Annotated in this window: 43 protein-coding genes (2 of these 43 only partly in view); 18 read left to right on the forward strand and 25 right to left on the reverse strand. The window is 57.3% G+C overall.

Annotated elements, in window-relative coordinates:
- From OHL21_RS20195 to OHL21_RS20205, 3 genes are all read right to left on the reverse strand, one after another.
- Nucleotides 1-171, reverse strand: partial view of an acido-empty-quinoprotein group A gene (locus tag OHL21_RS20195; RefSeq protein WP_263419107.1) — the 5' end (the start) only. Its footprint begins 1,518 nt before the window's first position; only the first 171 of its 1,689 coding nucleotides appear in the window; it begins with the start codon at nucleotides 169-171; the stop codon falls past the left edge of the window.
- An 11-nt stretch (nucleotides 172-182) separates the two neighbouring features.
- Nucleotides 183-1,118, reverse strand: a complete 936-nt coding sequence (locus OHL21_RS20200; protein ID WP_263419108.1) for a c-type cytochrome — start codon at nucleotides 1,116-1,118, stop codon at nucleotides 183-185.
- 556 nt (nucleotides 1,119-1,674) lie between these two features.
- Nucleotides 1,675-1,950: a hypothetical protein gene (locus OHL21_RS20205; RefSeq protein WP_263419109.1), complete on the reverse strand. Its 276-nt coding sequence runs from the start codon at nucleotides 1,948-1,950 to the stop codon at nucleotides 1,675-1,677.
- A gap of 207 nt (nucleotides 1,951-2,157) precedes the next feature.
- Between OHL21_RS20205 and OHL21_RS20210 the strand changes: the two genes are divergently transcribed.
- The 8 genes from OHL21_RS20210 (at nucleotide 2,158) to OHL21_RS20245 (ending at nucleotide 12,078) form a co-directional block, all read left to right on the forward strand.
- Nucleotides 2,158-3,762 (forward strand): methyl-accepting chemotaxis protein, encoded by a 1,605-nt coding sequence (locus tag OHL21_RS20210; RefSeq protein ID WP_263419110.1) that lies wholly within the window; start codon nucleotides 2,158-2,160, stop codon nucleotides 3,760-3,762.
- An 81-nt stretch (nucleotides 3,763-3,843) separates the two neighbouring features.
- On the forward strand, nucleotides 3,844-4,338 hold the full coding sequence (locus OHL21_RS20215; protein WP_263419111.1) for a chemotaxis protein CheW: 495 nt from the start codon (nucleotides 3,844-3,846) through the stop codon (nucleotides 4,336-4,338).
- A 37-nt stretch (nucleotides 4,339-4,375) separates the two neighbouring features.
- A complete protein-coding gene (locus tag OHL21_RS20220; protein WP_263419112.1) occupies nucleotides 4,376-6,688 on the forward strand; it encodes a chemotaxis protein CheA in 2,313 nt (770 codons plus the stop codon).
- A complete protein-coding gene (locus OHL21_RS20225; protein ID WP_263419113.1) occupies nucleotides 6,685-7,536 on the forward strand; it encodes a CheR family methyltransferase in 852 nt (283 codons plus the stop codon). The genes OHL21_RS20220 and OHL21_RS20225 overlap by 4 nt, the downstream gene beginning before the upstream one ends.
- Before the next feature lie 7 nt (nucleotides 7,537-7,543).
- Nucleotides 7,544-8,692 carry a protein-glutamate methylesterase/protein-glutamine glutaminase gene (locus OHL21_RS20230; protein WP_263419114.1) on the forward strand — a complete coding sequence of 383 codons (1,149 nt, stop codon included), beginning with the start codon at nucleotides 7,544-7,546 and terminating at the stop codon, nucleotides 8,690-8,692.
- A 320-nt stretch (nucleotides 8,693-9,012) separates the two neighbouring features.
- Nucleotides 9,013-9,765: a gluconate 2-dehydrogenase subunit 3 family protein gene (locus OHL21_RS20235; protein WP_263419115.1), complete on the forward strand. Its 753-nt coding sequence runs from the start codon at nucleotides 9,013-9,015 to the stop codon at nucleotides 9,763-9,765.
- Between the two features lie 32 nt (nucleotides 9,766-9,797).
- Nucleotides 9,798-11,369, forward strand: a complete 1,572-nt coding sequence (locus tag OHL21_RS20240) for a GMC oxidoreductase (protein ID WP_263419116.1) — start codon at nucleotides 9,798-9,800, stop codon at nucleotides 11,367-11,369.
- Nucleotide 11,370: 1 nt separating this feature from the next.
- Nucleotides 11,371-12,078 carry a cytochrome c3 family protein gene (locus OHL21_RS20245; protein WP_263419117.1) on the forward strand — a complete coding sequence of 236 codons (708 nt, stop codon included), beginning with the start codon at nucleotides 11,371-11,373 and terminating at the stop codon, nucleotides 12,076-12,078.
- A gap of 69 nt (nucleotides 12,079-12,147) precedes the next feature.
- Here OHL21_RS20245 and OHL21_RS20250 read toward each other — a convergent pair whose 3' ends face one another.
- Genes OHL21_RS20250 through OHL21_RS20260 form a run of 3 tightly spaced genes read right to left on the reverse strand, consistent with a single transcriptional unit; the run spans nucleotide 12,148 to nucleotide 13,459 of the window.
- Entirely contained in the window at nucleotides 12,148-12,576 is a 429-nt protein-coding gene (locus tag OHL21_RS20250) for a chemotaxis protein CheX (protein WP_263419118.1), read from the reverse strand.
- Between the two features lie 2 nt (nucleotides 12,577-12,578).
- Nucleotides 12,579-12,959 carry a response regulator gene (locus OHL21_RS20255; protein ID WP_263419119.1) on the reverse strand — a complete coding sequence of 127 codons (381 nt, stop codon included), beginning with the start codon at nucleotides 12,957-12,959 and terminating at the stop codon, nucleotides 12,579-12,581.
- On the reverse strand, nucleotides 12,956-13,459 hold the full coding sequence (locus OHL21_RS20260; protein ID WP_263419120.1) for a chemotaxis protein CheD: 504 nt from the start codon (nucleotides 13,457-13,459) through the stop codon (nucleotides 12,956-12,958). The genes OHL21_RS20255 and OHL21_RS20260 overlap by 4 nt, the downstream gene beginning before the upstream one ends.
- A gap of 190 nt (nucleotides 13,460-13,649) precedes the next feature.
- On the opposite strand from OHL21_RS20260, the gene OHL21_RS20265 reads away from it, so the two are divergent.
- From OHL21_RS20265 to OHL21_RS20280, 4 genes are all read left to right on the forward strand, one after another.
- Nucleotides 13,650-14,015: a response regulator gene (locus OHL21_RS20265; protein ID WP_263419121.1), complete on the forward strand. Its 366-nt coding sequence runs from the start codon at nucleotides 13,650-13,652 to the stop codon at nucleotides 14,013-14,015.
- A 2-nt stretch (nucleotides 14,016-14,017) separates the two neighbouring features.
- Nucleotides 14,018-14,485, forward strand: a complete 468-nt coding sequence (locus tag OHL21_RS20270; RefSeq protein WP_263419122.1) for a hypothetical protein — start codon at nucleotides 14,018-14,020, stop codon at nucleotides 14,483-14,485.
- Nucleotides 14,486-14,508: 23 nt separating this feature from the next.
- Entirely contained in the window at nucleotides 14,509-14,952 is a 444-nt protein-coding gene (locus tag OHL21_RS20275) for a chemotaxis protein CheX (protein WP_263419123.1), read from the forward strand.
- An 89-nt stretch (nucleotides 14,953-15,041) separates the two neighbouring features.
- Nucleotides 15,042-16,391, forward strand: a complete 1,350-nt coding sequence (locus tag OHL21_RS20280) for an alginate export family protein (RefSeq protein WP_263419124.1) — start codon at nucleotides 15,042-15,044, stop codon at nucleotides 16,389-16,391.
- Nucleotides 16,392-16,572: 181 nt separating this feature from the next.
- Here OHL21_RS20280 and OHL21_RS20285 read toward each other — a convergent pair whose 3' ends face one another.
- From OHL21_RS20285 to kdgD, 6 genes are read right to left on the reverse strand one after another with little or no spacing between them, the layout of a single operon-like run.
- Nucleotides 16,573-18,399, reverse strand: a complete 1,827-nt coding sequence (locus OHL21_RS20285; RefSeq protein WP_263419125.1) for a phosphoenolpyruvate carboxykinase (GTP) — start codon at nucleotides 18,397-18,399, stop codon at nucleotides 16,573-16,575.
- A 30-nt stretch (nucleotides 18,400-18,429) separates the two neighbouring features.
- Nucleotides 18,430-19,977, reverse strand: coding sequence for a galactarate dehydratase (garD, locus tag OHL21_RS20290; RefSeq protein WP_263419126.1), 1,548 nt, complete (start codon nucleotides 19,975-19,977; stop codon nucleotides 18,430-18,432).
- Nucleotides 19,974-21,554 carry an aldehyde dehydrogenase (NADP(+)) gene (locus OHL21_RS20295; protein ID WP_263419127.1) on the reverse strand — a complete coding sequence of 527 codons (1,581 nt, stop codon included), beginning with the start codon at nucleotides 21,552-21,554 and terminating at the stop codon, nucleotides 19,974-19,976. Before OHL21_RS20295 ends, garD begins: the two co-directional genes overlap by 4 nt.
- A gap of 19 nt (nucleotides 21,555-21,573) precedes the next feature.
- Entirely contained in the window at nucleotides 21,574-22,911 is a 1,338-nt protein-coding gene (locus OHL21_RS20300) for an enolase C-terminal domain-like protein (RefSeq protein WP_263419128.1), read from the reverse strand.
- Entirely contained in the window at nucleotides 22,911-24,251 is a 1,341-nt protein-coding gene (locus OHL21_RS20305; protein ID WP_263419129.1) for an MFS transporter, read from the reverse strand. Before OHL21_RS20305 ends, OHL21_RS20300 begins: the two co-directional genes overlap by 1 nt.
- Nucleotides 24,252-24,271: 20 nt before the next feature.
- Nucleotides 24,272-25,186, reverse strand: a complete 915-nt coding sequence (gene kdgD, locus OHL21_RS20310; protein ID WP_263419130.1) for a 5-dehydro-4-deoxyglucarate dehydratase — start codon at nucleotides 25,184-25,186, stop codon at nucleotides 24,272-24,274.
- A 120-nt stretch (nucleotides 25,187-25,306) separates the two neighbouring features.
- On the opposite strand from kdgD, the gene OHL21_RS20315 reads away from it, so the two are divergent.
- From OHL21_RS20315 to OHL21_RS20330, 4 genes are all read left to right on the forward strand, one after another.
- Entirely contained in the window at nucleotides 25,307-26,209 is a 903-nt protein-coding gene (locus tag OHL21_RS20315; RefSeq protein WP_263419131.1) for a LysR family transcriptional regulator, read from the forward strand.
- A 54-nt stretch (nucleotides 26,210-26,263) separates the two neighbouring features.
- Nucleotides 26,264-27,277, forward strand: coding sequence for a LacI family DNA-binding transcriptional regulator (locus tag OHL21_RS20320; protein ID WP_263419132.1), 1,014 nt, complete (start codon nucleotides 26,264-26,266; stop codon nucleotides 27,275-27,277).
- 150 nt (nucleotides 27,278-27,427) lie between these two features.
- Nucleotides 27,428-28,285, forward strand: a complete 858-nt coding sequence (locus OHL21_RS20325) for an inositol oxygenase (RefSeq protein WP_263419133.1) — start codon at nucleotides 27,428-27,430, stop codon at nucleotides 28,283-28,285.
- Nucleotides 28,286-28,517: 232 nt separating this feature from the next.
- Nucleotides 28,518-29,657 carry a glycoside hydrolase family 130 protein gene (locus OHL21_RS20330; protein WP_263419134.1) on the forward strand — a complete coding sequence of 380 codons (1,140 nt, stop codon included), beginning with the start codon at nucleotides 28,518-28,520 and terminating at the stop codon, nucleotides 29,655-29,657.
- Nucleotides 29,658-29,850: 193 nt separating this feature from the next.
- Here the strand turns inward: OHL21_RS20330 and OHL21_RS20335 are convergent, their stop codons facing one another.
- The 11 genes from OHL21_RS20335 to OHL21_RS20385 form a co-directional block, all read right to left on the reverse strand.
- Nucleotides 29,851-31,203, reverse strand: a complete 1,353-nt coding sequence (locus OHL21_RS20335) for a family 4 glycosyl hydrolase (protein WP_263419135.1) — start codon at nucleotides 31,201-31,203, stop codon at nucleotides 29,851-29,853.
- Nucleotides 31,193-32,116, reverse strand: coding sequence for a carbohydrate kinase family protein (locus OHL21_RS20340; protein ID WP_263419136.1), 924 nt, complete (start codon nucleotides 32,114-32,116; stop codon nucleotides 31,193-31,195). Before OHL21_RS20340 ends, OHL21_RS20335 begins: the two co-directional genes overlap by 11 nt.
- The gene (locus OHL21_RS20345; RefSeq protein ID WP_263419137.1) at nucleotides 32,113-33,465 is read right to left on the reverse strand and encodes an APC family permease; all 1,353 of its coding nucleotides are present in this window, start codon (nucleotides 33,463-33,465) and stop codon (nucleotides 32,113-32,115) included. Before OHL21_RS20345 ends, OHL21_RS20340 begins: the two co-directional genes overlap by 4 nt.
- A gap of 15 nt (nucleotides 33,466-33,480) precedes the next feature.
- Nucleotides 33,481-36,279 (reverse strand): PIG-L family deacetylase, encoded by a 2,799-nt coding sequence (locus OHL21_RS20350; protein WP_263419138.1) that lies wholly within the window; start codon nucleotides 36,277-36,279, stop codon nucleotides 33,481-33,483.
- Between the two features lie 57 nt (nucleotides 36,280-36,336).
- Nucleotides 36,337-39,690, reverse strand: coding sequence for a TonB-dependent receptor (locus OHL21_RS20355; RefSeq protein ID WP_263419139.1), 3,354 nt, complete (start codon nucleotides 39,688-39,690; stop codon nucleotides 36,337-36,339).
- A 163-nt stretch (nucleotides 39,691-39,853) separates the two neighbouring features.
- Nucleotides 39,854-40,846, reverse strand: coding sequence for a carbohydrate kinase family protein (locus tag OHL21_RS20360; protein ID WP_263419140.1), 993 nt, complete (start codon nucleotides 40,844-40,846; stop codon nucleotides 39,854-39,856).
- Entirely contained in the window at nucleotides 40,843-41,883 is a 1,041-nt protein-coding gene (locus tag OHL21_RS20365) for a LacI family DNA-binding transcriptional regulator (RefSeq protein WP_263419141.1), read from the reverse strand. Before OHL21_RS20365 ends, OHL21_RS20360 begins: the two co-directional genes overlap by 4 nt.
- A gap of 314 nt (nucleotides 41,884-42,197) precedes the next feature.
- On the reverse strand, nucleotides 42,198-43,850 hold the full coding sequence (locus OHL21_RS20370) for an alpha-L-fucosidase (protein WP_263419142.1): 1,653 nt from the start codon (nucleotides 43,848-43,850) through the stop codon (nucleotides 42,198-42,200).
- A gap of 54 nt (nucleotides 43,851-43,904) precedes the next feature.
- Nucleotides 43,905-46,157 (reverse strand): GH92 family glycosyl hydrolase, encoded by a 2,253-nt coding sequence (locus OHL21_RS20375; protein ID WP_263419143.1) that lies wholly within the window; start codon nucleotides 46,155-46,157, stop codon nucleotides 43,905-43,907.
- Between the two features lie 318 nt (nucleotides 46,158-46,475).
- Entirely contained in the window at nucleotides 46,476-50,264 is a 3,789-nt protein-coding gene (locus tag OHL21_RS20380; protein WP_263419144.1) for a carboxypeptidase regulatory-like domain-containing protein, read from the reverse strand.
- A gap of 380 nt (nucleotides 50,265-50,644) precedes the next feature.
- Nucleotides 50,645-51,808, reverse strand: coding sequence for a substrate-binding domain-containing protein (locus OHL21_RS20385; protein WP_263419145.1), 1,164 nt, complete (start codon nucleotides 51,806-51,808; stop codon nucleotides 50,645-50,647).
- A 283-nt stretch (nucleotides 51,809-52,091) separates the two neighbouring features.
- Between OHL21_RS20385 and uxuA the strand changes: the two genes are divergently transcribed.
- Together uxuA and OHL21_RS20395 are read left to right on the forward strand one after the other, a co-directional pair.
- Nucleotides 52,092-53,309: a mannonate dehydratase gene (gene uxuA / locus OHL21_RS20390; protein WP_263419146.1), complete on the forward strand. Its 1,218-nt coding sequence runs from the start codon at nucleotides 52,092-52,094 to the stop codon at nucleotides 53,307-53,309.
- Nucleotides 53,306-54,064 carry an SDR family NAD(P)-dependent oxidoreductase gene (locus tag OHL21_RS20395; RefSeq protein ID WP_263419147.1) on the forward strand — a complete coding sequence of 253 codons (759 nt, stop codon included), beginning with the start codon at nucleotides 53,306-53,308 and terminating at the stop codon, nucleotides 54,062-54,064. Before uxuA ends, OHL21_RS20395 begins: the two co-directional genes overlap by 4 nt.
- A 41-nt stretch (nucleotides 54,065-54,105) precedes the next feature.
- On the opposite strand, the gene OHL21_RS20400 is transcribed toward OHL21_RS20395, so the two are convergent.
- Both OHL21_RS20400 and OHL21_RS20405 read right to left on the reverse strand, forming a co-directional pair.
- Nucleotides 54,106-57,327 (reverse strand): NHL repeat-containing protein, encoded by a 3,222-nt coding sequence (locus OHL21_RS20400; protein ID WP_263419148.1) that lies wholly within the window; start codon nucleotides 57,325-57,327, stop codon nucleotides 54,106-54,108.
- 295 nt (nucleotides 57,328-57,622) lie between these two features.
- A protein-coding gene (locus tag OHL21_RS20405; protein WP_263419149.1) for a LacI family DNA-binding transcriptional regulator crosses the window boundary here: on the reverse strand, nucleotides 57,623-57,671 show its 3' end. It continues 974 nt past the right edge of the window; only the last 49 of its 1,023 coding nucleotides appear in the window; its start codon lies beyond the right edge, outside the window; its stop codon occupies nucleotides 57,623-57,625.

Genomic DNA, 57,671 nt, shown 5'->3' on the forward strand with positions numbered 1-57,671 from the left:
GTCTTTCAGGGAGCTGAAACGGCGGCCGCTGTAGTCGCCGGAGTAGGTTGGCCAGCTATCGGGTTTTGGGTTCAGGATATCGGCGGGATCCAGCCACGCCTTCTGCGCTGTGGCGGGAGCCACGGTCATGGCCGCCACTGCAATTGCTACAAACGTTCTTAGTACGCGCATCCTTATCCCCTTTATTTCAGCGTCACCAGATAGGCGGTAATGTCGTGGATCTCTTTGTCCTTGATAGTGCGGAACATCGCACGATGGGCAGCAAGAGGATCGTGGATCTCAACCTTCGGAAGATCGTTTTCCCGCAGGAAGCGGTGAGCAACGCCATCTTCGGTGGTGACCTGGACGTAGAAATCATCGATGGCATCGAGCTTGCCGGTGATAGGGGCGCCCTTTGCCGGGGTCACGGTTGCCGTAACCGGCGGCACCTTCAAAGGCACGGAAGGACCGGCAGGGGCTCCCGGGAAACGGCCGGCAGGCATACCGGGCAACAGCCAGGCCTGCTGCATCGCGCGGGGCTCGGAGTACTTCGCCGCGAAACCGGCAAGGTCACCAGTCACGGAATGGCACGATCCGCAGAGGCGGGTGAAGGTATCTTTTCCGGTATTCGCGTCACCCACCACGATGTTGATCTTTTCAGTCATAACGGCACGGCTGCTGACCTTCAGGCTATGCAGCCAGGCGGCAACGTCAGAGATCTGCGCATCGGTAAGATCGATCTTCGGCATGCCGCGGTCGACGCGGGCTCCGTGCACAATAGGACCGATCAGCTCACCATTCTGATCCTGCAGCACAATCTCGGAACGCAACAGGTTCGGACCGACGGACCCACCGCCTGCATCCGACCCATGGCAAAAGGCACAGTTCACGCCGAAGGTGGCCTTACCGCGATCCAGCACCTCCTGCGGCGCCTTTGGCCGGTCTGGATAGGCCACCATGCCACCACGGTTTCTGGCTCCCTGGGCAGGAGCTTCAGCCTGTCCGCCGTGCTCTCCGCTCGGCGCCTGCTGGGCAGATACATGGAGATTGCCGGTACACAGCCAAACCGATAAAGACACTGCCGCGGCAAAACCGCCAACCAGTGCACTTCGGCGAAGTTTCAAGTTGAAGATGGTCATTGGCCAAACCTTGTCGTGATGTAAATAGATCTCCGCCAAGACATCGTTCCGACTGTCCTGCCGCCGATTGAGTTCATTGCAAGAGTGTTCCGAAGACACGTCAAAGAGCGTGATCCGGAGCGCGTTCTTTTATAAATGACCTAATCGACGATTGGGAAGATCCAACTCCCGCCCTATCGACGCGTGGGAGGTCAAAATAGACGCACCAGTTTCTAAAAAGAGTGCGGCCAACGACAGTTTTTTCGAGAAAAGCATCCTGCTCAGCAGAAATAGCGTTGATTAATCTCGTTTTTGAAAATATCTCCAGACAAAACCCTCCTGCGTGGCACCCGAAGCATGCTACGCAGGAGGGTATGAGTCGAACGAACGGTGGAGGAATGAAAGCGTTAGTGCATGTCCCCCATAGGTGTAGAGTAGGCCTCCGCATCTGTGGGTGTTTTCTGCAATGAAAACGCCACGGGAAAATGCTCTAGAACGCTCCGTCGATTGCGCTTCCCTGGGTCGCATCGGCGGGAAAGACCACTGTTACGTTCGACGTCCACGACTGAGAGATCGCTTAGAAGGCTGGACCATTGCCTGCCAGCGTGACGAGGCCGTCGGCCATATCACCAGGTGCTTTGACAGAACTGTACGGGTGGCTGGGATGGAGCGACTGTGCCGCGACGTCAGCATCGTACCCGCCACCATAACCAGGAGAACCCACGCGATGATAAGGAGCACCGACGCGAACAATGCAGCATGTCTTCGGAGAGCGACCTGCATAGCGGACCTCACTGCAGCTATCGGCCCCCAGAAAACCGGCGATAGGTGGAAAACCGGTGAATGAGAGCATTTTCTCTGTTGCTGGGTATCCCGAAAGAGGAGTGCGGCGGCGTTTTCATTGCGGAAAACGCCATGGATCCGGAATCCCTACACGACACCAACAGGGAAAATGCTCTAAGAGCATCGAATCGCTTCAAGATACTGCACGCAATGCCGATGAGGAGTTCTGAGAACGCTGGACGAGCTCAAGTAGTACCAGCGGAACGGAGCCACCCACGTGAACCTGCAACGCTACACCGTCAAACAGAAACTTCTCTTCTCCTACGGAACCATGATGATTCTTCTGGTCCTGCTGGGTGGACTCGCCGTTTACGAGATTAGTGGTCTCGGCGAATTGACGTGGGAGCTCGGCATTAAAGACGCGACCAAGATGTATAACGCCGGCATGGCGAATGGCCACTCGACCGAGATGCTCGCCGCCAGCCGCAGAATTGCGGTCAAAGAGTCGGTCAATGATGCGGAAGGCCTGAGCCGAGCCATCGATGAGTACAACATGTACGAGAAGAAGATGCGCGAGGACATCGCCACCATTCTGAAGCAGGGTGTCTCTGCGGAAGGCCGCCCGACCCTGGAAGCCGCCACTGCCAAGCTGGATAAAGCGGCGCAGGTGTTCCCTCACTACCTTGAGCTGATTCATGCTCACCAGGTCAAAGAGGCCTCGCAGTTTGCAGAGAGCGAACTTGAGCCTGCCCTGCAAGATGTTGATGCTGCCGGCTCGAAGATGCTGGAACGCCAGAAGGTCGTTATGGGCAAGGCGAATAGCAAGGCAGAAGATGCGATCACATTCGCGCGCTGGCTCATCGGCACGCTGCTCACCCTAGGAGCAATCTCCGGAGTTCTGATCGCATTTATCGTCCGCATGCTCGATCGCCAGCTGCGCCAGGCCGTGCGTGAGCTTTCTGTCGGCTCCGATCAGGTCACCGAGGCGTCGGCCCAGGTCGCCATTTCGAGCCAGAATCTGGCGAAAGACACTTCCGAGCAGGCCGCAATGATCGAAGAGACCTCAGCTTCAGCAGAGGAGATCAACTCCATGGCGCGCCGCAATGCCGAGAACTCGGATCACTCTACCACCCTGGTCTCCGAAGCAGTTCGTCATAGTGATGACGCCAATCACGCCGTGGAGCAGTGCGTGGAAGCCATGGATGCACTGAGCGAGTCCAGCGAACAGATCGCCAAGATCATCGGGGTGATCGATAAGATCGCATTCCAGACCAATATTCTGGCGCTGAACGCTGCGGTTGAAGCCGCGCGTGCCGGTCAAGCCGGTATGGGATTTGCCGTCGTCGCCGAAGAGGTTCGCAATCTGGCTCAGCGTTGCGCCCAGGCGGCACAAGAGACTTCGGTTCTGATCAAGCGCTCGGTTGACAATACCGCCGCCGGCCGTGAGCGGATGACCACTCTGGTTGATTCTGGCCGCAAGGTGCATGAAGTCTTTGGCCGCATCAAGATCATGATCGATGAGATACGCATGAGCAGCCAGGAGCAGGGCAAAGGGATTGAACAGATCAGCCGCGCCATCGGCCGCATGGAGAGTGGCACGCAAAAGAACGCAGCCAATGCGGAAGAAAGCGCTGCCGCGGCACAAGAGCTGAATGCCCAGTCCGATGCGCTGCGTGGTGTCGCGATGGGGCTGGCGCGCATGACCGGCGTCTCTGTACGTGCCCATTCGCAAAAGGCGGTTGTGACGCCTGTGCTCAAGCCTGTCAAAGCGCCGGCGGTCCGTCCGGCGATTGCGAAAGTCCCGGTGGTGAACACCTTCGTCCCGCAGCGTCTTGCACCGGCTGCGGCCAGCAATATCGACGCTAACTTTACCGACTTCTAGTTCGACCCGGCGGAGGCTGGCTCATCCCGGGTCCCTTTCCGCCGATACATCAAGTATCTGGATTTATCTCAGGAGCAATACATGGCAATCAAGAACAACAACCAGGCGAAGCAGGTGGCAGATACATCACGCAAACACCTTATCTTCTCGCTCGGCGAGGAGGAATTTGGCATTCAGGTCCTGAACATCAAGGAGATTATCCAGATGCAGGAGATCACGGCCGTTCCCAAGACCGCGGTCTATGTCAAAGGCGTCATCAACCTGCGTGGCCAGGTGATTCCGGTGCTCGATCTGTCGGCTCGTTTCAATCTTCCCCAGCGTCAGTACACGCCTCATACCTGCATCGTCGTAGTCCGGTTAGCCACATCGATGGGCGAGCGCCTGATTGGCGCCGTGGCTGACGGAGTGAGCGAAGTGCTGTCCATCGCGGAAGAGGACATTGAACCCAGCCCGGACTTCGGCAATGGAGCTTCAGTTCCCTATCTGCTTGGCATGGCGAAGGTTCGCGGAAAAGTAAAGCTGCTGCTCGACACCGACAAGGTCTTCTATATCGAAGCCTCGCAGGATATCAACTAAGCACGACACTACAGCCTTTCTTTCAGGTATTAGACGCATGAGTGCCACGAAAAATACTGCACCGGTTGCCGACCAGCTTGCTGCGCGGCTCGACGAGCTGGCAACGCTCTGGATGGTCGATGGACCAGGTTCTCTGACCGAACAGCGCCTTATCCAATTGGCTGCACTCGCACAAAAAGATCCTGCATTTGCAGAGATCGCGAAGCGCGCCAACGCGCTGGCCAATGACCGCTCGAAAGGCAAGATGGTTGCCGAAGAGCCCTTTACCGCGTTTCAGCGTCTGATGCGTGGTGAAGCGGAACCGGTCGTACAGGCGCCTGCACCAGCGCCTGCGGCTCCCGCCGCCGCACAGACCACGGCCGCAGTCGCTATGGAAGAAGAGCCGATGGAAGAGGACGAAGTTGCATTCGATGATGATCCTGAAATGCTGGCCGGGTTTGTCACCGAATCGCAGGAACACCTGGCTGCGATTGAAGAACAGATTCTCGCACTGGAGCGTGATCCGTCCCAGCTGCCTGCAGTCCATGCGGTCTTCCGCGCCTTCCACACCATCAAGGGCCTGGCGGGTTTCCTTGGCCTGAAGGGTGTTCAGGGCGTGGCGCATGAGGTCGAAACGCTGCTGGATCACGCACGCAACAGCCGCGTTCAGATCAGCGTCGAGATCGTCGATCTGGTCCTGGAGAGCTCAGAGTATCTGCAGGCCGAAGTAAACCGTATCAACGGCGCCCTCAATGGAGCTGATCCCGGCAAAGCGAAGAACAACCGCGCTCTGCTGCGCACCATTGCCACGGTTACTCAACGAGCACTTGAGGGAGGCGCCACCTCCGAACCTGCTGCCGTAGAGAAGACTGCACCGGTAGCCGCACCTGCACCCGCTCCAGTGAAGGAAGAGACGCCCGCCGCCCTTACACCGAAGATAGAGGCGCCGGCTGCCCCAGCCCCAGTAGCCAAGGAAGATGAGCCTGTTGCTCCTGCTGTTTCCGCTTCGACTGCTCCCAAGGTGGAAGCCGCCGCGCCAGCCCCTGCGCCAAAAGCAGAGATCTCCGTTCCTGCTGCTCTTGAACTGAAAGCAGAAGCTGCTCCAACCCCAGCGACGGCACAGAAAAAGGTAGAGCCCGAGCCGGCTGCCGCCATCGCGCCTCAGGCGGCCGTCAACAAGAGCGAACCCATCTCCGCCTCAATCCGTATCGATACCGCCAAGCTTGACCAGCTTATGGACATGGTGGGGGAGATGGTGATCGCGCAGTCCATCCTGAGCCACAACCCAATAGTCGCCAATAATCGCGATGCCAGGCTCATCGGCGACCTGGCGCAACTGGCTCGCATTACCGGCGAGGTCCAGCGCCGCGCCATGAACATCCGCATGATGCCGATCGGCCCGCTGTTTCAGAAGAATGCCAAGCTGGTTCGTGATCTCTCGCGCCGACACGGCAAGCAGGTGGAATTACTGCTCGCAGGCGAAGGCACAGAACTCGACAAGACGATCGCGGAAGAGCTCTCCGATCCATTGCTGCACATGATCCGGAATGCGCTCGATCACGGTATCGAGACGCCACAGGAGCGCGCGGCAGCCGGCAAGAATCCGACCGCGACATTGCGTCTCTCAGCGGAACACGAGTCCGGCAAGATCGTCGTCTCGATCTCCGATGACGGACGCGGCCTCAATCCGGACAAGATCTTCCGCAAGGCTCTGGAACGCGGCCTGGTCACCGAAGATACACAACTGACGGAAACCGAGATCTTCCAGCTCATCTTCTCGCCGGGTTTCTCAACGGCGGAAAAGATTACGGACATCTCCGGCCGCGGTGTTGGTATGGATGTCGTCCGCAAACATGTAGAGAATCTGCGAGGCCATATCCAGATCGAATCTGAGCTGGGTAAGGGCACGACCTTTTACATCCACCTTCCGCTCACCCTGGCTATCATCGAAGGCCTTGTAATCGTAGTCGGCGACCACCGCTACATCATTCCGGTCTTCTCCGTTCGCGAGATGCTGCGCCCCACACCGGAGATGCTGGTCCGGGTACAGGGCACGGAAGAGATGATCCTGATGCGCGGCAACCTCTACCCCCTTGTCAGGCTCCATCGGCGCTTCGGCATCAAGCCTCGTTCCGAGGATATCTGCCAGGGCCTCGTCGTAGTATGCGAGGGCGCGGGACGTCAGTTCTGTCTCCATGTGGACGACCTTCTCGGGCGTCAGGAGATTGTGATCAAGAGCCTGGGCGAGACCTTCAGCGATAACACCGGCCTGACTGGATGCGCCATCCTGGGCGATGGCCGCATCGGCCTGATCCTCGATGTTGTCCAGATCTTCAAAATGCCAAACGAAACCGGTGAGGAGGCAGCATGAGCACAGTCACCACCATCAGTAACCTGACACTTTCACAGAAGGACTTTAATCGCTTCAGGAAACTCGCCTACGACTATTGCGGTTTAGCAATTGAGGAGGGTAAGGAAGGTCTGGTTGCCTCTCGCCTGACCAAGATCATGCGCTCGCTGAATATCGGCTCCTTCTCCGAGTACTACGAATACGTGATCAACGATAAGTCGTCCGACGCTCTGGTGACGATGATCGACCACCTGACGACGAACTATACCAATTTCTTCCGCGAACCAAAGCACTTTGAGTTTCTCTCCGGCACCATCTTTCCGGCGCTTGCTGACCGCAGGGAGTACACGATCTGGAGCGCGGCCTGTGCCACCGGAGAGGAGCCGTACTCGCTCGCCTTTGCGGCTCATGAGCACTATGGCAATTCCGGACCTACTGTAAAGCTCCTGGCGACAGATATCTCAACCAAAGTGCTGGCGCGTGCGCAGGATGGGACTTACAACGAGAAGTGCTTCCAGCAGGTTCCGATGGAGGTGCTTCGCAAATACCTGCAGCGTGGCGTTGGACCGGCTGCGGGAAACTATCGCGTCAAGCAGTTCATTCGCGAAGCGATCTCCTTCCGCCGGTTGAACCTCATCAGGCAGTTTGAGAGCTTTGTCGAGAGCTACCCCCTGATCCTTTGCCGGAATGCCATGATCTACTTCGACATTCCGACCCAGCAGGAGCTGGTCAACCGCTTCTATGAGCATCTGGAGCCCGGCGGATACTTCTTCGTCGGCCATGCCGAAAGTCTGAATAACCTGAAGCACAGATTCGAATACGTACAGCCCGCTGTCTACAAGAAGCCTGGTGTGTTGAGATCCCGGTAGGTCACCGATGAAGACATCCTCTCCGATTCGCGTCCTCATCGTGGACGATTCAGCAACCGTGCGCAAGATTCTTTCCGACGCCTTGCGCAATGCCCCTGGGATTGAAGTAGTAGGCACAGCTCCGGATCCATATGTCGCCCGCGAGAAGATCCTCGCATTGAATCCGGACGTTTTGACTCTCGACATTGAGATGCCGAGAATGGACGGCCTTACGTTTCTGAAGAAGCTGATGGATTACAAGCCTATGCCTGTAATCATGATCAGCTCACTGGGGCAGGCCTCCGCTGCGGCAACTATGGAAGCCTTCCGCCTGGGAGCCGTTGAGGTCCTTGCGAAACCGCATGGCCCATACTCCGTCGGCGACCTCGCGAACACACTTGCGGATAAGATCCGCGCCTGTGCACAGGCGAATCCGCGTGCGTTCAAGCCATCGCAGGCGGTCGCGGAGGTATCCGCACCATCGCCGGCGCCAGTCGTTGCGCAACCCGCGATGCAACCGATCACATCGTGGGTCCCGCCAGCGCCTCCCTCCGGAGCTCTTCCCGGTTTTGCCTCGCGCCGGATTATCGCCATCGGCGCCTCCACTGGAGGCCCGCAGACGGTTGCGAAGATCGTGAGCCAGTTCCCCGCGGACATGCCGCCGATCCTGATCACACAGCATATGCCGGCGGGCTTCACTCAACATTTCGCAGAACGGCTGAACAAATCCTGTGCCATGGAAGTCAGAGAGGCTAAAGATGGAGACGATGTCCATCCAGGACTAATCCTGATTGCACCAGGAGACTTTCACATGACGCTGCAGCACACGAGTGCCGGCCTGAAGGTACGTGTCGCCGGAGGGCCCCAGGTGTGCTTCAGCCGTCCGTCGGTCGATGTCCTGTTCGCGTCGGTGGCACAGCTTGTGGGTGGTCCCGCATTGGGTGTACTGCTCACCGGTATGGGAACTGACGGAGCTCGCGGCATGATGCAGATGCGTCAGACCGGGTCGGTCACGATCGCCCAGGATGAAAACACCAGCATCGTCTACGGTATGCCGAAGGAGGCAACCCGTATGGGTGCGGCAGCAATGACATTGCCGCTTGAGAAAATTGCGGGTGAGATCGTGAAACAGATCTCACAGCCTTTCGTCAGAAAAGCTGCCGCCATCAGCCGTTAGTTACCCAGGACGATGCCCTTCACGAAGGGGCATCGTGCTTGTGTGTTTGTAACGCTGCAACCGCATAGGACATTTGCCGTATCGGCAATCGCCATCCGGAAATTTACGACTCCGTTACAAGGTGAAAAAGTGGTGACAGCATCCACGGCTCTAACAGTCTCTCTGTCTCCAGCAACAGCGAAATCCCTTGATTTCCTTGGCGGTAGCGCATTACGAAGCCGTAGGAACCGGCAAAGCCATCATGTTGAAACCACTGAGGTAGTTAAGCGATCGACCGGGTAACCTTGACGGTCATCTTTGTGACAACTAAAGTTCCTCTCATGAAGAGGCGTGATTTTGTAAAGGGACTGGCCGCTGCAACGGCTACCGGGGCAGCGCTCGGCCAGCAGAAGCCATCACAGGCAACGACTCCTGTACCGGCTACCGGCACCGTGGATCAGGGCACGATGGCAGTTTCACCGAATGCAGCATCGAGCACCCCGGCCCAGGCCCGGATGCAGCAGATGGCGGCATTCCGTTCGCCAAACATCCCGGTAACTCCGCCGGATGTAGTCGCCAGCACCGACGCACACTATTTCACCGCCGTGCGTTATGCCACGCTGGTGCACCTGTGCGAGATCCTTATGCCCGGCGGAGATGGATATCCTACCGCCCTGCAGGCCGATACACCCCAATTCCTGGACTTTCACGTCGGCGGCTCGCCGGCGGATCGGCAGACGATGTACAACGATGGCCTGGATCGCTTGAACGCCGATGCGATGAAAAAGTTCAATATTCCCTTTGCCAAGACGGATGCAAAGCAGGCTGACGCCATCATCCGTCCATTTCTGAAAGCGTGGATCAACGACCATCCGCCACGGGAGAAGCACGAGCGCTTTATCGCGCTGGCTCATCGCGACATCCGCACCGTCACCATGAATTCGCCGGCCTGGGCCACGGCCGCGGAGGCCTCCGGTGAGCGTACGCCAGGAGTGGGCCTCTACTGGGCATCTGTCGACCCCGGCGGCCAGAAGTGGGTCAGCCACGGTGCGCCGAAGGCATCTGCGCCACTCACAAAACAGGCACATAGCTAACAGGTTTGTTACCCCGGAAGGCATAGAGAGTTATGGCAGAAAAGAAAGTTGATGTCCTGATTATCGGATCAGGTCATACCGGCGGCATGGCTGCAAAGATCCTCACGGAAAAAGGCATCTCCTGCACCATGCTGGACGCAGGTCCGATGCTTAATTTTGAGCGCGACCGCACCCTGAAGCCTGCAAGTCAGCTCCCGTTCCGCGGTCTGGATGCTCCGGGCCGCCACCCGCATATCTTTCAGGCAACTGAGTTCAGCGCCAACCAGTGGGTTGACGAGAAGGTCATTCCCTACAACTACCCTGCCGGACAGCAGTACAACTGGGTTCGCATCCGCAGCGTCGGTGGACGCTCACCCTTCTGGGGCCGCCAGTCGTTCCGCCTGAGCGATTACGAGTTCAAGTGCAAAGACCACGATGGCTTCGGCGAAAACTGGCCGATCTCCTACAAGGATCTCGAGTCGTACTACTCCCGCGTTGAAGGAATCTTCCGCGTGCAGGGCCACACGGATGGTCTGCCGCAATATCCTGACGGTAACTTCATTGAAGACAACGCTCCCTGGTCGAACGCCATGCAGCGCTTCGTCGATGCCGGCAAGAAGATGGGCGTGCCAGTAACCAAGCCTCGTTCCGCGCTCGGCACCGGCGGCCTGGCAGCATCCATCAACCTGCTGATCCCGGATGCCGTGGCTACTGGAAAGCTGACCACGATTCCCAACTCCATCGTGCGGAAGATCACCGTTGATAAGCACACCGGCCTGGCTGACGGCGTGATTTTTATTGACCGCCATTCCTACCGCGAGATGACCATCAAGGCGCGTGTCGTGATTGTGGCGGCGGGAACGCTGGAAACGACGCGCCTGCTCATGATCTCTGAGATTGCGAACTCCAGCGGAGTGCTCGGCCATTATCTCTGCGACCAGATCTACGGCGCCGGCATCGCAGCCTCTGTGCCGGAGGCGCGTGGCGGTAAAGGCAAACGTGGAGTTATCGGCGGCGGCGCGCTGATTCCACGCTTCCGCAACCTCGAGACGAAGACCCCTGGCTACCTGCGTGGCTACGCGGTTAACGTCTCCAGCAGCAGCGGCCCGATGGACGCCCGATGGTTCATGGAGTATGGCAGCGCCCTGGAGAAGAAGCTGGATGAGTATTATGGCAGCGGCTTCACCACCAACATTATGGGTGAGACCCTGGGTCACTACGAAAACCATGTCTCGTTGAACAAGCAAGTGGTGGATGCATGGGGCATGCCGACGCTCACCATCAGCACCAAGTATGGCGACAATGAGATCAACATGGCGAAGGACATGGTCGACACCACAGCTGCCATGGCCGAAGCCGCCGGCTTCGAAGTACTGGTTCGCAACTATGAGTTCAATCCGCCCGGCTACTCGATTCACGAGCAGGGCACCGCGCGCATGGGGGACAATCCTAAGACCAGCGTAGTGAACAAGTGGAACCAGAGCCATGACATCAAGAACCTGTTCATCACAGATGCGAGTGTCTTTGTCTCCGCGGGCTGGCAGAACCCCACCATCACCATGTGCGCCCTCGCGATGCGCGCCTCCGAGTACCTGGCCGAAGAAATGCGAAAGGGGAACATCTAACATGCGCCGTTTCCTGCTGATCGCAGCTCTTCTGTGTACGGCTTCTGTTGTTCGTGCCCAGGACGTTCCCTCGGGCGCCAGGCCCTCGACCGCCCCCGCGGCGGGAACCGAGGCATCCTCCGGCGCACCGACCATCACGAATCCTGCACCGGCGCCCACGCAGCCTGTCGCTTTCAGCCATAAAAAGCATGCCGGAGACGGCAAGATGGCCTGCGACACCTGTCATGTGCCCGCGCGCAATGGTGTAACCGTGGCCATGCCGCAAGCCTCCAAGTGCATGCTGTGCCATGCATCCATCGCGACCGATAAGCCTGACATCAAACGGATTGCCGAAGCAGCACAGAACAACCAGCTTTTGCAGTGGGTTCGCGTGTACCGGGTGCCGTCGTTCGTCAACTTCAGCCACAACACGCACACCACCGCCGGAGCCCAGTGCGCGGACTGCCATGGTCCAGTAGCCGAACGCGAAGCCATCACCCGCGAGAAGGATCTCTCGATGGGGGGTTGCATCTCGTGCCACACCCAGAAGAGTGCACCGACCGGTTGCGATACCTGCCATCAACTAAATTCGGTGCAACTCCACGCGCCGCTTCCGGCGTCGCATGCGGCTCTGCTTGCCCGTCTTAGCCCTTCCGGCTCCCCGGTGATGGGCCAATCCATCCATCGCTACTTCACGGTGCTTAGCCTTTCTCAGACCTTCACCCCGTGAAACAGGATGGATGCAGCAAAAACAAAAAGCCCTCTCTTTTGAGAGGGCTTTTCCATCTCGTACAAAGATCTAATAGGTCTTCACCCATGCGACCAGCACACCTTCTTCCCAATCGAACTGGGCTCCCTCTTCCTGCGAGACGGGATGCATCACCGTCGGCGAGGTCAGAGCGAAGGCGTGATCGTGATAGCAATGCCCGAGCACGTTGCCGCATACCATGTTAGCCAGCTCATTCATGACTTCTCCAACCTGCTGCTCGCTCAGATCAACGGGATCCTCTCCGAGGAAATCGGAGGCGATACGAACCGCTACCGGCCGCGGCGCGCGGATTCCAAAGCGGCCCTCCTCCGGACCGTGGAAGGTGAGGGTGTGCTCCATCCAGGGCTCGCCCGCGAAGGTTGCCATATCGACCGGTTCTCCCGGCAGAATAAAGCACATCGACTCCAGCACTTCGGTCATCGCTGTTTGAAGAGTTGCCGATATCTGTTCGACTGACATGGTTAAGCCTCCACGAATAGCTCGTTCAACGCCACGCCCAGCGTCTCCGGAGCAAAGGGTTTGGTGACATATCCTTTGGCGCCCAGGGCATTCATGCGCCGCACGCGTTCCTCACTGCGGTCGGTGGAGATCACCATCACCGGCAGTTGCGACAGAATGTCATCCTGCGACATCTGTTCCAATAGCTCTTCCCCAGTCATACGCGGCATGTTGATGTCGGTCAGGACCACGTCCACAGGCTCGATGCGCAGAATATCCAGTGCTTCCACGCCATCGTTGGCCTCGAAGCACTCCTGCGTCTCGAAGTTCGAGAGCATGAGCACTTTCCGAATCACCTTACGCATCGCCGGGGAATCATCGACGATCAATACATTCCGTGTCATACGTTGCGCTTCCTTTCCTCTGTTGCAGGCACCAATTCTCGTTCTTTACCACCATGCGAGATCACAACTCTCCCAGAGCTCGCATCTATGTGGACCGTTCTGGGCTCGTCACCGCCAACCTCTTCGTGGTGAACCATGACGCCGGCCTTCCACAGGATCTTGCGCGCGGCCACATGGTTACGTTTCCCAATCTGAAATACGTCATTCGAACCAAGAACCTGGGCGCCACCGATCAGCGAAACTTTGAGCCGCTGCTTCGATGCTCCAAGCTCATAGGACATGCGGAAGAAAGCGGGAATACCGCTATCCGCAAACATAAATGGCTTACTACGGGCTCGTTCCGGGTCGGTCGAGGAATCCGGAAGCATGAAGTGCAATAGACCCGCTACTCCCGCGACCGGGTCGTGAATAACGACAGCGATGCACGAACCTAAAGCGTGCGTCGCCAGCACACCCTGCGGATCAGCAGTCACGACGCAATCGCTGATACCTACGGTCATGAGAGATCTGCTTATTAATGTCACGATACCGCCCAAAAGTATTTCGAGATCATTCACCCCTCTTATCGGCCCGGCAGGAGGCAACATGAGCCCACCTTTTGGGCGAAAGTTCGCTTGTGTGCCCTCATCTTTCAGAAATGGCCGCCGATAAGCTCACCAGTCGCATCCCGCGACTACAAGCGAGCGAAATATGGACATCCTCTTGGTAGACGACAGCAAGACAATGCGCCAGCTGGTTAAACGAGCGCTACGCCAGGCCGGCTACGAAAATCTGCAGATCGGCGAGGCCGGCAACGGCGCCGAGGCGCTCAGCATGGTGCAGGCTGAACAGCCGAAACTCGTACTTTCGGACTGGAATATGCCGGAAATGCTTGGCATTGATTTATTGAAACGTGTTCGTGGCCAAAACTGCCAGGTGCCCTTCGGCTTTATCACCTCGGAATCGTCGGAAGACATCCGCGAGACCGCGATGAGAGAAGGCGCCAGCTTTTTCATCACCAAACCCTTTACCACAGAAAATATCGACGCGGCGCTTGCGCCGCATATGAGCAAGTAGCTATGTCAGGACCGACTGCATTTGCGCTCTCCCACTTATTCACCGACCTGGTGGACCGCCCCGTCAACTTCTCGGAAGCAAAGACCCTGCCTGCAGCAGATGCAAAAAAGGTCTATGCCGTTTACGAGACGTTACCGGCGGGACGGCCCATCATCGTCCAGGCAGATCTCCCCTTTGTTGCGGCCATTGCCGGGCTCCTGATTGGAATGCCGGCAAATATCGCGCTCGAACGAGCGCAGGTCGAACCCATGGAAGACAGCGTGCGTGACCCCATCTATGAGGCTTTGAATATCTGCTCGACCTGCCTCAGTGGTGATGAGCGGGTGCTGCTTCGCATGATGACCACGAATAAGACAAAGATCCTTCATCCTGCTTCAGAGCTCCTGAAGAAGTCTGGATCAGCCGTCAACTACAAAGTTGTTATCTCTGGAAAGGACTGCGGCCTCGTCTCCGTGCTGGGAGTCTACTAGGCCAAATTTAGGAGGACGTTTTCATGAACGTATCAAACACAATACAGGATGCGCTGAGTGCACTTACGGGCTGTGAGGTACAGATGTCGCAGACTGGCAGCGAGAGCTTTCCGGTAGAGTTACATGCCGTTGTCGATTTCAACGGTACGCCCTCGGGCATGATCCGCCTGGAGTTGAGCCAGGCCACAGCCGATCGCCTGAGCGCGACTATGCTCGGTTTCGACGATCCCAGCGAAGTTGATGACATCGAGATGAGAAATGACGCGATCGGAGAGATCGTGAACATCATCGCCGGCAAGGTAAAAGCCCTGAGGGGCAAGACCGATGCACTGCTATCCATGCCCATCGTCGGCGACATACGGGCCGAACGTCCGGAGCTGGCTCACGACAACTTCAGCGGAATCTTCATGGTTGGAGAAGACATCGTCCGCGTCTCTACAGGTTGGGATCATCCAGCCGAGCGATAAGACGCGCGAAGTTCTACTTCCCTTTTGCGAGTAAATCTATGACCGTATGTCTGTCTCGACTTTTCTTAGCCGCTACTGTTTCTGCAGGGATGATTGTTCAGGCACAGCCTGCGCCCAAAGAGAAAAAGGCACCTGCTAAGAAGACGGCTTCGGCGCCGGTCTATGCCGATTACCCGCAAAAGAAGGGCAAGATTCAACCCATCAAGGTTGATACCCTGCCCAAATGGCTCTCCTTTGATATGGAAGTGCGGGACCGTGGTGAATTTCAAACGGCCTACAACTACACCAAAGGTCAACGTATTTATAGCTTGACGCGTGTACGCGGCGGTATGACGATTCGCCCGACAAGCTTCATGTCGGCGTATATGCAGTTCCATGACACCCACGCGCTTGGGCAGCCGGTCGGTCTGGTTGCCAGCAATATGCGCGACGGATTCGATCTGCGCCAGGGCTATCTTGAACTGCACCATCGTTCTCTTCAGCTCATCGCCGGACGCCAGGAGCTGAGGTTCGGCAGCGAGCGCCTGATCGGTATCAGCGACTGGGCCAACAACAGCCGCACCTTCGATGCCTTCCGCCTGAGCATGGGAGGACGTAAGAACCATCTGGATCTATTCACCAGCTCTGTCGTTGCGGTACATCCCACCTCGATGGACACGCATGGCGCCGGTCTGAACTTCCATGGAGCGTATGCTTCCCTGCGTTCGATCGTTCCCAATACCAATGTGCAGCCCTTTGTCTATATCAAGGCCATGCGCTCCGTAACCAGCCAGCAAAAGATCATCGGCAGTGAGCTGGAGACAACCTTCGGCAGCGAGGTCGAAGGCGTCTTGCCTGCACACTTCAGCTATCAAGCAATGGCAAATCTGCAGCGCGGCAGCTTCTCCAACAACACGATCCATGCGGGCGCAGGCTTTGCGAAGGTTTACTACAGTGCAGCGAAGCTTCCCTTACAGCCGAGGGCGGGTATCGAGTACGACTACGCCACCGGCAACCCTCATCGCAACCTGAATCGCATCAGCACCTACGACCAGCTTTATCCCAGCAACCACAACGCTTTTCACTTGATGGATCTGTTTGGGTTCCAAAACATCAAGCAGCGGCGGTTCAATCTCGATCTGCGTGCGACGACCAACCTTACGCTGTTCTTCCAGGCAGGCCATCAGACGCTGGCCACGAAGATGGACAGCCTCTACAACAGCGCCGGCTCTGTTCTCATCAAGGCGCCAACTGCCGGTTTTAGCAACACCAATGTCGGAAACTCCCTCGACCTCTCGGCGAAGTACGTCTATCGCGAGTCGGTCGTAGCCAATCTGGGAGTAAGCCATCTCTTTCCTGGCCAGTTGCTCAAAGACAACAGCAAGGGACTTCCCGAGACGCTGGTTTACGTCGGACTGACCTACCGCTTCCGCATGGATCACAATCCCCCAGCAGAATAGCTACCGCGAGTTTACCCAACGCCTTCTGTCTGAATTAGGTCGAAGAAAATTGCCATGATTCGAGCTGCGCTCGAATATCCCACCCATCGCGTTATCACCCCAACGAACAAGTTCGCAGGGGACCCCCATATGCGATGGATGGGGCACCCAGAGTATCCGTTACGGAAAATTGACGACGGGCTTAGAGTCTGCAGATAAGCAGTTCGCGTTCGTAGATCATCTCCGGCGGCAGGTGGTCGTGGAGCAGCAGGAAGAGCTCCTCGTGATCCATGACCTCTTTTCTCCACGCGGTGTGATCGACCTGCTGCAGCTCCAGGAACTGCTCTCGCGTGAACTGCAGTCCTTTCCAGTGCATGTCCTCATAACGCGGTGTCCATCCGATCGGCGTCTCGTCGCTGCCGACCTTGCCCGTTGCCCGATCGACAACCCACTTCAGCACCCGCATGTTTTGACTGTAGCCAGGCCACAGGAACTTTCCTTCCCCATCCTTGCGGAACCAGTTCACATGGAAGATACGCGGCGTGCGCTTTAGTTTTCGTTGCATCTTCAGCCAGTGACGGAAGTAGTCACCCATGTGATAACCGCAGAACGGCAGCATCGCCATCGGATCGCGGCGCACCGCACCCAGCTTGCCTGCCGCGGCGGCTGTCATCTCCGAGCCCATCGTCGCCCCGGTATAAACGCCACTGGACCAGTTGAAGGACTGGTAGACCAGAGGCATCGTCGTGGCTCTGCGTCCGCCGAAGATCAGCGCCGAGATCGGCACGCCCTCCGGATCTTCCCATGCCGGGTCGATCGACGGACACTGCGATGCCGGAGCTGTAAAACGGCCGTTCGGATGCGCTGCCGGTGTCGCCGAAGCCGGAGTCCAGGGTCTGCCCTGCCAGTCCATCGCCTCGGCAGGTGGCTCGTCCGTCATGCCTTCCCACCAGATATCGCCGGTCGGAACCCCGTTCTTCGTCACCAGGGCAACGTTCGTGAAGATGCTGTTTTTGGCCAACGTCGCCATCGCGTTCGGGTTGGTCTTGGCGCTGGTGCCGGGAGCCACGCCGAAGAAGCCCGCCTCCGGGTTGATGGCTCGCAGATGGCCAGTCGCATCCGGCCTGATCCAGGCGATGTCATCGCCGACTGTCCACACCTTCCAGCCTTCGAAACCTTTGGGAGGGATCATCATCGCGAAATTGGTCTTGCCGCAGGCTGATGGGAAGGCGGCGGCGACGTAGGTCTTCTCTCCTTTGGGAGATTCCACACCCAGGATGAGCATGTGCTCAGCCATCCAGCCCTCGTCGCGGGCAATGTTGGAGGCGATGCGCAACGCGAAGCACTTCTTGCCCAACAGCGCGTTGCCGCCATAACCGGAGCCGTAGCTCCAGATCTCGCGCGTCTCCGGGAAGTGCACAATGTACTTGGTCTCGTTCTGCGGCCAGGCGACGTCCTTCTCTCCCGGGGCCAGCGGAGCGCCGACCGTGTGCATGCAGGGCACAACACGGCGGGTGTCCTTATCGATCTCGGCGAAGACCGGCTTACCGATCCGCGCCATGATACGCATGTTCACCACCACGTACGGCGAGTCCGTCAATTGCACGCCGATCTGTGAAAACGGAGACCCGATCGGTCCCATCGAGAACGGAAGAACATACATGGTTCTTCCCTTCATCGATCCGCGGAAGAGCGACTTCAGCTTCTTGCGCATCGCGAATGGGTCTTCCCAGTTGTTGGTCGGACCTGCGTTGTCCTTCGACAGAGAGCAGATGAAGGTACGGTCTTCGACGCGCGCCACGTCGCTTGGGCTGGAGCGGGCGTAGAAACAACCAGGCCACAGCTTCGGATCAAGACGCTGGAAGGTTCCGGCGGCCACCAATTGGTCGCACAACCGGTCGTACTCCTCCTGTGAGCCGTCTACCCAGTGAATCGACGATGGCTGGCACAAATCCGCCATTTTCTCTACCCAGCGGATCAGATGGCGGTTCGTCGTCGGAATCTCAGTCGAGTGCTGCTGCTGGTGCATCGTTCCTCGCGATCTGCGTGGCGGCGCTGCTTAGGTGACGGGCCCCGGATTGAAGAGGGCATATTCGTTATGCAGACCCCAACGGTCTGCCCATGTCTGCTGCTCACCGCTCGCGACCTTAAGAATAAGCCGGAAGATCTCCCAACCGATATCCTCAATGGTTGCCTCACCGGTAGCGATCTTTCCAGCATCTACATCGATCAGGTCGAACCAACGCTTTGCAAGCGAGCTACGCGTGGCCACTTTGATGACAGGCGCCATCGCAAGACCGTACGGCGTACCGCGGCCGGTGGTGAAGACATGCATGTTCATCGCGGCGGCAAGCTGCAATGTTCCGCAGATGAAATCGCTCGCGGGTGTAGCGGCAAAGACAAGCCCTTTTGCTGTGACACGCTCACCAGGACCGGTAACAGCGGCAAGCGGACTTGTACCGGCCTTTGCAACGGACCCCAATGCCTTCTCTACAATGTTGGCCAGACCACCCTTCTTGTTCCCGGGCGACGGATTCGCACTACGGTCGACGTTGTCGTGAGCCAGATACTCGTCGTACCAGGCCATCTCGCGCACCAGGTCTCGCGCCACCTGTTCGCTCGCAGCACGGGCTGTCAGCAAGTGGACGGCATCACGCACCTCCGTCACCTCAGAGAACATCACCGTGGCACCGGCCCGGACCAGAAGGTCCGCGGCGAAACCCACGGCAGGATTCGCCGTGACCCCGGAGAAAGCATCGCTTCCGCCACACTGAAGACCGACGACAAGATCAGAGGCCGGACAGGTAACGCGCTTACGCTGATTCAGACGTTCCAGACGTTTTTCGGCCATCTCCATCAAGGCCGAGACCATCTCTTCAAAGCCGTAATGCTCCTCGTCCTGCAGGCGAACTACGTAGGGCTCTTCGCTCAGAACAGGCAGCGTGCTCACAGGTAGCATCTGCGACGGCTGCATCTTCTCGCAGCCAAGGCTGACCACCATTGGGGCTCCACCGAGATTTGGGTTCAGGCTGAGGTTCCGCAGCGTGCGGATAGGAATTTCGGCGCCAGGTGCGTTGATGGCAACACCGCAGCCGTAGTTGTGAGTGATTGCAATGACATCATCGACGTTGGGATACTTCGGCAGGAGCTCCCGCTTGATGCGGCAGACTGCGTAATCGACCGTGCCGGCGACGCACTGTACCGTCGTGCTGATCCCCAGGATGTTGCGGGTTCCTACGGTACCGTCGGCATTCCGGTAGCCCTGGAAGGTATAGCCCTCAAGCGGTGGAAGCGGTGCAGGCGTCTCGGTGGCCAATGGCAAGGCATCGAGAGCCGGAGGCGGTGGCGAGGTCAATGCATCCTCGGCCACCCATCCACCTTGCGGAATCGCACGCGCGGCATAACCGATCACCGAACCATAGCGGACCACGGCATCGCCAGGTTGAAGCGCCACCAGGGCAACCTTATGCGCCTCGGGAACGGCTTCCTGCAGGACAAGCCCGGAGGGAAACTGTGTTCCTGCAGGCAGACCACCGGGATTCACGATGATGGCTACGTTGTCCTGAGGATGAACCTGGATATACCGCGGTTCGTTTTCTGTGCTCATCTCTGTTCTACCTTGCCGTCGCGCAGCCGCCACAGGCCGAGCGAGTTAGCATCGTCCAGCTCCGGCGGCAAAAGTTCTGCCGGGAAGTTCTGATAGCAGACCGGGCGCAGGAAGCGATCGATCGCAGTGGCGCCTACGGAGGTGTAGTGATCGTTGCTGGTCGCCGGGAACGGACCGCCATGCACCATCGCATGGGAGACCTCAACACCGGTGGGGAATCCGTTTACCAGGATGCGGCCAGCCTTCTTCTCGAGGACGGGAACAAGCTCCCGCGCCAGATCGGTATCTGCTGCCGTTATGTGCAGCGTTGCCGTAAGCTGGCCTTCGAGCGATGCGGCAATCGCCAGCATCTCTTCCTTGTTTTCACACGCGATCAAAATAGATGAAGGCCCGAAGACCTCTTCCGAGAGATGGCGGTCCTTCAGAATCTCACCCGCCTTGGTCTGGAAGAGCGCAGGCACGCCGCCCCACGCTGAGCTACCGGCCTGACCACGAGCGACCGTCTGCACGGAGGCATGTGCTTCGACAGCTTTCACGCCCTTTTCATAGGCATCGTGGATTCCCTTGTTCAACATCGACGTCGCCGTCTTGGCGCACATCTTCTCGGCAGCGACCTGGGCAAAACGATCGAACTCCGGTCCCGCCAAAGCCAGGACCAGGCCCGGCTGGGTGCAGAACTGCCCCGTTCCCAGCGTCGCGGAGTCTACAAAGCCCTGAGCGAGAGCTGCCACGTCACCCTGCAGCGCGCCCGGCAGCAGGAAGACCGGATTCACGCTGCTCATCTCGGCATACACAGGAACCGGCACCGGCCGCTTCGCAGCGATTCCTGCGAGCGCAAGACCGCCGGCACGGCTACCGGTAAAGGCAATGGCCGCAACGGCCGGATGCGATGCCAACGCGCCACCAACGCCGTTATCGCGTCCTCCGACCATCGCGAAGACGCCTGCAGGCAGGTTGCTTGCAGCGACGGCCTTTTGAATCGCACGACCTACCAACTCCGACGTGCCAGGATGCGATGGATGCGCTTTGGCAACCACAGGGCAGCCGGCAGCAAAGGCCGATGCTGTATCGCCACCGGCTACGGAAAACGCCAGCGGGAAATTGCTTGCGCCAAAAACCGCCACCGGTCCTATCGGGATCTTGCGCAGCCGCAGGTCCGGCCGGGGAAGGGGCGTACGATCCGGCAATGCTGAATCCAGAATCGGAGAAAGCCACAGTCCCTGACGTACCACTTGCGCGAAGAGACGCAGCTGCCCGACCGTCCGGCCGCGCTCACCTTCAATTCGGGGACGCGGCAGGCCGCTTTCTGCCATCGTGCGCTCGATCAGGTCATCGCCCAGATCGAGGATTGCCTGCGCAATGGCCTCGAGAAACTTCGCGCGCTCCTCCAGCGTGGTGCTGCGGAATGCATCAAAAGCTTCCGCTGCCAACGTGCAGGCTTCGCCCACCTGTTCCGTGGTCGCTCCGTAAAAAGCCGGTTCCAAAGGCTGTCCCGTTGATGGATTCCAGCCCGTGAAGGACTCGCCCTTGCCTGTAACCGCTTTTCCGCCGATCAGAATCTCGCCTGTAATCTGCATTCAGTTCTCCCGTCTCTCTCTATCGTGCCACGCGCGGCAGCATGCAGGGGAGTTTCGGGTCGAAGGTCCAGCCGGGCATCAGGCACTGCATGCCCAGAGCGTCGTCACGTCCGCCCAGTCCCAGGCTGTTATAGGTCTCGTGAGCGGCTTCCACCTTCTCCCAGTCGAGCACAACCCCAAGGCCGGGCGTCGACGGCACTTTTATTTCTCCATTCACAATCCGGAACGGATCCTGCGTCAGCCGTTGGCCATCCTGCCAGATCCAATGGGTATCGATGGCCGTAACCCGGCCGGGGGCCGCTGCGGCTACATGCGTAAACATTGCCAGAGAAACATCGAAGTGGTTGTTCGAGTGCGAACCCCAGGTCAGGTCCCAATCGCGACAGAACTGGGCCACACGTACCGATCCCTGCATCGTCCAGAAGTGCGGATCGGCCAGGGGAATATCCACAGATTTGAGCTGTGCCGCATGCCGAAGCTGGCGCCAGTCAGTGGCGATCATATTCGTGGCGGTCGGCAGTCCGGTGGCAGTGCGAAACTCCGCCATGATCTCGCGGCCAGAGAAGCCCTTCTCAGCGCCGCAAGGATCTTCCGCATACGCCAACACGCCATGCTTCCCGGTGCATAGCCGCACCGCTTCGTCCAGTGACCACGCTCCATTTGGATCGAGCGTGATGCGAGCCATCGGGAAACGCGCTGCTAAGGCCTCGATGGCTTCCATCTCCGCCGCTCCGGAGAGCACACCGCCCTTGAGTTTGAAGTCATTAAACCCATAGCGTTCATGGGCTGCCTCCGCGAGGCGCACGATCGACTCCGGAGTCAGTGCCTGTTCGTTGCGCAGACGGAACCATGCATCGTCGGCGTTTTCTTCGCTCCGGTAACCCGCATTGCTGCGCTTACGATCACTGATGAAAAACAGGTAACCCAGAGCTTCAACTCTGTCTCGCTGCTGGCCTTCGCCGAGCAGCGCCGCTACCGGCAAGCCGACAAACTGGCCCAACAGATCGAGCATGGCGGCTTCAATAGCCGTCACCGCGTGCACAGTGGTGCGGAGATCGAAGGTCTGCAGGCCTCGGCCCTCTTTATCCAGTTCGGCAAATGCCGCTTGCACCTGCTGCAGCACGCTCTGGTAGTGAGCGATGGGGCGCCCGATCACGAGTGGTGCAGCCTGCTCCAGCACAGACAGTATCTTCTCTCCGCCCGGGACCTCACCCACACCGGTCTTGCCGTCGGTGTCTGTAAGGACGAGCAGGTTCCGGGTAAAGTACGGCGCATGCGCTCCGCTCAGGTTCAGCAGCATGCTGTCCTGTCCGGCGACCGGAATAGCACGCATGGTTGCGATCTTCGGACTCGACATTATGCTGCCTGCTCCTTTACCTGCTTACTGCCAAACTCCACACGATGAATTCTGCCCACCAACGGCAGGTAGGCGACGATAGCAGCCAGTGCCGTGACACCGACAAAGACAAGCGCCAGGTTGAACGATCCTGTCCGCTGCACGATCCAGCCGATAATGATCGGTGTCGTAATGCCGGCGATGTTCCCAATCAGATTGAAGAGACCGCCGTTGATACCTATCATGTTCCGCGGTGAAACATCCGAGATCACCGTCCAGCCGAGAGCCCCGAAACCCTTGCCGAAGAAGGCAAGCGACATCAGCAGGATGACTGCCACGTGGCCCGAGACATAGTTGCAACCAATCATCGTCATCGAAAGAGCCATGCCTGCGACGATCGGTACCTTACGCGCCACGGTGAGCGAATTGCCGCTCTTCAGCAGATGATCGGAAACGACACCACCGAAGACGCCGCCGATAGATCCGCAGAGCGCCGGCACCGCGGCCAGCAAGCCGGCCTTCGCAATCGCGATATGCCGAGCCTGATTGAGATACACCGGGAACCACGTCAGGAAGAACCAGGTCAACGTCGTAATGCAGTACTGACCGATATAGATGCCCACCAGCATCCGGTTGCTTAGAAGCATGCGCACAGCCGACCAGGTCAACTGATTCGGATTCGCACCCTTCCTGAGGTTCTGGTCCATATTCGCCAGGCCGCCTCCCTCCTCGATGTAACTGATCTCCGCATCGGAGATATGAGGGTGCGACTTCACGCTATGAATGACACGGAACCAGACAACACTGAGCAGCAGGCCGACAACGCCTCCCAGCCAGAAGCAGGCTTTCCAGCCGTAGTGCTGTACCAGCCAGCCCATCACTGGCCCAAAGATCACCAGGGCAAAATACTGGGATGAATTGAAGATGGCAGAGGCACGTCCGCGTTCCGCGGTTGGAAACCACGCCGCGACAATGCGTCCGTTGCCAGGAAAGACGGGTGACTGCGCCAGACCTGAGAGCAGCCGTACTGCAAACAACAATCCGAATCCCATCGCGGCGGGAAGAAACCCAATGAAACCCGCGATCAGCGCCAGAATCGACCAGGTGACGATGCTCAGGCCGTAGACGCGCTTGGACCCATAACGGTCCAGCAGGCCGCCTGCCGGCAACTGAGCAACAACATAGGCCCAGCTGAAGGCGGAGAAGAGATAGCCGAGCTTCAGTGGATTGAGACCAAGCTGATGCGTGATGTCGACTCCCACAATGGAGAGGACCACGCGATCACCGTAGCTGCAGCAGCTGGCGGTGAAGAGCATCAACACGATGAGAAAGCGGATATGAGACTTTTCTTTCCCTGCCATCCTGCATCAACCTTTGCTTTCTACGAGCGGTTGCCGATGAGTACCTTTAGCTCTTCCAGCTCCTGCGGTGTGAGGTCCAGCAACGGAGTTCGTACTGACCCCGCAGGGCGTCCCACAACCTTCAAGCCGGCCTTCACAATCGAAACCGCATAACCCTTGCGGCGATTGCGAATGGTGCTGTAGGGCAGAACAAATTCTCTCAGGCCCTTGTAAATGGTCTCGTGGTCGCGGCGGCGTACCGCGGAATAGAACTCATTGGCGAAGTTCGGCAGGAAATTAAAGATCGCCGACGAGTACGTGGTGACCCCCATCTCCAGATAAGGCAGCGCAAAGGTCTCCGCCGTCGGCAGGCCGCCCACGTAGGTCAGCCGATCGCCCATACGGGTAAAGATGCGGGTCATCAGTTCGATATCGCCATAGCCGTCCTTGAAACCGATCAGGTTCGGGCAGCGCTTGCACAGGGCTTCGAGGCTGTCTTCGTTAATAACGAAGTTGTCGCGGTTGTAGAGAATGACCCCCAGGCTGGTGGCGCCGCACACCGCTTCAGCATGAGCGATCAGACCAGCCTGCTCCGCTCCGACAAGATACGGAGGCAGGAGAAGCAAGCCATCGGCTCCCGCCGCCTCTGCGGCTTTGGCGAACTCGATGGCCATGGCAGTTCCGTATCCGCAACCGGCAAGTACGGGAACCCGTCCGTCTGTCTCTTCTACCGCGGCGCGTACCACTCGAGAGAACTCCGACAAGGTCAGCGAGAAGAACTCGCCCGTGCCACCGGCGGCAAACAGGCCGGCGGGATTGTGCTCGAGCAGCCAGCCGATATGGGCGCGATAGGCGCTCTCGTCAAAAACATTCTGTGCGGTGAAGTGCGTTACCGGAAACGACAGCAGGCCGCTGCCGATCGTCTTTGCCAGCTCTGCGGGAAGCATCTGGGACATTCTGTCTCTTCTTCTCCAGCCCGCGGCGATCGCGTCGCCGCTCGGCAGGTAAAACTATAGTCCGCCCAACGATGCTTTGTGGAATCATAGTGAGCATCAAATCATGCAGAAAAGGACTTAATGTTCGAGCTCAAACAACTGCATTATTTTCTGATCCTGGCCGACGAACTCCACTTCGGGCGCGCAGCGAAACGGCTGCATATGACGCAGTCGCCGCTCAGCCGGCAGATCCAGATGTTGGAACACACGCTGCATTTTCCGCTCTTCAAGCGCACCAATCGCAGCGTACAACTCACTCCGGCAGGACACGCGTTTCGCGCGGAGGCACGGCAGATTCTTTCGCTCGCCGAAAATGCAGTCGCTGTTGCCAGGCGTCACTCGCAGGGGCAGGCCGGGCGTCTGCGCATGGGCTTCACCGCCGGCTCCAGTTATCGCCATCTTCCCCGCCTTCTGGCGTATTCCAGCCGCGAGCTGAAAGAGCTGGAGATCGTGCTGGAGGAGATGGTGACGGTGCAGCAGGTCGAGGCCCTGCAGGCCAACCAGATTGACCTGGGGTTGGGACGTCAGCAGCCCAACCAGCCCGACCTGGATGGGCTATGCATCGCCCGCGAGCAGTTGCTGCTGGCGGTGCCGGCGGAGCATCTACTCGCTCGTAAAGCCACCATTACCCTGGACGATCTGAGGTCAGAACCCATCATTACCTTCTCGCCCAAGGACGGCTTCTACTTCTATGCCCTGATCGACAGCATCTTTCGCCGCCATAATCTACAGCCCACCTATGTGCAGCACGTCAGCCAAATCCACTCAATGCTGGCACTGGTCAGCGCCGGGCTGGGCGTGGCCCTGGTGCCGGAGACGGCCGAGGCGCTGCACTTTGACGGAGTGGCGCTTCGCCGCATCAAGATGCCCCCGGTCCATGCCGACCTGTACCTGGTGTGGAAGAGGTCCAGCACCAATCCGGCGGTGAAGACCTTCGTGCAACTCATCCGTAAGCGGATCCGTCTGGCCCCGACACGCAACTGATATCCGCAGAGCGAGTCTTTCTTCTACACTTACACTGAATACAAAGGAGATTGGATGGCTGTCCGCCTGAAGGACATTGCTCGCGACCTTGGTGTTTCGACCGTTACGGTTTCCAAGGTGCTCCGCAACCGTAAAGACGTCGGCGAGAAGACCCGCCAACGTGTGTTGAAGCGGATGGAGGAGCTGCAGTACAAGCCCAACCTCATCGCCCGGGCTCTTATTAGCGGACGGACGGCGAACGTCGGCCTGGTGGTGCCGGACCTGCTGCATCCTTACTTCGGTGAGGTCGCCAAGAGCCTGGGTGCGGTGCTGCGTGAACATGATCGGGCGCTGCTGCTGGCTTCCTCCGAGGACGATCCTGAGATCGAACAGCGTGAGATCCGTGCCCTGCTCACCCGCGGAGTCGACATGCTGCTGATTTCTTCCTGCCAGCGCAAGCTGCAGAATATCTTCAAGGTCGGCGAAAAGCAGACCCCCATCCTGCTGGTAGACCGCAACTTCCCTTACCTAAACTCCCACTATGTCGGGTCGGATGACTTCAAAATCGGGGAGATTGCCACCGAACATCTTCTGGAGACCGGACGGAAGTGCATCGCACATATCGGAGCTTCGCATCTGAGCACCGGACATGAGCGTATGCGAGGTTACTCCGAGACGCTTCTTCAGAACCGCGCCATGGTGCCGATGGAATACGTCCTGATGCACGAGCGTTTCGAGGAGACGGGTATTACCGCCGGACAGAAGGCAATGCAGCAGTTGCTGAACCTGAATCCTCGGCCAGACGCTGTCTTCTGCTACAACGACCTTACGGCTATCGGCGCCATCGAGGCTGTTCTGGAGGCCGGTTTACGCGTGCCGGAGGACGTTGCCATCGTCGGCTGCGGTAACTTCCGCTACGCCCAGTACTTACGGGTACCGCTCACCTCGGTCGATCAGTCGACCGACCAGATCGGCCGGACGGCGGGCGAAGAGGTCATCCGCCTGCTGGACGATCCGGAATCCCCGGCTCGTAGCATCCTGATCCCTCCGCATCTGCGTGTCCGCGCGAGTAGCTGGAAGCCGGCGTAACCGATACCGGGACGAATTATAAATTTTCCTTGAATCTCTATTGTCAACGCTAACGCGGCGTGTCTATAGTTTTACGTAATCGATTACGTAGATGGCCTTCTGGCGAACGTCCGGTCATCACGTACGATTCGTACCCCAAGGAGCCACCCCATGTCCGCCACACCCGCCAACGCTACTCCCCTCCACGATCTCGATCAGTGGGAAGACTTTCTGGAAGGCCGTTACAAGGAAGGAAAGTCTGAGACCGAATTCCGTCAGTACGATGCCGAGGCGCAGCCCGGCGTGGCCGAGTTCTATCGCCTGAACCATCAGTTCCAGACCGTTGATTATGTCCTGGGCAAGGAGAAGGAGTACTTCGGTCTGACGCGCGGCAAGAAGACAGTATGGGAAGCGGCCGAGTTCTTGAATACCCTGGTCGATGACAGCGATCCGGATACCGACCTCACCCAAATTGAGCACCTGCTGCAGACTTCCGAAGCCATGCGCCGTGATGGTCAGCCCCGCTGGATGGTTCTGGTGGGCTTCATTCATGATCTGGGCAAGTGCCTCTGCCTCTATGGCGAGCCGCAGTGGGGTGTTGTGGGCGATACCTTCCCCGTAGGCTGCGCCTGGTCCGATCAGATCGTCTTCCCCGAATACTTTGCCGCCAACCCGGATCGCCTGGTGGCCAAGTATCAGACCAAGTACGGCATCTATGAGCCGAACTGTGGTCTTGAGAACGTGCACATGTCCTTCGGTCACGATGGCTACATCGCCGAAGTGATGAAGCCTTACCTGCCCGATGAGGCGCTGTACATGCTGCGCTTCCACTCGTTCTATGCATGGCACCGCCATGGCGCTTACACCCATCTGATGAACAAGAAAGATGAGGCCATGCTGGAGTGGGTGCGGAAGTTCAATCCCTATGACCTCTATTCGAAGGGTCACACCAAGCCGAACATGAAGGAACTGAAGCCCTACTACGACGACCTGTTCGCGGAGTTCCTGCCGGAGAAGCTGGACTGGTAATTTCGCTCGCAGCTTTGTGGAACGTGTTTCATGATAGGCCGCCTTTCGGGCGCGGGTTTCATACGTGCCTGATTCCAGCGAATCGGATTTATGAGACACGTTCCAGGGTTGATCCCTTGGAGCAGTTTCCCTGCAGGTGTAGTGTAGGGCTTTCGCATCTATGGGCGTTTTCCGCAATGAAAACGCCGCTGCAATTCTCTTGCGGGATACCCAGCAACAGGGAAAATGCTCTATGGCTTTGCGGTATACGACATCGACGTTACGTCACCTCTCATGGCTGGTAGCTCTGCTGCCAGCCATGAGTTTTGCCCAAAAGAATTCTGCCCACAGCAATCCTGCCCAGACCTGGACGATTGGGCCATTCAACCGGCCCGTTTCCTCTCCGATCCTCTCCCCCAGGCCAGCATCTTCTTTCACCGATCCCGTTAGCGGGCAGACCGTTCACTGGGAGGCTACCAGCACCTTCAACCCCTCTGCTGTTGTCCGTAACGGCAAGGTCTACGTGCTGTATCGCGCGGAAGATGACTCCGGTGAGATGAAGATTGGCATGCATACTTCGCGTCTGGGCCTGGCCTCCAGTGACGACGGTATTCACTTCACGCGCGAACCTGAACCTGTTTTCTATCCCGCGGACGATACACAGAAAGATCGCGAGTGGCCCGGCGGCACGGAGGATCCTCGGTTGATCGAGGGCGAAGACGGCGCCTATGTTCTGAGCTATACGCAGTGGAACCGGAAGAGCACCAGTATCGGGATTGCGACCTCAAAGGATCTTATCCATTGGACCAAGCACGGCCCCATGTTCCCGGGGAAAGATAACGGCGCCTATCACAGCTATAAATCCGGAGGCATCGTTACCCGGCTTAGTAACGGCCGCCTGATCGCAGCCAAAATCCAAGGGAAATACTGGATGTATTGGGGCGAGGTGGAAATTCACCTTGCAACCTCTCCTGACCTGATTCATTGGACGCCGGTGGAGAATGCCGACGGCTCTCCAATCGCAGTATTGAAGCAACGGGTAGCGCTCTTCGATAGCGCATTCCCTGAGGTCGGCCCTCCGCCGGTGCTGACGGAGCGGGGGATTGTGGTTCTGTATAACGGGAAGAATGGCTCCAGCGATGGAGCTCCCGGTCTTGATCCCGGAGCTTACTCGGTTGGGCAGGCATTATTCTCGGCGACCGAGCCCGCGAAGCTATTGGAGAGGACCACAGTGCCCTTCCTCAAGCCGGAGCTGCCGTTCGAGAAGACGGGACAATACGTCACCGGAACGACCTTTGCGGAAGGTCTGGTGTACTTCAGTAACAAATGGTTCCTTTACTACGGTTGCGCTGACTCGCTGGTGGGAGTCGCGGTGTCGGCTGAACGAAAATAGCTGGATCCAATCTTTGTTTGTCATTTTGCAGTGACCATCGGGAACGGAGAAATCCGCTTCTCGATCTTCTATGAGTAGACGAAAGACGATCGTGCATCCGCGCGATACCGTTCTTCGCGGTGCGAAGAACGAGGAACAAGCAGATTTCTCCGCTTCGCTGCGAAATGACAAAAAAATAGTACTTCTGCGTGGTCTAGGCCTTCCACCTCATCGTCTTTAGCAACTCTTCCGAGGGCTCCCACTCTCCGATGCTCGGGTAGAGCAGCATCGCCTTGCGAAGGTCTCGCTCCGAACCACTAACGGCGGCATCAATCGCCGCGCGTTCATACGCCTTCACTGCCAGCACCAGGCCGCGTACTGCTTCCGGCAAAGGGCCAACGGGAATAGGAGCAAGTTGGGTTCGGCTGATCTGTGTTGCGGCTTCGATGATGTCTCCCGGAGCGATCTCCGGAATCGTGTTGCCGTTGCGGAGATTGACGATCACGTTCTCTGGCGTCTCACTGCTCAAGGCGTTCATCACCTGCAACGCGATGCGATGGTAGCCGCTCGCTGCGCGGAAGGGATCCTCTTGGGGTGCAGCCTCGTCGAATGCCGATTTTCCTTCGCCTTCCAGCTTCATATAAGAACCGGAGCGCAGATTGAGGTAGTCCACATAGGCCTGCAGTGCGGCCGCATCTTCACCAGCCGTCAATAGCTCGACCAAGCGCTGCATCAGAGACTCGTTCATCGCTGCGATCTGCTCTCCTCGCGTTGCTCCCTGCTTGCGCTGATTCTCAAGCGCACGGCGACGCGAGTAGTAGAAGAAGAGATATTCGGTCGGAATCAGGCCGATGGCGCGGATCAACTCATGATCGAACAAAGGAGCGGAGTAGAGCTGCGAAAGAATGGCATCATCCTGCAGGATGCGTGAGGTCACATCTTCACCGCGCAGCGTGACACGGCGTACCCATCCCAGATGATTTAAACCGACATACTCGCAGACAAGATCCTTTGCAGGAGCTTGCAATGCTATCTGGATGCGGTGCAATAACTCCGTCGGCGTATCACAGATACCGATCACCTTTGCTCCGCTGTGATGCGCGATCGCCTGCGTGATAAGGCCGGCTGGATTCGTGAAGTTGATGATCCATGCGGAAGGGGCAAGCCTTTCCACCAGCTTCGCCTGTTCAATCGCAATGGGAATCGTGCGCTGCCCCATGGCTACACCACCGGGACCAGTCGTCTCCTGCCCGGGATAACCACACTGGATCGCCGCTCGCTCATCATGCGCGCGGGTTCCAATACCTCCAACGCGGACACTGTTCAGCACGAAACTCGCCCCATCCACCGCTTCTTCCGGAGACTTTGCAACCGAGATCTTCAGCGAGCCGGACTCACGCCGTACCACCTCGCGTCCCAGGCGCGCGATCATCTCCGCCCGGTGCTGGTCGACGTCATACAACATCAGTTCTGCGGCATCGAGCGTTTGGGCTGACTCATTAATACCGAAGACGACCAACGGCGTGCGAACACCGCCGCCGCCGAGAAACGCAATCTTATGTGGCATAAAACTCCTCAAGCGCAGCCTCTACCTCATTGCGGGTAGGAAGCGCGCGCAGAGCGCCGGCGGCACGAGTCGAAAGCGCTCCGCAGACGCAGCCATGCTGCAGGCACTGCTGCGGGGAAAGCCCTTCCAGCAGAGCGTGGATGAAACCGGCATCGAAGGCATCGCCGGCGCCGGTTGTGTCAACCAGATTTACCAGGGGCGGCGCCGCCCAGTACTCCTTGCCGTTCGACAGCATCATCGCACCCGCAGGCCCAAGCTTCACCAGGGCATGCTCCACGCCGTGCTGACGGCAGAGCTGCAGGTATGCCTCAGGGCTGCCGGCAAGCATCATTGACTCTTTTTCGTTGGGCATGACGTAATCGATCATGCGCATCAGCGTCCAGTTCTCCTGGTTCTGCAACCACTCGACATGATGTCCGACATCGATGGAGACAGTAGCTCCATGGCCTTTCAGCGCCTTCACGATTCTGGCGCCTGGTCCCGCTTCTAACGGAAGCGCGAGATGGACGTGCCTGGCGTGCGCAGCTTCCCTTGTTATCTCAGGATGCTGTTCCAGATACGCCGCCAGATGCTCGTTGACTCCGCGATAGGTAAAGAAGGTACGGTCATATGCGGTGGAGATACTGACAGTCACACCGCTGCGTCCTTTTTCAACGATCAGACTTTCCGCCGAGACGCCAAACTCTTCCAGGCGATCTGCGATGGCCTTATAGTCACCTTCCCCTACGATACCTGCGAGACGCACCTTCGCTCCCAGCAGTGAGAGCGCGCAGGCGGTTGTGACAGCGCCCCCGCCAAGCTCCCAGGTGTACTCGTCGGTAAAGACCTCAGACCCAGGGACAGGCCAGTCCGCAAACCCACTGAAGACATGGTCCAGATAGATCTCACCGATGACTGTGACGTCGTATTTCATGCCTGCTGAAATGGCCACTCCTGCGCCCGGTTTGCCTGAAACAAGAAGACCACCATACCGGCGACGATCAGGCCCGCGCCTACGGCGATGTGTTTTAGCTGGCTGGCGCCAACGATGTAGAGCCATCCCGCCAACGCCACCAGCGCGGGCAGAGGATAGAGCGGCATGCGGAACCTGCCGGGCGCGGGAGGTGACTGCCGCCGCAGCAACATGACCGCAATGCACTGCCCGAGGAACTGCAGCATGGTCTGAATCACAATCAACCCGGCGATCAGATCGGCCAGCGAGAAGAAGCACATCGCCATGGAGGCGATGCCCATGTAGATCAGAGAGACTGTCGGGAAGTGATCCTTGGGATGCACTCTGGCAAAGACCGCGGGGAATTCCCCGCTCGCTGCAGCCGCATAGGGAATTCGCGAGTACCCAAGCAAAATGGCAAAGGCTGATCCCCAGCTTGCGATGAGGATAAGGATAGAGACAGCCTTCGCTGCCCATGCACCATGCACCGCCTGCATGAAGTCGGAGACGATGACCTTCGAGTGCTGTGCCTCGCGCCACGGCAATGTCCCCAGGATCGAGATGTTCATCGCCAGGTACATGGCTGCCACCAGCACAATCGAGAGCAGCACAACGCGCGGGATATTTTTCGTTGGATTTCTGACCTCTCCACCCAGCAGGCAGACGTTGTTATAGCCACCGTAATCGTAGGTCGCGATCAGGGTCGCGGAGCCGAGTCCGAGCCAGAATGTATGGGAGAGATGGAAGGCATGGGGAGGGAAATCGAAGGCGATTGCCGGATGGAAATGTGTAATGCCACTCAGGATGATCCAACAACAAGTTGCCAGTACGACCACGGTCACGATGACCGACAACACTCCAATGGAGCGGATCGAGCGGTAGAGCACCGCCATGTTGACCAGACACAACACCATCGCTATCAGCTTCAACTGAGCAGCCGATAGGGGATGAAAGACGCTTGCGTAGTCCGCAAATCCAACGGCGCCTGAGGCGATGGAGATAGGCCCCACCAGCAGCGATTGCCAGAGGAAGAGAAAAGCCATCAAACGCCCGAGCGTTTTGGGCCCGAAGGCTGTCAGCAGGTAGTGATAGGAACCACCGGAGTGCGGCATCCTGGAACCAAGTTCGGCCCACACCATGCCATCGCACAGCGCCAGTAACGCCCCCAGGATCCAGCCGAGCATCGCCTGCGGGCCGCCCATCGCCGCTAGGGCGAGAGGAATGGTGAGAAAGGGACCTACACCGACCATGTTCAGCACATTGGCCGACAGTGCTCCCCACAGACCGATTCCACGATCAAGATGCCCGAGTTGTTGTCCTGCCTTCGCCATGGAGAGGGTCCCGAACTACTTGATCTCCGGATTCTTTGGCAGACTCAACATATTGGCGAACAAACGGAAGGCTCCTGGAACTCCCAATGGGAGCTGGCGATAAAAAGCATATGCGTTGTAGATGTAGACGCCCTTACCATAGCGCGCGTAAACCAGGCCACCCTTTTGCTCCGGCTGGCCGGCGTCATGCGTCTCGAGAAGCGCAGTGTACTTCGGATCCCAAGACTGCAGGAACTTCGATCCCCGCTCTTCAATCCAGCCATCGAAGTCCTTCTCAGTGATCTTATTCGGCCAGTTGAAGACAGGGTTCTTTGGATCGAGGATCTTTACAACTGACTTCTCGTCCGTCACCTCTTCCGGGTCGTTGCTCATCACGTAAGGGTAAGGTCCAAAGTTATGGTCAAACTCAGGCGTGTTGTATTGCACGATGACAGTGCCGCCCTTCTCAACGTACTGCAACAGACGTGCATTATTGGCAATGAGATCAGGCCGCACTGCATAGGCACGGACACCGAGCACGATTGTGCTGTATTTCTGCAGATCGGCATTCGCCAGGTCCTGCGCCGAGAGATACGACACGTGCACACCGATCTGCTCCAGTGCTGCCGGAACATCATCGCCGCTGCCTTCGACGTAGGCAACCGAAACATCCGGCGCCATCTTCACGTCGGTTCCAGTAGTGACATACTTCGCCTGCGAGTAGAGGAAGTACGGCCGCAGGCCGGTGTAGCCGATCGTCACATAGCCTTCGGAGTAGGACTTGCCATCCAGCTCTGCAACAGCAGTGACGGTGTACGCCTTCCCTTCAGCAACTTTGGGCGTTACGGTGAAGGCTACGGTCTGCTCTTCGCCTTCCTGCGAGAACTTCACCGGAATGGACTTCGGTGCAGCCGTCCAGCCTTCCGGAAGCAACAGGCTTACGGATGGCGTTGCAGCCCCCTTCACGTTGTTATGTACGCGGACGCTCACACTGATCGATTTGCTTCCCAGCGGCACAACTCCTGCGGATGGCGACATCGCGACCGACAATGCCGGACCCACCGGCATCGGATACCGCAGCGTACCTGGCCCATTCACCTTGCTGACGACCTGAACGACACTTGCCAATTCTACGATTGCACCTTCGTACTCCACCTGCGCCACAGCCTGCAGGGGATAGGGAGATAACGGCGTATTCCTGGGCGCGCTGGGTGCAACATCATATGCTGCGTTCTGCAACCCGGCACGGGTGAAGTATGGCCGCGTGTACGGCTCGTCGACAGGAACTTTAACTTTGAAGGTGAGGTCAACTGCCTTTTCTGCAGTCAACGTTGCGGGAGAGGCGGGGCCTGAAATACTCCAGTCTTTGCCGGATGTGCCCACCAGCTTCACGCTCTTTACCGTTAGCGATGAGACTGTTGGTTCATAGAGATGGACCTTTACCGGAAACGCAAGGCCGGGCGTTGCCATCTGGAAGGTCGGCGCCGCGCCACGCATTGCGGCCATCATGCCGTCCTCCTGCCCTGCGGGAATGACATCGGCATTCAGCTTCAACTGCAGAGCCGCTATCAGAGCGTCATTGAACTGGCGCTGCTTGACCCGCAGCTCATGCAGGATGTTGTACTTCGCCTCTGCGGAGAGATCGCTCTTCTCCGTTTCAGCAAGCAGCGACTCAACCTTTAGCTTTCCTTTCGCCAGCGGAGAGGCTATTGCCACAGGCTTTTGTGCGGAGAAGCTCTTCATAGCCTGTTCGATCTGCGATGCGACCTCCTCTAATCCAGGCTTTAGAAAGGCCGGCGGCTTCGATCCTGCGAGATCTGCGATTCCGGTCAACGAGACGTCGATACCGTCGAAGAACGTCTCTTCCTTCGGGGGAGAGTTAAGCATCGATCCGAAGCGGTGGTAGTCGCTCATCTGTGAGCCAGGCAGCGGCACGCTCTGTCCACCGTTCTGGGAACGCTGATATCCGAGGCCCTCGCGGGATATCTGGGAGTAAGTCTCTCCAATGACCGGGTCGAAACTTCCGGCCGGGATACTGACTGTTACGGACGGCCTGCCTTCTTCCCATTTGCCCGTAATGTGATTCGTTACGCCGACGGGGCCCCAGGTGTGGTTCGCATAGTCGTACATTCCTTTCTCCGTAACTCGGAAGAAGGGAGCGCGGGCATAAGTCTTTACCGGGGACCATGGCAACAGGCCTTCTTTGATCTGCTCCGGGAACTTCGCCGGATCTCCGGCAGCCTTGAAGACCTCCTGCGCCATCAGGCCGGCGGTTGCATGCTGGCCATGTCCGTCGGTAGGGCCACCCACAAAGACGGAACACACGACGAGCGGACGAACAGTACGAACCACACGTACCGCCTGCTCCAAAACCTTGTCGTGGCCCCACTGTTCCAACGCTTCATCAAGAGACTTCGAGAAGCCGTAGTCCGTCATCGAGGTGAAGTACTGTGCGTCCAGACCGTAGTAGCGGCCGGCCTGCAACAACTCTTCTGTACGCACCAGACCAAGGGCATCCCAGTAGTCAGAAGACATCACGTTTGCACCGCCTTCGCCGCGGTCCAGTGTCAGCAAGGCGACGCGCGCTCCGACGCCGCGGCTATGATAGGCCAGGGTTGCTCCGTCTTCGTCGTCCGGATGCGCCACAATCATCATCAGGCTGGCGCGTGTCTGGAGGCGCTTCAACGACTGCCAAAGGTCGGCGGCGCCTTCATCGGCGGCAATCGGTCTTGCATCGACCTGCGGTCGCGCCTGAAAAGCATGCGCGGCAGGGATTGGCCCCGCCAGCAACACGGGAGTCAGCGCCAATACGGTGAACCTTCTGACAAACGGCATAGCCACTTGCATCTCCTTGCGGCCGGACCAGGATCCGGTCGCCTTTATTCACTCAGATCAGAAGTAGAACTTGGCAGCCATCTGTACCTGGCGTGCATTGTTCACGACGCTGTTGATTTTTCCAAAGGTATTCGGGATTGCAACACTGGTTGCCGGAGCGGCAAGATTTGGATGGTTGAACGCATTGAAGAACTCAAAACGCAACTCCAGCTTACGCACATCCGTAAATTCGAACTGTTTGAAAAGACTCAGATCTTCGTTATGACGTCCTGGACCCGCATATGGCCGGGGACGGCAAGTACCGAAGGCCCCATTTGCCGGTTGCGAAAAAGCGGTCGGGTTCAGATAGCGCCCATTTGTTGTCAGTACAGCGGCATTTGTAATCGCCATGCGGTCGCGCGAAGCTCCCGCGAAACCATCTGACAGGCAGTTAGCATACATCGCATGGTTTGAACCGGTCTGCGTAAAGTCGGTGGCTGTCACATTGAAGGGATTTCCCGCTTCCATCGTAATGATGGCATTGAGCTGCCAACCACCGACCAGCTTCGATGCCGTTGAGCCATTGTTCAGCACCAGGCCGTTGCGACCGATTGGCAGCTTCCATTGCGCATTGGCAACAAAGCGGTGACGCTGGTCGAAGGGTGACTGCGAGTACTCATGTGCATAGTCGTAGGCGTTTTGCGGGGTGGAACCTGCAGTGAGATTGTCCGCATAGTTGCTGAAGGCATGCGCCCAGGTATAGCTGAACTGGTAGGCCAAGCCATTCTTCATCGGCCGGCGCAGGCTCGCGACCAGGCCGTGATAGTTGGTGTTGCCGTCGTTGGTCGCCTGCTCCAGGAAGGCATGCAGGCTGCCGGAGTTCAGGTTTGCATACGGAAAGACGACGTTCGGTGTCGTACCCGTGAAACCTGTAATCAGGCCTTGATTGGCGTTCCGCAGGCGGTTCATCTTGTGACCGAAGTTCCCTACCCAGATGGTCTCCAGCACCATATTGCTGGGCAACTGAATCTGCGGGCCGAAGCTCATCTGCTGGACATAGCTGGTACGCTGATTCGGGTCCTGCCAGTTTGTCTTCTGGATGTAGAGCGGCGTTGTTGCATTGGCATATGTCGCCCCGGGGAAGCCGTTCCGCAGGAAGAAGACCGGCGAGCTTCCAGAGATTGTTCGGGAGTCGTTCACAAACTTCAAGAACGGCTGGTTCTGGGCCAACTGCGATTCAGAACCGATGCGGTTGACGTATTGGTAGAAGACGCCATATCCACCACGCAGAACGATCTTATCGGTCGCCTGGTAGCTGAAGCCGACGCGCGGGGCGAAGTTGTTCTTATCCGGATTAATAAGAGCACGCTGTGCCCATCCGCCACCGCTTGCCAGCGTCAACGATCCGCCGTTAGCAGTGTTGAAGTTGGAGAGCTGGTTCGTACGGTTCAGCATCGGCGAATACAGCTCATAGCGTGTTCCATAGGTGATGGTCAGGTTCCGCGTTGCGCGCCATGTGTCCTGCCCGAAGAAGGAGTTACCGTACAGGAAGTTGTGGACCACCAGTGCGCTGTTGTAGATAGTTTGGTTCACGTTTCCAAGCAGGAAATCCGCAAAGCCGAAGCCATTGCTGTTGGTGAAAAGGCCCGAGAACCCCATGTAGCCCTGCGGAGCTTGCAGATCCAGGAAGGTTAATGTATTGCGATGATACTCATAGCCGAACATCAGGCTGTGATTTCCCGTCAACTTGGTAAAGGTGTCCAAAAATTGATATACCTGTGCCGCCTGAAACTGCGGACGGTACAGATCCACGCCAATCCTCCGGAAACCGCCGGAGATACTCATGGGTGGCAGGCCCGCAGAATACGAAGAGATGGGAACACCAGAGAGCCCGACATCGCCTGCAGCCGATCCTCCGAGCGTAAGTCCGATCGGGTCGCTATGCGCACTATCGCGGCTCCACCCGAAACGCGCCTGATTTACCGCCGACGAGGAGAAGATCGTGGTCCAACCAAGGGCTAGCCCCTGGTTGCGGATCTTGTAATCTGTAGCGAACCCACCATTCCCGATCGTCGGGTTTGACGTCCATGGTGGATCCTGCCGGTGCTGATCCAAAAAGCTGTAGCGGCCAAAGATCGAGTGGCGCTCACTGATCTTCTGATCGATGCGCGTGTCGAACGAGTTCACCTGTTGCGGAAGCTGATAACTGAACCTGTAATTGCTGGTGCCGTCCCACCTATTGTTTTGGCTCTGAATATTATTCGGATCGGGAAGTAATGCAAGAATGCGGCGTGCCACAGGATCAATGCAATTCGGATTGACTACCTTGAGGACAATGCAACCCGTCTGACCGGGAAGTGTCCCCTTCGGATCGTAAGCCGCGACTTCACTCAAATCACCCGACTTCATTGCCGCTGACGGAACCACCGACTGGACTGTTGTCTGCTGCGTACTACGCAACCCCTGATAGTCGCCGAAAAAGAACAAGCGATCATGGCGAATGGGACCGCCCATTGTTCCTCCGAACTGGTTCTGGCTGAAGTTGCCCTTTGGCTGTTTGGGCGTCGTGTGATTGTTCGTCCAGCTGTTGGCATCGAAGACGCTGTTGCGCGCGTACTCCCATGCGCTGCCATGGAAGGCATTGGTACCGCTCTTGGTGGAGGCATTCACCACTGCTCCGGCAGAAGTGCCGAATTCCACTGAGTATGTGCGGGTCTGCAGGCGGAATTCCTGGATCGCATCGGGCGGAGGCTGCACATTCTGTACAGAACCCTCCTGCAGATTCGTCGATCCGGAGTTGTTGTCTACGCCATCCAGGGCAAAATAGTTTTGCGTCTCCAGGTTGCCATTGGAGCTGAAGCGGTCTGGCGCGCTGTTCGCCACAGAAGGATTCTTGAAGATGCCCGGCTCCAGCAGCGCCAGATCGGCGTAACGGCGGGCGTTCAGAGGAAGATCGTTAATCTGGGTTGTACTGACAATGTTGCCCACATCAGCCGACTGCGTCTGCAGGCCCAGAACCTCGGCGCTGACCTCCACCGTATCGTTCTGACTGCCCGCCTTCAATTCAAAATCAACCTGCGCGCGTGTCTTGACGTGAACCTCGATTCCAGTCTGCTTCGAGGTGCCAAAGCCGGGAGATGCTACTTCAACCTCATACGTGCCTGGAATCAGAGCGAGTGCCTGGTATACACCGTCCTGATTGGTTGTCAGCGTCGTAGTAACACCAGTTGCTACGTTCCGGATAGTCACGGACGCTCCGGCGATGACAGCGCCGCTGACATCGCGCGCGGTGCCGGTAATCGATCCATTGTCGAGTTGAGCATGTGCATGAACGGCTCCTAGAAGAAGACACAGAGGAAGAAGGAGGCGAATCAGAACCGTCCGTTGAAAGATATTGGAGAATGCGGGGACCACAGTGACAAACGAGCTCATCGACTGCCTCCTAAGGAGCGGATCAACCAGAAGCAGACCCTGCAGCAAGGGTGACGGGACCAGGCTCCGGGTTTTCCGATATCGGTATCGTTATCGGTAACGTAAAGCGACTAAACTTTCACTGTCAACAAATTTTTACGGATTTTTTGTCGGCTCTGCGCTCTTATCCCCGCCGGACGGCGGCTCCCCTGCCGGCCTTCCACTGCCCCATATAGTGACGAAACTCCTTTGGATCGGGGAGACCGTGCGCACCTCCGGGATAGGCCGACGACAGGCTTCCGCAGATATTTCCCGCCTTCAGGCAGTCGGCCCAGTCCGATCCATGAAGAAAGGCATGCAGGAAACCGCCATCAAATGCATCCCCAGCACCGGTTGCATCCACGACTGCGATGGGGAGTGCCGGTTCCCGGTAGATCTTGCCATCGGCCATCAGCATGGCGCCGCGGCGACCAAGTTTGACGATAGGCACGCGGACCCACTCCTGCAGCTTCTCCAGTGCCCGCGCCGCATCACTTGCCCCGGTAATTGCCTTTGCTTCGTTTTCGTTGGGAAAGATGAACTCGCAATGACGAACGATGGAGTGGATCTGGGAGGGCGACAGATCGGGATTCCAACCGAAGTCAGCGGAGACCGTAATCCCGGCGTCCCGTAACTGCTTCAGCACTGGAATCCACTGCTTCGGACGACGCAGCGCGCAGGCGAAGTGCACATGCCGAGCGCGATGCAGCTTCTGCTGCACCGCAGGGCTGGATAGGAGATCTTCTAACCGCTGATTGATCGGATCGTGTGTCACCATCATCCGGTTGGAACGGTAGGCCATCGAAACCGTCAAAGCTGTTGCATAGTCCTTGCTGATCTCACAGGCGCTGACATCCAAGCCCTCCGCCATGAGGGCATTCCATGTCGGCAGACTCGCCGCATCTGTTCCAATGCGAGTCACGATTCCAGTTGCTGAACCAAGCCTGCTGGCAGCGATTGCTGCGCGGGCTAAACCGCCGCCAGGAGCTATCAGGAAGCTGTCGGTCTTTATCTCTTCGCCAAAACGCGGCTGATTACGCAACTGATAGAAGATCATGTCGGAAAAGAATTCGCCAAAGATCACCAGGTCAAACTTCTTGGCAGCGCCACTGCGCGCCTTTCTGCTGGTATTGCTCATTTCGTCTTTTTCCTTTCCGTCGCAGCCCAGTCACCGGTTGAGTTCCTTGGCACGATGCGCGGAGACAGAGAGACCGAGCGCTGCGCCGATCCATTTCCCTTTTCTCCAATGCCGCGCAGGGCGATCCTGGCTGCCCTTTTTCCAAGCTCAAGGTATGCAAGATCAATGCTTGAGAGAGTAAGTCCCGTTTCACAAAGGGGCAGCGAATTGCCGCAACCCAGAATGCGTAACTGTCGTGGAATCTCCAGCCCGGCCTCCAGCGCGGCATCTCTTACACCCGTCGCCTGCAGGTCGCTGTAGGTCATCACTCCATCCGGAATCGTCTTTGCCGTCATGAGCCGCTGCATGGCTTCGTAGCCGCTGCGATAACCGTTGTCTCCCGGTTGCGGCTCCAGAATCCACTCCTGTTTCACGGCAAGCTCCGCACTTCGCATCTCTTCCAGGAAGCCGGTGAACCGCATATCTCCAATGGGAGTGCGCGGCCCGCGCAGATAGGCGATGCGCCGACATCGACGCTCCAGCAGGTGCTGTACGGCGATCTGCCCGACCTCTGTCTCGCGGATCGCAACACTGATCCCGTTGAAGCGCGCAGGAGGATACCCGATCAATACAACGGGGACGGTTGCTGTTTCCAGCACCTGGGGCAGATCGGAGGCATCACCCCGCAGGCAGAGCAGCAATGCATCGACCTGCCTGGAAAGGTGCAGCTCGACCTCGCGCTCTTCCCGTTCCGCATCGCCGTCAGCAGAGGTAATCACGACGCTGTAGCCCTGCGGGCGTACCGCTTCGTTCACGCCGGCGACTATCTGTGCCGCGGATGGGTCCAGCAGCGAAGGCAGCGCCAGGCCTACGGTAAAGGTCTGGCCGGTCCGCAGACCTCGCGCCGAGATATTGGGCCGATAGTTGAGCTCCTGCACGCGCTTCAGAACACGTGCCTTGGTCTCTTCGCTGACGTCTGTCTGGCCCCGGAGGACCTTCGAGATCGTCATCTTCGATAATTTCAGATCGTCTGCGATGTCCTGAAGACGGATCGCCATGCACCAGCCCCGGATAAGGAAAGAATTGCCTCCATCCTAGAGCATTTTCCCTGTCGCTGGGTATTCCGGAGAAGCGCGCAGCGGCGTTTTCATTGCGGAAAACGCCCATAAATATGGAAGCCCTACACGGCACCTACAGGGAAAATGCTGTAACTGAGACGCACACAAACGTATGCAGAGAACATCGCTCGGGCGCCGCCGTCACGCAAGGTTCCGGGAAACAGAAACGAGGAATTGTACTGAGACTCGATTCCAAGGCCTCAATAAACGGGGCGGAGCCTCGGCTCCGCCCTTGCTGTTTCCACTCATTCCAATTAAGCGCGGAAGCGGAAAGCATAGACATCAAGATGATCTTGCGGCTTTGCCGGAAGCTTAATGGTCATCGCCTCCGCCTCCTGCCGAAACTCCAGGCGGCCATGCACCCCCAGCATCTCCACCGAACCGATCTTGCGGGGGTACATCGCATTGTTTGCGGCGAGCGATTTAATGCTCACCTTTCCGTCTGCCGGCCATCCCAGGACAAACGCATACAGCACATCCCCTTTGGTAGTGAAACGGATATCGCTGGAGTCGAAAGCCCGCGCTTTCGTCTCGTTGAAATTATGCGATCCGCTCACATCCGGTGCCCCTTCGCCATAGATCTTGAAGGGGCGCGTGCCGTAGATGCCCTCTCCGTGCACTGACATCCAATGTCCGAACTCGGCGAGGAATTTGTGCTCGTCCTCATCGATGCTTCCATCTCCCCGGACAGGAATATTCAACATGAGATTGCCGTTCTTACTGACGATATCCACCAGCGACTTGGCCACCCAGTCCGGAGTCTTGTACTGATGCTGTTCAAAAAGAGAGCGCTTGTAGTGCCAGTCGCCGATACACGTGTCCGTCTGCCACGGAGCTTCCAGGATGCCCTGAGCACGGCCGCGTTCGATGTCCAGCATCGTCGCTCCCGCATGTTCGGGGCTATATTCCTTTGCCGCGACAACGGCCTGCTGCTGGCCTCCGTGCCACGACAGACTGGAATTGTAGTAGTACGCCGTAATATCCAGGCCAGCCTGGCCGAGCGGTAATTCACGATCGTCGAAGTAGAGAAGATCAGGCTTGTACTTGTCGATCAGATCTTTGCAACGGAGATACCAGGTACGGACGAACTCCGGATTTGCCGGCGGTGGAGCCTCATCCCACACACGATCATGTTTTTCGTGCCAGGCGTTGGCCTCGGCGATGGTCTTGATGCCGTCGGGCATGACGATATTCCTGCCGGTATAAAGCTCCTGCGGGTCCAGCCCGTCCCACCAGGTTCCCTTTCCGTCTTTGGCGCTGAGTTGATAGGCGTCATAACGGACTCCTGCCATCGGCCCCTCGGGGTCATACCCGTAAGCCGACTGCAACCAATGCCAGGCATGCGAAGCGTGGTTGGAAACGCCAAAACGCATTCCGTGTGCTCGAGCAATCTTCTCCCAGGTGCCGACGATATCCTTTCCAGGACCTACCCGCGTGGTATTCCACGCATGATGCGCGGAATCGAAGCAATCCAGGTTGTCATGATGGCAGGCAAGCGCCATAAAGTACTTCGCCCCCGCCTTCACATAGAGCTCCATCAACTGTTCCGGCTGCCAGCGCTCGGCCTTCCATAGATGATCAATCTCTTTGAAACCGACTTTTGACGGATGCCCATATGTCTTGACGTGGTAGTCATAGCAGGCATCTCCCTGCAGATACATGCGGCGTGCGTACCAGTCTCCCTGCTCGGGAACGCACTGGGCACTCCAATGCGCCCAGATGCCAAACTTGGCGTCGCGAAACCATTCCGGCATGCGCCACTGCTTGAGGGAATCCCAGGTGGGCGAGTAAGGACCAGGTGTCGTTGTATTCTGCGCCTGCGCAAAGCGGGACAATTTTGCCGATGCGAGTGCGAGAGCACCGCGTTTTAACAGGTTCCTGCGACTAAGACCATCGATACGTTCCATTTGCGTTTGGCTCCTTGTGTCGTATCCATGCTCTCAGACTCCCTCCCTCTTTGGTCAATAGAGCATTTTCCCTGTAGGTGTAGCGTAGGGTTTCTCCGCGGATGGCTCGGCGCTCATCTGTAATGTAAGCGAAGCCCCTTGCAGCATCTCCTGATGCGAGAACGTCCATTCGGAGTATGCCTTGCCATTCAACTGAACTGATTTCACGTAGAGGTTCGAAGCGGAATTATCCTTCGCCTCGATACTGAAGCGCTTCCCATTCGGCAGGTGAATCGCAACATGGGAAAACAAGGGAGAGCCGATGGTATAGCTGGGAGTTCCCGGACACCACGGATAAAAACCCATCGCGCTGAGCACATACCAGGCAGACATCTGACCGGCATCGTCATTCCCGGGAAGCCCATTCGGACCTGGTCCAAAGTCCGTCTTCAGAATCTCGCGCACCCGCTGCTGTGTCTTATATGGCGCACCGATGAAGTTATAGAGATACGCAATTCCGTGACTCGGCTCATTTCCCTGGTTATAAAGCTTTCTGTCGAAGAGGCCATCCAGCTTTGCGATCATCGCTTCGTGTCCCCCCAGAGCCTTGCTCAGGCCCTCGATATCATGAGGGACAAAGAAGGTGTACTGCCAGGGTAGCGCCTCCGTAATATAGGTGGCCGGCTTATCCGGGGCGAATGGAGTTACCCAGCTGCCATCCTCATGTCGTCCACGGACGAATCTGGTTTCGGGGTCAAGAACGTTCTTCCAATTGGCCGAGCGCTTGAACAGACGATCGGCATCTTCTTTATGCCCCAGGGCTGCGGCAAACTGCGCGACGACATAGTCATCATAGGCATACTCCAACGTCCGAGAGACCTGCTCACGTTGATGGAAGGCATCCAGGACTTCATCTTCCAGTGGAATATAACCATACTTCTTATACGAGACCAACGCCCTCCGCCCCTTCCCTTCCACGTAATCAGCATGAGGAGGTGTGATAAACGCATTCTGACGCACCAGGCGATACGCCTCCAACACATCGAAGTTCCGAATCCCCTTGGCATAAGCGTCATAGATCACAGCAACGGTGTGATCCCCGATCATCTCTGAGGTGTAGCTGTTCCACGTAGGAAAGATTGGCAGAAAGCCGCCCTGAGTCCCTTTATCGACGAGGCTCTGCACCATCTCCCCATCGCGTTTGGGGTCGAGAATCGTAAGCAACGGATGTAGCGAACGGAAGCTATCCCACAACGAGAAGTCGTCGTAATAGTCTGTGCCCGGACGTGTGTGGTGCAGCTTCCCTTCCTGACCGAATCCGTTATAGGTTCCGTCGGCATCGCTCACGATACGCGGGGCCAGTGAGGCATGGAACAACGCGGTATAAAACATCTTCCGCTGTTCTGCTGTGCCCCCGGCGATCTCAATGCGTCCGAGATAGTCACGCCATGCGGCCTCTGCCTGTCGGCGGATGGCCTCAAGCTCCCAGCCAGGCTCCTCGGCGTTGAGGTTCTTCTCGGCTTCCTCAAGGCTGCTAAATGAGGTTCCAACCTTTACAACAACGGTCTTCGGTGTGTTGTCAGCAAAAGTTACGAACCCTCCCAGGCGCTCACATCCGGAGCCTTGGGTATGGCCATGCGGAACCACTGTTTTCCCGCACCATGTTCCAAATTCCTGCACCTCTTCGCGGAACTTGATAACGAAATATCCGTTGAAACCCGCGGACTTTCCTGCTCCCTGATACATGCGTACTACCGGGTTGTAGCCGACAATCTCCTTCTTCTCGGGGTGCACCTCAACAAATCCCTGCCCAGGCCTAACGTTCGGCTCGACCAGCAGATTGTGTTTGCCATGTTCCGGATAGGTAATGCGCAGCATTCCTGCCCGCGTCGTTCCGGCAAGCTCAGCTTTCAGATCGTAATCATCCAGATGAACGGAGTAGTACGCCGGAGACATGATCTCCGAGGCATGCTTGTAGGAGGAACCACGCTCTTCCGGGCTTGCCTTAATTGGCCCGACCGTCGGCATCAGGGTTGCGGTCCCATAGTCCTGTGTGCAGCTTCCGCTAAGCCAGTGGCTCCCGCGGAAGCCGGTAATCTTTGCATCCTCGTAATAGTAGGGCGAGACACACTTTGCCTCGGTACTCCGAGTCTCAGGAGTCCATCCGGTCATACCGAAAGGCACGCCCACCACAGGGTAGGTCTGGCCTTCGTTGGATGTACCGATCCTTGGATCTACCAGAGAGAGCGGATCGACCACGGCAAGTGGGCCGATCCGGGATGCCTTCTGCTGCGAAAGGAGTGGCCCCACAGCTACCGCTGTCACCATGCCCGAAAACACGCCCAAAAAACTCAATCTACACAGAACTGAGTTCGCCCGCCGGATGTAGATAGCAATCATTGAAACGTATGACCCTCTCACCACTGTTCTAGAGCATTTTCCCTGTCGTCATTGTGGAAACGCCCATAGATGCAGAAACCCTACTCTACACAGGAAAATACTCTATCGTTTCCATTTACGCACAGGAACAACAAAGGGAGATGGATGCGAGCGATGCGAAATACAAATCGCAACCTCTGCCGCATCCATCTCATCGCACAAAGTGTGTGTGGGTTAAGAGATGTTCTATGAACATCCCGGTTGCGTTTAGAAGGTAAACTCCGCTCCTATACGAATGATGCGGGACATACCGGCGGTCTGAGACTGGTTGAACTGCCCAAAGTTTGCAGCATTCACCGGTGTCACTGTTCCCGTAACGTTAGAGACTGCCGTAGAGCTCAGAAGCGCCCGTCCCACACCGTAGTAGACCGGGTGATTGAAGACATTGCTGAAAGTTGCGTTGACATTGATGGCATAGCGACTTTCGAACTTGATGCCCTTGCTGAAGCGCATATCGAACAATGCTTCACGCGGACTGCGCGCGCCAGCCAGGGTACGAGGTGCATTTCCCAGCCGGGGATTATTGACGGAGCCGGGCACCGCAAATGCCGCCGGATTGAGGTAGGGCGTGAAGTTGGCGTTCAGCGCGTTCTTCTTCCAGTCTTTGTTGATCAATGGAACTCCGGGAACGATGTCCGGCCGCAAAGTATAGCCATAGTTCGCGGGAAGAGCACTTGCAGTGCAGTACTTATTAGAACCGCTCGCAGTGCATCCGTTCGTCCCGGAAGGGGTCACCGAAACGAAGTAGCCTGCATTTCCCGTTCCCAGGATCACCGAGTTTGGCAAGCCGTCCGCATAGGTAGCAATACCAGCTGTCGAGATGTTGCCAATAATGTTATCCAGAAGATGATTATGCGCGCTGAAAAAATGGCCCGAGCCGATTGGAAGATCGTATGTATAGCCGATCTTTAGACGGCTTGCCTGATCGAAGCTTGCAACCGCCCATTCGGCGTATGGATTGGTCGGGTCCTGAGGAGCTACAAATCCGAAGCCTCCACCATTCGCGCCCGTGTTGGTATCGGGAATATTGTCCAGGGTCTTTGACCAGGTATAGTTCGCCAGCGCGGAAAGGCCATGTCCAAAGCGCTGGTTAACACTGAGATATAGCCCGTTATATTCCATCGTCCCGCCGCGCGGGTAGATCTCAGGAAGGGGTTGGTTGAAGAAGTTCTGGTATGGATTGAGGAGCTGAAGATTGCTTTCGTTGACCAGCGCTCCATTCTGCATAATGCCGTACTTATTCGGCGCCGTAGCTCCCAGGTTCTGACGCGTCTGGATTGCGTTGACGAGTGTGTTCAAGCCGGGGACATTGAGTGCGTTCGTGAAGGGACCGATCAGATGCGTCCCTTTCGAGCCGTTGTAGGTAGCCTGCACGACCGTGCGTACCGCCGGTTGATACTGCACCGTGAACGACCAGGTCTGTGTATAAGGAACGGCATTGCTCTGATTCACGAACACTGGCGCTAGCCCCGTGGAGTACAGAATGGGTCCACGATTGCCGGCCAGGGCAGTATAGGCAGAGGTGAGAGGCCCCACTGGGTTGGTGATGTAATTCACCGTTGAGTTCGGCCTCACGCCTCCGCTCTGACCTCCGACCTGCTGTGAAGTTACGTTGAAGTTGGGATCCGGAGTATTTTCGTATCCTGTCAGCGGCAGCCGCTGCAGTGTGTATGCAGCACGTATCGACGTCTTCGGCGTGGGGGCATATACGAAACCGACACGGGGCTCGATTCCCTTGTAATTGATCGGCCAGAGCGACTGGGGGTTTCCGCATGCTCCTGAGAAGCAGAACGCTGAGGTTGTCGGAAGCAGGCCGTTGAGATTTCCTGGACTGGCAAGGTTGATATACGCCTGATTGTTGAACTTCTCCATACGAGGAGTCTCAAGCTCATAGCGGACACCGGCATCGATCGTGAGGTTTGGCGTAATACGCCATTTGTCCTGAATGTAGCCGGCGTAGTAGCGCCAGCGGTAATAGCCGGGCACCGCAACCGGCGTATTGGAAAACGACGCGATACTTCCGAGAATAAAGCTGGCCAGAGGCGCGCCACCGGTCGAACCGTTGTTGGTGCTGTTGGCCGTAAAGGAATACCGTCCTCCCGTGGCCCCGCCCAGATCGTACTGGCTCGACTGCAGCCAGCGGATATCTGCACCGAACTCCACTACATGGCGGCCGTGGGTCCAGGTAATGTCATCTCCCGCGATAAAGTTCTGGTCCACCTGAATTGCCGCATTGGAGAGCCCCATCTGCATGGTGTATCCAACACCGTTGGCGTTCAGGTTGCCAAGACTTGGGAAACCATACCCGAAGGATGCGGGAGTAAGACCATACGCTCCCGCGTAGTCTTTGGAACGCGTGCTGGGCGGAGCCAGACGCTGCTGATTGACGCGCATGAACGAGTAATGGAAGCTGTTGGCGATATTGTTCGTAAAGACGTGTGAGTATCCCAATGCGATGTCGTGCGTATTGGCTAAGTCCGTCGGAACAATCGTCAGCGGATTTGAAGGATCCACGGCAAAGAACCGTGCCGCATTTACCGGAATCACCGTGTAACGGACAAACAGCTGATCGATATCGTTGAAATGATGATCGATGCGGAAGGAATACCGATTGTCTTTATTGATCACACCGCGCTTGTACGTCGCATTGGTTCCATCGTTCTGGGAAGTCGCCTGGGCGTTATCAAATTTGATGTATGGCCCGGGATTGCTGGGAGTAGGAAACTGCGACAGTACGAACTGCGCCAACTGATTCTTTGACAACTGCGCAGAGACGTCATCATTCGGAACCGCACGGATTTGCGATGTATCATACGGTCCGTTCGGGAAGCCATTGGTGTCGACCGTGGACTGATAGTTGATCGCTCCTATTCGCGGAGCTGCGAGCGCCGCTGCATATCCTTGGCTCTTCAAGATGCTCTGATTCACCAACGCCAGAGAGTTGTGAAGCTTTCCGGAAAGTTCATCCGGAGTGGGGAAGATGCCCCGGAAACCGAACGAGTTCTGCATGCGGGCAGGCTCAATACCTACAAAGAAGAAAGACTTATCCTTGTGCGGATAGATCTTGGGAATCCAGATCGGGCCACCGACATAGAAGCCATAGTAGTTCTCACGGAGTGCGCTTGGCGCGGTATTACCGTCAGGAAAGGCGTTGAAATAAGGATCGGTGTGCCGCCACGAAATTGCTCCGTGATAGCTGCTGGTGCCGGGCGCGCTGCTCTGCACGATGACACCGCCACCAGTCCTGCCATACTTCGCGGACAGCCCCGTAACGATGACGGTCGCTTCCTGTACCTGACGGCCGGAGAGATTAACACCCGTACGCGCAAGGCTTGCCTGTGTCACGTCAGATCCGTCCACGACGATGGAGCTTGTGCCTGGAGGGGCTCCGCCAATCACGATTCCAGCACCGGGCGTGACATAGCTCGTGAAGGCGCCTGGATTCTCGGTGGCAATACCGCCCGGCTGAAGGGGATCGCCCTCTACGCCTGGCACCAGCAACGCCGCCCCCAGTGAGCTGCGTTCGGGATACGGCAGATTCAGTACGAGTGCGTTGTCGACCGTGGTGGCGACATCGGTGTCAGTCTTGCTGATCAGTTCCGCGTCAGAATTGACCGTGACCGTCTCGGTGGTCGATCCCAATGTCAAGATGACATCAATTGGCGCCGTTCCCACACCCGAGACATTGACCGCCTTGACGGCCGTCTTCTCAAATCCTTCTTTCGCTATGACGACCGTATAAGACCCCGGGTTGAGTGACTGAATCTGGAAAAGACCCGCGTTGTTAGTGGTCGTCGCCTGCGATACCTTAGTCGCATCGCTAATAACCTCGATCCTCGCCCCGGGGATCAGATCGCCTTGACTGTCGCGGATAGTACCGCTGATAGAACCCTGTCCAGTCTGCGCAAAGGCAGTGGTCGCAGATACCAGCGTTACGGCCAGTGCGGAAGAAACCACGCCTGGAAAAGAAAGTGCGAGAGAAAAGAACGGGCGCATCCAAATCCTGTGTAGCAGTTGGCGGTCCTTGATCTCTTTTTTGTTGATAACTTGCATGCAGCCTCCCGGGAAACGTACTCATTGCCGGCCCAGCCATCTCGTTGGGGGATCAGAATGGCTGATGTACCAGGTCGATCTGCGTTGTAAGTGTTGGCCTGAAACCGTGTCAACGGAGCTCTCGTGACTTTGAATCTCATTCCCGGTTGTTTTGCATTGTGAAATGCATTTCCAGTCAATGCCAGACACAGGCAGCGGCCAATTTCCGGGAGATCTTGCTTTTCTTCGGGAATGAATGCTGGTTTCTCTCACGGACAGTTCCCAGAGGGGACCGTCCACAATTGCACAACATGTCTCGCAGGTCGAGACGAACTGAGAGGCTTTCAGACCCGATTGGGCCGGACTTTCATCCAGCTGTCGTTCGGATAAATCTTGTCTACGTTCTGCGGTGTGATGAGTTCATGCGGCACAAAGACGGCTGGGGCCACGGGTTTGTGCTTCAAAACATCCAGCGCCAACTGGATGATTCGTTCCCCGTACATCTCCGGGAAGTAGGCGACAGAACAGACCAGCCGTGTTGAGGAACGCCGCATCTCCTCACGAGCAGCGACGCTGCCGTCCTGCCCAGCAATGGCGCATGCACGCTCAAGGCCCACCTCACGGAACGCCTGCAACGCCGCCAGAGCCGTGGAGTCGTTAACCGCGCCCACCAGCGCACGCTCTGGTTTTCTGCGACGGATGTGACGACGGACGATATCGAGGGTGGCCTCAAACTGCCCGCCCTTGGTGTCATAGTGATGCGTCGGAACGGTGCGAGCGTACTGCCCCACCTCATTGATGCCGTCCAGAACGCCGGTCAGTCTCGCATTCAGAAGAGGGCCGGCGGCATCGACGCCAAGCAGAATGATCTGCTCAGGACCATTCTTCCAGTTCTTCTCGGCCCATCGCGCGAGATGCCGTCCGGCCATCCGTCCGGCCTTGTAGTTGTCCGCGCCGTAGTAGATGGCGCCAGGATGTGGAATATCCAGGGCGATGAATGGAATCCGGGCATCGGAAAACTTCGCCGCGATCTGCGCGGCGACCGCCACATTGATCTGCGAGTCGACGACAAGATCGACCTTCTCATCAACAAAGGTCTCAGCATTCTGCAGCGCCACCCTTGGACTGAAACCGTTGTTCAGCACCAGCAGATCGATATTTGCCGCATTCGCAGCGACCACCAGGCTGTCGCTCACGGTGGTTGTGAATGGCAGGAGATTGCTTTGGGAGGCATAGCCAATCCGATAGCGTTTGGCGCGCGCCGTCTGAACGCAGCAGCGATATCCTTGCTTCCCCGCCCGCTCCAGCATGCGCGTCTCCACCAACGTTTCTAGTAGCCGAAACGTAGTGGCCTTATGAAGTCCAGTTCTCGCGGCGACCACCCGAAGGTCCAGCACTTCAGAGGTAGATTGAAATGCATTGATGATCGATGCGGCACGGACAACTGCCTGAATCGTATATCCCCGCTTTGGGCCTTCCGCCGGAGTTGGTTTCAATGAATGCTTCATGTTGGGTTCTCTTCCAATGATCGTGTCCATGTCGCCTGTCGCTGTGTTGGATACATTTGAGTCATAAAGAAACTCATTTCATCTCACGATGCGAAACATCTCTTCTTCTCACCAAGTGAGATTCATACCAATACGGCTTGCGACGTAGGATCGTGACGCTGGTGAGGCTGACTTCGTGCTGGTTCGTAATCGTGCACAGGAAACTTATCGCAAGACATGCTGAAAATGCAAAGAGAACAATCCTGGGGCATCGCGCCATGGATATTTCTTGGGGAAGGCAAGGATGTTATTGGAGCAAACATGGCGCTGGTTCGGCCCGTCGGATCGTGTCACCCTGCGAGACGCAAGACAGGCCGGTGCGACCGGAATTGTAACGGCGCTGCATGAACTTCCAGCTGCGGTGATATGGCCGGTAGAGCGAATTCAGTCACGTCAGGCCGAGATACGGTTGGCAGGATTGGAATGGTCCGTCGTCGAAAGTCTTGAGGTCACGGAGCGCATTAAGATGCAGGGCCGGGGTTGGCGGGCGGACGTAGAGAACTTCACCCAGTCGATTCGGAACCTGGCTGCCTGTGGTATCCGCACCATCGCCTACAACTGGATGCCTCTCTTCAGTTGGATGAGGACGCATTTGCATGAACCGGCGCCGAACGGTGGATATACCACTCGTTTCGACGTGCTCGCCTTCGCAGCGTTCGATCTGTACCTGCTGCAACGGAAGGGCTCGGAAGATGACTGGGGTGAAGACCTCAGCCGAGCCGCATATGAATACCTTGCACGGCGCTCTCCGGAAGAAAAAGAGTTCCTGCAGCAGACGATCCTGCAGGGTCTTCCTGGAGGACACAGGTCACTCACGCTGCAAAAGACGAATGAGCTCTTGGAGGAGTACTCCGGCCTTTCCTCCGAAGATCTTCGCTCCTCCCTTCGAGAGTTCCTCATGCTGGTTTGCCCCGTAGCGGAAGAATGCGGTGTAAAGCTCTGCATCCATCCGGACGATCCGCCGCGCCCATTATTAGGTTTGCCCAGAATCGTCAGCACAGCAGATGACCTGCAATGGCTTCTGCAGCAATATCCCCATGCCTCCAATTCATTGACCTTCTGCACCGGAGCTCTGGGAGTCAGAGCCGACAACGACCTGCTCACGATGGTGCGGAGTTTCGCTCCCCGCATCGGCTTTCTCCACCTGCGCTCAACACAACGAGAGACGGTCTATCTCGAACATATCGAGACGTTTTTCGAGGCAGCCCATCTCGAAGGAGATGCCAACCTGATCGGCGTCATCATCGAGCTTGTGAAGGAAAAGCATCGTCGTGAGTTGATCGGGGATCGTTTCCATTTACCGTTCCGGGCTGACCATGGCCAGGAGCTGCTGAATGACCGCGAGCGCAATGCTGCTCCCGGATATCCCGCCATCGGACGCCTGCGAGGGCTTGCGGAGCTGCGTGGCGCTTTCACCATGGCTGAACGATTGCTTATTGATGTGGAGCAGGAATGCAGATGACCCCGGCAAAAAATGCACTGGTCTTTGGAGGAGCCTCTGGAATCGGATGGGCTACGTCACAGACATTGTTGGATCAGGGAGCCCAGGTTACGATCGCCGATCTGCGAAGACCGGTTGATCCAAAATCATATGATCCAGGAGCACTGCGGTACATCGCCTGCGATGTACGTGACGCCCATCAGGTCTGCGAGGCGGTCAAAAAAACTATTGAACACGGACCGCTTGACTGGCTTGTCTATAGTGCCGGTATTCAGCACTACGGATCGGTGGTCGACACACCGGTCGAAGAGTACGACTTTGTTCAGCAGGTCAATGCTCGCGGGGCTTTCCTAGCATGCAGGTCCGCCATTCCAGCGATGACGCGTGGCGGAGCCATCGTCTTGGTCTCTTCTGTGCAGGCACTCGCCTGTCAGGAGGGCGTTGCTGCCTATGCAGCCAGCAAAGGAACGCTGGAAGCTTTGACCCGTGCCATGGCTGTCGATCATGCAAAGGACAAAATCCGCGTCAATGCTGTCCTCCCAGGCACTGTAGATACTCCGATGGTCCGTTCTTCAGCAGAGCGCTTCGGGGGGAGGGACGGGCTGGAGCAGACATTGGAGCAGTGGGGAGGCAATCACCTGCTCGGCCGTGTAGCCAATGCTACTGAGATTGCACGTGTGATCGCTTTTCTGCTCAGCGACCAGGCCTCATTTATGACCGGCTCTTCGTACCGTGTCGATGGAGGTCTGCTATCTCAGTTACCGGTACGGTTGTAAGGTGCCGGTAACTGAGATTGCGCAGGTCTTCCGGTTCCCCTTCAGAACCGGAAGATGCCCCATTGACTTGGATTCAGGCGGGCTTCACTGGGAACATCAGCCGTCATAGAGTCAGCCTTGTTGTGCCAGTAAACACGGGCCTGTGCTCGAACCCCATCGCTCAATACCATCCCTACATCTCCGCGATATGTCTTACCCGGAGCTGGATCTACTCCCAACAGACCGAGCGGGACTGAAACCTCGTACGCGCCCCCATTCGCGGTGAGCTTGATACGATCGCTGACATCCTCGACGTCATCGAAAGTCACCTCTCCCACAGGCGACGCGAAAGTGACACGATTGCTCGCTCTCTCAGCCTTTTGCCGATATAGAATTGCCAGCAGCTTGCCATCTCTCTGGGTCACGAAGAGCCGGGAATCACCGATGGTAACTTGTCGATTATCACTTGCGCCCTGTGCTCGGATCATGAGGTCGAGCCCACCGCCCTGCGTAAAGACGTAGGGAAATTCGGCGGCGCTGTTGCGAAGAAGCTGTGGCTGGTTCGTCCTGTAGGCAACAATGAGACTCTTCCCATCCGTGCCAAGCTGAAAGGAAGATTGCGCATCGATTGAGGCCCAATCTTTCTCGTTCCAGTTCTTCTGAGCAGTACTTGCAGTTCCTCCAATAGGATGAACCTCAACCTCGGCGCGCAGTTTCTCTTTCGATGCGGCTTCCGTGCGGAGCAGTTCGGCGGCAGCAATTGCCTCCTTGGTTGCCTCCACATATCCCAGATCGACCCGCCGGACTGAATCGAGGCCATCGAGACGCACGATCGAGGTATGCCACTTTCCAATAGCAAGGTAGACGTTGCCGTCGTCTTCCCCAAACATAAACGGCCAGAAGTGTTCCGCATCGAAACTGAGCCCAGCGATAGCCATGCCGATCTTCTGCTTCGGATATGGCCAGAAAGGAGCCATGCGGGTATCCGACCCGAGAGTCGTAATCAGCAAACCGTCCGTGGTGTAGAGATAAATCTCTCCCATATAGGAGTAACGGGCAACCATGTATCCTGCCTGCCCCCTGGCCGGCAGGACGGGATATCCGAGCATCCGCTTCGGATCCTGAATATCTCCCGGACCGGTTGGAGGCGTTCCAATGCCGCGGCTCGACATCTTCCATCGGAGTTGCCCATCTTTATATCCACTCATATCGGCAAGAAACCAGCCATCGGGACTTAGAGCCACATCCCCTTCTGCCCGAGTATGCGAGAGCAGCGTGAGCTTATTCAGGTCATAAATAGGAACGCCCGCGTTGTCGACAGAAGCCGCGGCAAGACGATAGGGGCCTCCGGTGATGACGGAAAGATCAGGCTGTATGACCACACCCGCCGAACCGCGCACCGCCGGACGAGTGAACTCTACTTCGTCGGCTTGAACCGCATGATCGTGATTGCGATCGGTCCAGACAAAGAAGACCCCCTCAGGTTTCCCCGGCGGCATCTTGCTCTTGATTTCGGGCCGATCCAGAGTCGTCCAGTAGTGAGGACCAGGTTCGACCCAACCTGCCGAAGCAATAGGACGGCAGACGCCGTCCTCCATAATCCACAGATTGCTGACCGCGGTCTGGTTATACCAGTAGGTGTTATAGGAGTCGGTGAAGTACTGATGCCCATTTCGATAGAAGGTCTGCGCTGGAGTAATACCTCCATGCGAGCCCACCGGGATCATGTCGTTCGGAAAGAAGATCGGCTTCGCAGGTTGGCCAGCATAGGCGATCACGTCGTTGAGCGGATCGGGATAACGGTATCGCACCGCTGTCAGCCGGGAGTTTCCGGTTGCGGGATCCACCTTGAACTCGAGCAGCCCCATACTGCCTGGGTTTCCGATCGACGGATAGTAGGCGCGATAGAGATCATGAGGATCGGCAAATCCTCCGCCGCCATATTGTGTAGGACCATACCATGCGTTGAGAAATACGCCAGTTTTTGCATTCCAACGGCTGATTCGCTTAGGAAGATAGTCTTCTTCGGCAACCCAGAGCACACCATTGGAGTCGACGGTCATCCCCAGCGGATGGGCCATACGCAACTCATCGTAGGCGCCAATCTGCGGACCTCCGGGACGGCCGATCACACGTACAGGCTTGCCCATCGTTGCGGAAAACACTTTGACCTGATGGCTGGTTCCCCAATCAGTGACATAGATCTCGCCGTCAGATTCGATGATCTGTTTCGGCGCCTGCATCTGCCCTGAAGCAACGACGACCTGCGCTCCCGTGAGTTCGATGGAGTGCCAGTCGTTCTTCACGGTAAACCGTGTAATGCCTTCCGAAGTGCTCACCAGCAGATGGCCATCTGCCTCGAAGGTAAGCGAGCCTAATCCGGAGAGCTTCACCTTTGCAAAGGCAGGCTTCGTAGCATGCCGTACATCAAAGACAACGATCTCGTTTGCGGCCGGATTCGAGAGCAACAGCAGACCGTTATACGCCGCCAAACCAACGAGCTCACGAAAGGCGTCGTGCACCTGGACACCGCCAACAACTTTATCCACCGGCGTCAGGCCATTTCTGGTGATGGCATAGACCTGCAGCGCTCCTGGATCCTTTACTCCAAAGTCGCGGCTTGGATTCACGACATAGACGGTATAAGCAACATGGTCAGGATTTCCGGCGCTACCGAGATCCCGCGCAAGGGCTATGCCGCCATTCCATCCGCGAATTTTCGTGCCGCCAAGCTTGTGGCCATTCAGATCAGTCCAGATCAGTGCGTGCCCCGCCTCCGCCGCATCTGCACCGAGCAGGATCTGTGGCTCCGTGGAGTGCGTTGGCCATGGACTGCCCTGGGGCAGAAATAACGCGGAGGCGGGCGCCGTATGATCTGCCAGCCATGCTCCAGTTCCATCGGATGTAGGCCATGGCGGGTTTCCGGGGGAATAGATGGAGTACTGCAGATGCGGTGTTATCGCCTGATGAAACAGGCCGCGAACATGGTACTTTCCCGCACGGGCTACACCGTCTGCCGATGTCCCATCCCACGTGATGGCATTCTTTCCCTGATGGACGGGATGATCGGCGACGAGATTCTTGACGCGAATACCCTTGTCATCTTCAAGCACCAGTGTCAGAAGACCATCCTCGGGAGCGTTATAGGAGATAGAGATTCCCTGCGAGGTCGTTGGCGACATCTCCCGTTCCCGTATCGCCGGCGGCTGACTTCTCTGTGCCTGTGAGTATTGCACCAACGCAAGTGTGGCTCCCACCGCAATCACAACGGAACGGTAATTCATCCATCTCCTGCAAGACCGATACAACATACGCACCACAGGTATCTTCCTCAGCAGATACGATAGTGGGTTCCATAGCAATCATCCGAGCTTCACAAGGGCTTCGGCATCGGCGTTTCATTTTCCAAGGGATGCGAGTCCTGGGAGGATTACGAATGCATCGTTCCGCGCGCATCAATACGCGGTGGACACGAGATCCACAGACATCGGAGGGCCTACCATCTCTTATGGATCGTTTCACGATCCGAAACGTCCATGGCTACCGATCAGCGATATCAGCTTTGCAATATGTTCGAACTTATTTACTAGCCGACTTTCGATCGCGAAGAGCCGGCCCCGTGGAATCG

The sequence above is a fragment of the Terriglobus albidus genome (assembly GCF_025685425.1).
Taxonomy (GTDB): domain Bacteria; phylum Acidobacteriota; class Terriglobia; order Terriglobales; family Acidobacteriaceae; genus Terriglobus; species Terriglobus albidus.

What these genes read in the sequence shown, in the direction of transcription:
- OHL21_RS20200 (WP_263419108.1), bottom strand. Translation starts at nt 1,118, where the DNA reads ATGACCATCTTCAACTTGAAACTTCGCCGAAGTGCACTGGTTGGCGGT.
- OHL21_RS20205 (WP_263419109.1), bottom strand. Translation starts at nt 1,950, where the DNA reads ATGCTCTCATTCACCGGTTTTCCACCTATCGCCGGTTTTCTGGGGGCC.
- OHL21_RS20260 (WP_263419120.1), bottom strand. Translation starts at nt 13,459, where the DNA reads ATGACCGTAGGTATCAGCGATTGCGTCGTGACTGCTGATCCGCAGGGT.
- OHL21_RS20345 (WP_263419137.1), bottom strand. Translation starts at nt 33,465, where the DNA reads ATGGCGAAGGCAGGACAACAACTCGGGCATCTTGATCGTGGAATCGGT.
- OHL21_RS20330 (WP_263419134.1), top strand. Translation starts at nt 28,518, where the DNA reads ATGGCTTTGCGGTATACGACATCGACGTTACGTCACCTCTCATGGCTG.
- OHL21_RS20250 (WP_263419118.1), bottom strand. Translation starts at nt 12,576, where the DNA reads ATGTCAGTCGAACAGATATCGGCAACTCTTCAAACAGCGATGACCGAA.
- garD (WP_263419126.1), bottom strand. Translation starts at nt 19,977, where the DNA reads ATGAGCACAGAAAACGAACCGCGGTATATCCAGGTTCATCCTCAGGAC.
- OHL21_RS20340 (WP_263419136.1), bottom strand. Translation starts at nt 32,116, where the DNA reads ATGAAATACGACGTCACAGTCATCGGTGAGATCTATCTGGACCATGTC.
- OHL21_RS20240 (WP_263419116.1), top strand. Translation starts at nt 9,798, where the DNA reads ATGGCAGAAAAGAAAGTTGATGTCCTGATTATCGGATCAGGTCATACC.
- OHL21_RS20280 (WP_263419124.1), top strand. Translation starts at nt 15,042, where the DNA reads ATGATTGTTCAGGCACAGCCTGCGCCCAAAGAGAAAAAGGCACCTGCT.
- OHL21_RS20365 (WP_263419141.1), bottom strand. Translation starts at nt 41,883, where the DNA reads ATGGCGATCCGTCTTCAGGACATCGCAGACGATCTGAAATTATCGAAG.
- OHL21_RS20400 (WP_263419148.1), bottom strand. Translation starts at nt 57,327, where the DNA reads ATGAATTACCGTTCCGTTGTGATTGCGGTGGGAGCCACACTTGCGTTG.
- OHL21_RS20230 (WP_263419114.1), top strand. Translation starts at nt 7,544, where the DNA reads ATGAAGACATCCTCTCCGATTCGCGTCCTCATCGTGGACGATTCAGCA.
- OHL21_RS20320 (WP_263419132.1), top strand. Translation starts at nt 26,264, where the DNA reads ATGGCTGTCCGCCTGAAGGACATTGCTCGCGACCTTGGTGTTTCGACC.
- OHL21_RS20315 (WP_263419131.1), top strand. Translation starts at nt 25,307, where the DNA reads ATGTTCGAGCTCAAACAACTGCATTATTTTCTGATCCTGGCCGACGAA.
- OHL21_RS20395 (WP_263419147.1), top strand. Translation starts at nt 53,306, where the DNA reads ATGACCCCGGCAAAAAATGCACTGGTCTTTGGAGGAGCCTCTGGAATC.
- OHL21_RS20255 (WP_263419119.1), bottom strand. Translation starts at nt 12,959, where the DNA reads ATGACACGGAATGTATTGATCGTCGATGATTCCCCGGCGATGCGTAAG.
- OHL21_RS20385 (WP_263419145.1), bottom strand. Translation starts at nt 51,808, where the DNA reads ATGAAGCATTCATTGAAACCAACTCCGGCGGAAGGCCCAAAGCGGGGA.
- OHL21_RS20335 (WP_263419135.1), bottom strand. Translation starts at nt 31,203, where the DNA reads ATGCCACATAAGATTGCGTTTCTCGGCGGCGGCGGTGTTCGCACGCCG.
- OHL21_RS20325 (WP_263419133.1), top strand. Translation starts at nt 27,428, where the DNA reads ATGTCCGCCACACCCGCCAACGCTACTCCCCTCCACGATCTCGATCAG.
- OHL21_RS20220 (WP_263419112.1), top strand. Translation starts at nt 4,376, where the DNA reads ATGAGTGCCACGAAAAATACTGCACCGGTTGCCGACCAGCTTGCTGCG.
- OHL21_RS20215 (WP_263419111.1), top strand. Translation starts at nt 3,844, where the DNA reads ATGGCAATCAAGAACAACAACCAGGCGAAGCAGGTGGCAGATACATCA.
- OHL21_RS20380 (WP_263419144.1), bottom strand. Translation starts at nt 50,264, where the DNA reads ATGCGCCCGTTCTTTTCTCTCGCACTTTCTTTTCCAGGCGTGGTTTCT.
- OHL21_RS20225 (WP_263419113.1), top strand. Translation starts at nt 6,685, where the DNA reads ATGAGCACAGTCACCACCATCAGTAACCTGACACTTTCACAGAAGGAC.
- OHL21_RS20245 (WP_263419117.1), top strand. Translation starts at nt 11,371, where the DNA reads ATGCGCCGTTTCCTGCTGATCGCAGCTCTTCTGTGTACGGCTTCTGTT.
- OHL21_RS20370 (WP_263419142.1), bottom strand. Translation starts at nt 43,850, where the DNA reads ATGGAACGTATCGATGGTCTTAGTCGCAGGAACCTGTTAAAACGCGGT.
- OHL21_RS20275 (WP_263419123.1), top strand. Translation starts at nt 14,509, where the DNA reads ATGAACGTATCAAACACAATACAGGATGCGCTGAGTGCACTTACGGGC.
- OHL21_RS20285 (WP_263419125.1), bottom strand. Translation starts at nt 18,399, where the DNA reads ATGCACCAGCAGCAGCACTCGACTGAGATTCCGACGACGAACCGCCAT.
- OHL21_RS20375 (WP_263419143.1), bottom strand. Translation starts at nt 46,157, where the DNA reads ATGGTGACAGCGGTAGCTGTGGGGCCACTCCTTTCGCAGCAGAAGGCA.
- OHL21_RS20300 (WP_263419128.1), bottom strand. Translation starts at nt 22,911, where the DNA reads ATGTCGAGTCCGAAGATCGCAACCATGCGTGCTATTCCGGTCGCCGGA.
- OHL21_RS20265 (WP_263419121.1), top strand. Translation starts at nt 13,650, where the DNA reads ATGGACATCCTCTTGGTAGACGACAGCAAGACAATGCGCCAGCTGGTT.
- OHL21_RS20305 (WP_263419129.1), bottom strand. Translation starts at nt 24,251, where the DNA reads ATGGCAGGGAAAGAAAAGTCTCATATCCGCTTTCTCATCGTGTTGATG.
- uxuA (WP_263419146.1), top strand. Translation starts at nt 52,092, where the DNA reads ATGTTATTGGAGCAAACATGGCGCTGGTTCGGCCCGTCGGATCGTGTC.
- OHL21_RS20355 (WP_263419139.1), bottom strand. Translation starts at nt 39,690, where the DNA reads ATGAGCTCGTTTGTCACTGTGGTCCCCGCATTCTCCAATATCTTTCAA.
- OHL21_RS20235 (WP_263419115.1), top strand. Translation starts at nt 9,013, where the DNA reads ATGAAGAGGCGTGATTTTGTAAAGGGACTGGCCGCTGCAACGGCTACC.
- kdgD (WP_263419130.1), bottom strand. Translation starts at nt 25,186, where the DNA reads ATGTCCCAGATGCTTCCCGCAGAGCTGGCAAAGACGATCGGCAGCGGC.
- OHL21_RS20295 (WP_263419127.1), bottom strand. Translation starts at nt 21,554, where the DNA reads ATGCAGATTACAGGCGAGATTCTGATCGGCGGAAAAGCGGTTACAGGC.
- OHL21_RS20360 (WP_263419140.1), bottom strand. Translation starts at nt 40,846, where the DNA reads ATGAGCAATACCAGCAGAAAGGCGCGCAGTGGCGCTGCCAAGAAGTTT.
- OHL21_RS20270 (WP_263419122.1), top strand. Translation starts at nt 14,018, where the DNA reads ATGTCAGGACCGACTGCATTTGCGCTCTCCCACTTATTCACCGACCTG.
- OHL21_RS20350 (WP_263419138.1), bottom strand. Translation starts at nt 36,279, where the DNA reads ATGCCGTTTGTCAGAAGGTTCACCGTATTGGCGCTGACTCCCGTGTTG.